Source organism: Pseudomonas onubensis (assembly GCF_965653655.1).
Lineage (GTDB): Bacteria > Pseudomonadota > Gammaproteobacteria > Pseudomonadales > Pseudomonadaceae > Aquipseudomonas.
The window spans coordinates 1-57,671 of sequence record NZ_CBFHAZ010000016.1 but is presented as its reverse complement, the minus strand read 5'-3'; the positions used below and the strand labels follow the sequence as shown (position 1 = coordinate 57,671).

Here is a 57,671-nt window from a genome sequence, read left to right as displayed (position 1 = left end):
CCAACCTGGCCGGCGAGCGCCTCAACAGCGTGACCCAGCGTATTGGCGAGATCGACGGCATGAACCAGTCCGTGGCCACCGCCACTGAGGAACAGACCTCGGTGGTGGAGTCGATCAACATGGACATCACCGAGATCAACACCCTCAACCAGGAAGGTGTGGAAAACCTGCAATCCACCCTGCGCGCCTGTACCGACCTGGAACAACAGGCCGCACGCTTGAAACAGCTGGTGGGCAGTTTCCGCATCTGATTCCGGATCTGATCCAAAGGCCCGCCGAGCGTTTAAGGCGGCGGGCCGCTAGGCTTGCTCGGGATCGGTTTTAGCCTGTTCCTGCTGCCACAACTCGGCGGCACCGGGAAACTCGGTGCCGTCCTCAGCGTCCAGGTCATCCGGGTCAAAACGGCTCAAACACCCCTCGCCCAGCGTCGCAGGCGCTTTGGAGGTGGCTTTATCGAGTGGATCGCTCATCGCTCAATCCTTAAGGGCGGACAAAAAAAGGGCCTGGGACGATTTAACGCCCAGGCCCTTTTTTCTACAACTTAAACGAGGCTATTTAAACGTGGCTATTTAAACGTGCTATCAGAACACCACCGTCTTGTTGCCGTGCACCAGCACGCGATCTTCCAGGTGGTAACGCAGGCCACGGGCCAGCACCATCTTCTCGACGTCACGGCCGAAACGCACCATGTCTTCAATGCTGTCACTGTGGCTGACACGCACTACGTCCTGCTCGATGATCGGGCCGGCGTCGAGTTCCTCGGTCACATAGTGGCAAGTGGCGCCAATCAACTTCACACCGCGCAGAGAGGCCTGGTGGTAGGGCTTGGCCCCGACAAACGACGGCAGGAAGCTGTGGTGAATATTGATCACTCGGCCAGCGTACTCACTGCACAGCTCCGGCGGCAGGATTTGCATGTAGCGCGCCAGCACGACCACATCGGCTTCGTGCTGCTTGACCAGGCGGGAGACTTCGGCGAATGCCGGTTCCTTGTCCTGTGGGTTGACCGGCACGTGGTAGTACGGGATGCCATGCCATTCGACCATGCTGCGCAGGTCATCGTGATTGGAGATCACACAGGCTATCTCGCAGTCGAGCTCATCGCTGTGCCAGCGGTGCAGCAGGTCGGCCAGGCAGTGGGACTCGCGGCTGGCCATCAGCACGACACGTTTTTTCTGCTCCGTGTCGGTGATATGCCAGGTCATCGAAAACTCTTCGGCGATCGGCGCAAACGCCTCGCGAAACGCTTCAAGACCAAAGGGCAGCGTGTCGGCACGTATCTCGTGACGCATGAAAAACCAACCGCTGAGATCGTCCGAGTGATGGCTCGCCTCGGTGATCCAGCCGTTGTGGGAGGCCAGAAAGTTACTGACTTTGGCAACGATGCCAACCCGGTCCGGGCAAGCAATCACCAGCCGAAAAGTGCGCATTAGGGGGAAACTCCAGAACTTCGCAAAGGCCGCCATTCTAGCGATTACGCAGAAAAACTGCAGTATTCCTTGCACCTTATTCTGTCGCCCGGCGCGGGTGACATCCCTTAATAGCGTAGGGTTTTACCTCCGCTATTATGAACGCCCCTCACGGGCAGGCAATTATCCGAAATAAAATGGAATTATCTTTACACCTACCACCTAGTAATTAACTCGATTGCATAGCAGCGCCACAAACATTCAACGTAATTCACATAAAAGCCTGCTTAAATGTTTACTTGGGGAAATTGCCTGACTATTATTAGGCCACTCACTGTCAATCCGCGCTCTACATAAGGTAGTCCACATGTCCCTGATCAACGAATACCGCGCCACCGAAGAAGCTATCAAAGAACTGCAAGCCCGCTTGAAGAACCTGTCCCAAGACGACAAGCTGCAAACCGAGCTGGAATTCGAAGGCAAACTGCGCACCCTGATGGGTGAGTACTCCAAATCCCTGCGTGACATCATCGCGCTGTTGGATCCGGAATCTAAAGTTAAAGCACCGCGTGGCGCTGTGAAAACTACCGGCACCAAGCGTGCACGTAAGGTCAAGCAGTACAAAAACCCGCACAACGGCGAAGTGATTGAAACCAAAGGTGGCAACCACAAGACTCTGAAAGAGTGGAAAGCCAAGTGGGGCGGCGACGTGGTTGAAGGTTGGGCTACCCTGCTGGGCTAAGCCTGGTCGGGCTGCGGCCTGATATGCAACACATTAAAAACGCCAGCTCGCTGGCGTTTTTTATTGTCCGATAAATCTGCAAGTACCGGACTACAGGCCCAGGCGAGCGGCTAAAGAGTCGGCATACTCCTGCCATTCATCCAGCACCTGGCACTGAAACGATGTAGCACTAACAGCCAACTCCTCACGTGCCTGCTTAAATGCCAACAGGGTATTGGGTGCGCCCCACTCCGGGCTCGACAAGCGTTGCTGACAGAAAAGTTTCCAGCGTTGTTGCTCATCGTTGTCCAAGGTGTCAGGAAAGTTACGAGCGCGGTAACGGAATAATAATTCCGGCAATCGATGATCATCGAAAGGCCACTGCTGACGTGCCAACTGTGAGGGTTCAGCCACTCGGACTTGTTCGCATAACCGTCGGTCGCGGTCACCGATAAAACCATCATAGAGCTGCTGCTCCGGGTCGGTGCTCGGCGCAAAGTCTTCCTCTGCGTAAATGGCTGCCAATTTGTCACGCCAAACTTCCTGTGCGTCAGTTAGTCGCAGCGCGCGTGCCTGGCACACGTCCATATCGAAGTTCAGACGTTCGCGATCCTGTGCGCGCAGCACACTCAATGGCGCGACCACCGGGCAACGGTTGATATGCAACAACTTGAGCGGCACTGGCAACTCACCTTGCGCCAACTCATCACGGCGCGTGTAGAGCCGCTGGCGCAAGGTTTCTGCGTCCAGGTCGAGCAAGCCCTGCGGGTCGAGGCCAAGGTCACAGACAATCAACGCATTGCGATTGCGCGGGTGCCAGGCCAGGGGCAGCACCACACCCAGGTAATGACGCTCGGCGGAGAAACGCCCGGAAATATGCACCATGGGCTGCAACAGACGGATCTGATCCATCACCCGCTGCTTGCTGCGCAGTTGAAACAGCCAGTCATACAATTTGGGCTGCTTCTCGCGGATCAGACGCGCCAGGGCAATGGTGGCACGCACGTCCGACAGGGCATCGTGAGCCTGGCCATGGTCGATGCCATTGGCTTGGGTCAAACGCTCAAGCTTGAGGGTGACACGCCCGTCCTGCTGCGGCCACTCAATGCCTTCGGGGCGCAGTGCGTAGGCCGTGCGGACCACATCGATCAAGTCCCAGCGACTGTTGCCGCCTTGCCACTCCCGGGCATACGGATCAAAAAAGTTGCGGTACAGGCTGTAGCGGGTCATTTCATCGTCAAAGCGCAATGTGTTGTAACCGGCACCGCAGGTGCCTGGTGCAGCCAGCTCGGCGTGCACGCGGGTCATGAAGTCGGCTTCGGCCAGGCCTTTTTCCGCCAGAATGCCAGGGGTGATGCCGGTTATGGTGCAGGCCGCCGGATGCGGCAGGATATCGTCACTTGGCTGGCAATAAAGGTTGACCGGCGGGCCGACCTCGTTGAGCTCGAGGTCGGTACGAATACCAGCGACCTGCAACGGGCGATCGTTGCGCGGGTTGATGCCGGTGGTTTCATAGTCGTACCAGAAAATGGTGGTCACGGGCTGTTCCTGTGCTGAAGATTGGCAAAGTCTAGGCGCTGCAAGGCCCCCGGGGCCAGCGATAGATTACTGTACAAACATCCAGCAAAACCTTGAAGGGTTGCTTCCAGCGTCGACACTGCTAGCATCCGTGTCTTCTAGCCGCCCGCACTGCCAAGGATCGCGATGCCATCAGTTCCGTTGGATACCCACTACCCGATCGAGACCCCCGAGGGCATAGACTTGCCCTTGCGCCCGGCCGGCTTGATGCCACGGGCACTGGCTTTTGCTTTCGACCTGGGTGTGCGCGGCCTGATCATGGGTATCCTGCTCGTGCCGCTGGCGTTGCTTGGCAATATCGGTATTGGCCTGGGCTCGCTGCTGCTGTTCCTGATCAGTTGGTGGTACATGGTGCTGTTCGAAGTCCTTAACCAGGGCTGCTCTCCGGGCAAGCAGGTGATGGGCTTGCGCGTCATTCAGGACGACGGCACCCCCATCGGCTGGCCCGCCTCACTCATCCGCAACTTGCTGCGTTTTGTCGACATGCTGCCTTTTGGCTACTTCCTCGGCGCCATCAGTTGCCTGCAACACTCGCACTTCAAACGCCTTGGCGACCTCGCTGCGGGCACGCTGGTGGTCTACCGCGAACAGCCCCTGGCGCGCCCCAAGGTGCCTCAAGCGGCCGCCCTGCGCCTGCCCTTTACGCTGGAACTGAGCGAACAACGCGCCATACTGGCGTTCGCCGAACGCCAAGCTGAGTTGTCGGCCGATCGGGTGCACGAACTGGCTTGCATCCTGGCAACGCCGTTGCACGTATCGCCGGCTCGCGCGGTAGAGCAACTCAATGGCGTTGCGCGCGGCTTAGTGGGGCCAACATGAAGCAGAGCCTGTTCGAAAGCCGTCATCAGCCGCAGTGGCAAGCCTTCGCCGCACAGCTCACGCAGCTGGAGCAAGGCAAGGCCAAGGCCGGCGACATGTCTGACTTCCCCCATCATTATCGACGCCTGTGCCAACACCTCGCCCTGGCCCAGGAGCGTGGCTACAGCAGCTACCTGATAGATCCCCTGCAACAACTGGCACTGCGCGGCCATCAGCAGTTGTACCGCCACCGCAGCCAATTGGGCGCGAATATGCTGGGCTTCATCCTGGCGGGTTTCCCGCGCCTGGTGCGCGAACAGTGGCGCTTCGTGTTAATCGCCGGTGTGTTGTTCTTTGGCAGCCTGGTAGGGGTTGCGTTGCTGGTCTACCTGTTCCCTGACCTTATCTACAGCATCGTGAGCCCCGCGCAGGTGGCCGAGATGCACAGTATGTATAACCCGGATGCTGGCCACCTGGGGCGTGCTGCCGACCGCGCGTCCAGTGAAGACTGGATGATGTTTGGCTACTACGTGATGCACAACATCGGGATTGCCTTCCAGACCTTTGCCGCCGGGTTGCTGTTGGGTCTGGGCAGCGTATTCTTTCTGATTTTCAACGGCCTGATCATCGGCGCCATCTCCGGCCATCTCACCGAGATCGGCTATGGCCAGACCTTCTGGTCGTTTGTCATCGGCCACGGTGCTTTCGAACTCACCGCCATCGCCCTGGCCGGGGCGGCAGGCTTGCAATTGGGCTGGGCGGTGATTGCTCCCGGGCACCTGACACGCGGCGACTCCCTGCAGATGGCGGCACGCAAAAGCGTGCGGATGCTCTGCGGCGTCATGCTGTTGCTGCTGATCGCGGCGTTTATTGAAGCCTATTGGTCTTCCTCTACCACCATCGCTCCCTGGATCAAATACCTGACGGGCGCCGGGCTGTGGCTGTTGGTTGCCGCCTACCTCATGCTTGCCGGACGGACTCGCCATGCGCCTGAGTGAGGCCAGCGTAGTGATTCGGCCCCGCAACTCCTGGGAAGCCATGGACCTGGGTGTACTGATGGCCCAGGAATATCGACTGCTGCTAATGAGCAGTTGGGCAATGGTGACGTTGCCGATATTCATTTTACTGACCGTGCTGCTGTGGCGTTACCCGTCCATGGCCATGTTTGTGTTCTGGTGGTTAAAACCGGCGTTTGACCGATTGCCACTGTACATCCTCTCCAAGGCCTTGTTTGGCGAGACACCCGGCCTCAAGCAGGCTGTGCGCCAATGGCCGCGTCTGCTCAGAGGCCAGCTGCTGGCCAGCCTGACCTGGAGGCGACTGAGCCTGAGCCGCAGCTTTGTAATGCCGGTGAGCCAGCTTGAAGGCCTGGACGGCGATGCCCGTCAAAAACGCCTGGGGGTGCTGCTGCAACGCAACGCTGGCGCTGCACGCTGGCTGACCACCCTTGGCGTGCATATGGAAATCGGCCTGTGGTTCGGTTGCATGGCACTGTTCTACCTGTTCATCCCACAGCAACTGGAACTGGATTGGGACTGGCAACGGCTGGCGCTGGCAAGCGGCTCGGAGGGGTTGTGGCTGGAGCATTTGAGTAACGCCTTTTACGCGCTGATTCTGGTGTTCTGGGAGCCCATCTATGTCGCTTGCGGTTTCAGCCTGTACCTCAACCGCCGCACCGTGCTGGAAGCCTGGGACCTTGAACTGGTGTTCCGCCGATTACGCCAGCGCCTGACCAGCGTCGCACCGTTATTGCTGGTGGCTGTGCTGATGCTCGTACCATTCAGCCACCCGGCCATGGCGGATGAGCCAAGACCGGCCAAGCAGGTCACCACCCAGGCCGCCAGTCAATCGATCAAGACGCTGCTGGACAGCCCACCGTTCAAGAACCCGGAAACCGTCACACGCTACCGTTTTGGTGACGAAAAAAACGCCGCGCAACCCAAGGTAAAGGGTGACGGTAAACTTCCGGCCTGGCTTCAGGCGCTACTGGACAGATTCAACCGCGACACCTTCAAAAACGCCGCCCTCGGCCTGGAGGTACTGCTCTGGAGCCTGCTGGCGGCCGGCCTGGCGCTGGTGGTGTGGCGCTACAGGGAGTGGCTGCACACCTTTGTCAGTCGACGCGGCCCCGCCAAAGCCAAAACCGCCAACGCGGCCCCGGCGCAACTATTCGGCCTGGCGTTGGGCAGCGACACTTTGCCTGACGACATTGCCAGCACCGCCGAACAGCTGTGGCCCACCCACCCCAGGGAAGCCCTCGGCCTGCTGTATCGCGGCCTGCTCAACCGACTGCTGCACGACTTCAACCTGCCCCTCAAAAGTGCCGACACCGAAGGCCAGGTCCTGGAGCGCATCCACCTGCTGCAACAACCGCAACTGCTGGCCTTCAGTGACGCACTGACACACCACTGGCAAAACCTCGCCTATGGCCACCGCCTTCCGCCGGCGTTGGTACACCAGCAACTGTGCCGCGATTGGCGCACCCTGTTCAATACGGGAGCCGCCCAATGAAGCGCCCCCTGCTGTGGATTGGCCCGCTGCTGGCCTGCCTGCTTGGGGCCGGTGGCCTTTACGTTTGGCACAAAGCAATTCCCTACGACGAAATAGTCGATCGCGGCCCATCGCCACAAGCCCTGGCCAACCCCTACCTTGCGGCCGAATACTTCCTGCGCCAGCAGGGCCTGACAGTGGAACACGCCAGCAGCCTGGAACGCCTGGCACAACTGCCAGGCAAAGGGCATAGCCTGTTGCTGCTGGGTGAGCGCAGCAACATGACGCCTCGCCAGACGGACCAACTGCTGGACTGGGCAAAGTCCGGTGGCCACTTGCTGCTGGTCGCTGAAGCGATATGGGATGAAGAGACAGGCAAAAGCGATGACTTGCTGCTTGATCGGCTGGGCTTCCACCAAACACTAGGCGAGGACGTTGACGAACCAGCCTCCACACGCAAAAAGAAAGGGCCGAACCTAAGCAAACTTTACGTCGATAATGAGACCGCCCCGGCCTATTTCAGCTTCTATACCAGCTTCAGCCTCACCGACCCCAAGCACCTGGCACAGTTTTCCGCCAACAGCGCCAAATCCAGCCATTTGATGCAACGCAACTTTGGCCAAGGCACCGTAACGGTTGTCACCGACAGCGACCTGTGGAAAACCCCAGGCATCGGCAAACACGATAACGCCTGGCTGTTGTGGTATCTCAACCGGGGTACAGATGTAACGCTGCTGTTCAACAGCGACGTGGACGACCTGCTTACCCTGTTAATGCGCAACTTCCCACAGGCACTGGTGGCGCTCTGCGCACTGATTGCCCTGGCACTCTGGCATGCAGGCATGCGCCAGGGGCCGACCCAGGCGCCCGCCCCCAAGGCCCGTCGCCAATTACAGGAACACTTGAAAGCGAGTGCCGACTTCCTGCTGCGCCGCAGTGGCCAAGGCACGCTGCTGCGCGCTTTGCAGCGTGATATCCAGCGGGCTGCAGGGCGGCGCCACCCAGGCTTTGAACACCTCGACAGCGACGCACAGTGGCAGGTCCTCGAACGCCTGACGCGCCAACCCTCCCACGTCATCCGCCAGGCCCTCGACCCACTCCCGGCAAAACGGCTCACCAGCGCCGATTTCAGCCGTCAGGTGGCGAGCCTGCAAACTCTCAGGAATGCCCTATGATTTGGCTCTTGGGGTTCGTTAGGTTGTTTTTATTTTAGAAACAACCACTTAGAAAAAAACCCACTAAAGTGCTTGAGACGTTTCAATCATCTTAGGTCTGTCAAATAGGCCAAGCGATTGGGTGTCTTAGTCTAGGTGGGGAAGTTGAATGGAGCTTGTTTGGAGTACTGAGGACTTTGTGATCGCTGGGCAACCTTATCCAGGATTTCCCATTCTGCTCTGGGACACGATGGAGAGCTGCGTTCAAGCCAATCTGTTCTATCGCAACTACCTGCTTCGCGGGGCCATTGGCTCGAAGAAGTCATGGCCCAATACAGGCCGTGCAATTTACGATTTTTTCAGCTTCCTTCAGGCTCATGAGCTTGACTGGCGCGACGTGGATCGTGGCGAGGCCAAAAGCCTTGTAGCGGCCTACCGGGACTACTGCTTGGTAACGTGCAAGCTGGCATCGAATACCACTCGACAGCGCCTGACTTACATCTGCAAGTTCTACGAGTTCGCTCTGAAGGAAAGGTGGGTGACGCGCCTGCCATTCGACTATGAAGAAATCACCGTGAAGCGCGAAACAAGCTTCCTTGAGCACACCAATGCCAGTGGCGGCAAAGTTATGGCAAATGATGTGATGCCACGTCGCAATAAGACTCTCCCCAAGTTCCTGACCATCTCCGAGATCAAATCGCTTCTGGCTAGTGTTGAGAACCCCCATCACCGAATGATGATGCGCCTAGCGTTGCACATGGGCTTGCGCCGAGAGGAAGTCGCGAACTTCCCGTTGGAGTATGTGTTCGACCCCGAAAAGGCTGGAAGAACCGAACGCAATATCCGCCTCCGACTTGATCCGTTCGACGGAAGCGGCATGGTGACCAAAGGTAGCAAGCCGCGAGATATCTATGTAAGCCGCAAGTTCTTGGCAGAACTCTATCGCTATGCATCAAAGGCACGTGGCGAGCGCGCATCGCTGAGCAACACTCCACAAAAGCCGCTGTTCCTCAACAAAGCTGGGAGATCCTACGGTGACGGCAAGAGCCTTAATCGGATCATCAACAACTCCGGCAAGCGTGTTGGAATCAAGGTCCATACACACATGCTTCGGCATAGCTATGCAACCCACACCTTGATCGGCCTTCAGCGCAACCGGTCGAGCGGACTGGACCCTCTCGTTTTCCTTCAGCGGCAACTCGGCCACAGCTCAATTCAAACGACCATGCTGTACCTCCATTTGGTCAACGACATTGCCGACGAAGCGGTGCTGGCCTACGACGATGAGCTGAATGCATTGGAGGTAGATGCTTGATGGGGAAGCGTAAGGTATTTACCAAGACCGATCTCAGCGTCCCACAAGTCGAGCACAGCATCGACACCGCTGGCAACGTGGTCGTTCTTCCTGAGGCTATCCCTCCGTTGAACACCGCTGTCAAGTTCACGCGGAACAGCTCCAGCACCCGGAGCTTCGATTTTGCCCGGTGGTATGGCGCGGGGATTGACCCTATCACCTACGCCTGCCAGCGCCAAATTGAACGTTTCCTCGCCGGTCAGGACGGAGCCATCGCAGTTACTACTGCGGCTCATCACTGCACAATCGGGCTGCGTTACTTCCTCGATTACTGCCTGCTCCGGGCGGCAGCTTTTGGACGTAACTTGGTCTTGGCAGATGTAAACCGAGACCTTATCGACGGTTATCTACGCCATCTAACTGGGCTTAGTTTGGCAACTATCAGTCAGAAGAACGTCTACACGAAAACAAAGTCCTTGCTTACAGCACTTGGGCGGCGCGGATTGTTCCCCCTGGTCCCATCGGGGGATACCGCTACCTTCCCACGCAACCCCTTCCCAAACAGCAACCGAAAGGTTAAGGGCGAGACGGCGCTGTCCAAACGCGAGCGGCAGGCGTTTACAAAAGCACTGCGCGAGGCTATCAGGCCGATATGGAGCGATAACCCACTTGTGACGGGCTACCTTCTGGTCGCTGCCCTGCTGATCGTGGCATTGCACACCGGACGAAATACCACGCCACTGCTTGAGATGGGTCGCGACTGCTTGCGGCCACACCCCAAAGACAACACTGTGTTTCTGGTGCTTTGGAAGCGGCGCGGCTACAACACTAGTAAAGTCCCGCTGCGGTCCGAATCAGACGCCGAGCGCCTTCTCGAATACACGCCCAGCGTTAGGATAAACGTAGAGCGTCTGATTCGTCGCGTTATGGTTTTGACCGAGCCATTGGATTCAGACGCACCGGGCGACCTTAAGGGGCGCGTGTGGCTTTATCGCCGCCGCAGCACGGAGTCAGTCGGTCAAGTGACGTTGCTAAGCGCGGCGAGTTTGGAAAAGGAGGCGAGGAGTCTTGTAGCTAAATATGGGCTAAAGGATAGCGACGGAAATCCATTGCGCATAAATATCTCGCGCCTGCGCAAAACCTTTGCGAACCGTATTTTTGAGCTTACCGATGGCGATCTCGCGACCACCGCCGCAGCGCTCGGCAATACCCCTCAAGTAGCCGACAGGAACTATTTAGCGCCCGGCCCAGACGCCCGTCGCAACTGGAAGTTCATGGGTGAAGTACTGGTGCAGGAGTTGCAGACTCACACAATAGGCGAGACCTATAAAGACACCCCAATGGGTCGTTGCGCCGATCCGGTGAACGGCCAGTTCGCCCCAAAGCGCAAGGATGCGAACTGCATGAGCTTCATGAACTGCCTGCGCTGCACACACTACGCGGTGACTGCTGAGGATCTCTACAAGCTGTTCAGCTTCTACTTCCGTGTGCTGGGCGAACGCTCGCGAATGGACAAAAAACGCTGGGCAAGAGAGTACGCCCATATCCCTCGTCTGATCGACAAGTACATCGTCGCCGAGGGATTGCGGCGTGGCATTTTCAAGACCGCAAACGTTGAGGCCGCTCGTGAGCGCGCCCGCTCACAGCCGCACCCATACTGGTCAGTTGATCTGATTGAGAGCTTGGAGATCTTTGCATGAGTGACGAAACCTTGTTGGCGCTCTCATGGACGCCCATCATCACCCCGCCGGGTGACGTGCGCGGACTCCCTGAGTCCGAACGCGATGCTGCTATCATCACCGCTACTCAGGTAGATGGACAGTGGGTCATCCTCAGCCGATACGCCGACGACATCTGGCATCTCGATGGCTTCACCAGTAACCGGTCATCCTCTCAAAGACGCATAGACTTCAGTCAAGTGCCACTAGCATTTAGAGCGGTGGTGAAGGCGATAATGTACCGTTACGTAATGCGCGGGCGACAAGAAGCGGGTCGACCTAGAGGCTCTACGGCTCGTTATGTGTTCAATTCTGCACTGCCATTTCTGCGCCATCTTGAAATGCTGAAACTAGACCGCCTGAGCGTGGTTACACCGATGATCTGTATGGCCTACGTAACCGCCTGTAAAGCACACCTCCAGGCCAAGCGTTCTATAGGCAAACCATTATCACCGCGTGGGCTGGAAGCCCGCTTCATAGCAGTCGAAGCATTCTATGAACTCAGCCAGTATACCGACGACCCGATGCCTCAGCATCCTTGGCCCGAGACATCCGGAAGGGCAATGGCAGGGACTAATAGCGGGAACACTCGAAGTGTAAAGACGCCGCTGATCCCCGATGACGTGTTCTGCACCTTGTTCGGAGAGGCCCATCACCTAGTCGAGCGCGGTCATCAAGTGCTTAATCTGCGAGATGAGCTTGATACTGTAGCGGCGCAAGGCAATGCGCTCAGCGTCGAGGGTCTCGTTTGGGCTAAGAATCGCCACTTGAGCACCTCTGGTTGGGAAGGTGGTTTGAAGGTATTCAAAAAAGCGCTGATCGATCTACGCACGGCCTGCTACATCGTCTTGGCCAGCACCTCCGGCTGCCGCAACCACGAGCTGGCCAATCTACAGTCGGGCGCAGAGCGCCGCACAGAAGACGATGAGGGCATCATCTATCACTGGATGCGCTCTCGATCTGACAAAACCGATGCTGGCATACATGACTGGATGATTCCTGAGACCGCCGTGCGCGCTCTGCGCCTGATGGAACGCTGGAGCGCGCCCTACCGAGCGATGATCGCTGCTGAGATTATGCACCGCCGTCGCGCAAACCCGCTTGACCCACAAATCGCAGAGGCGCTAAAGCATCGCCATTCGCTGTTTCTCGGGGTAAATCCAAGGGCTAACAACCAAGTGCGCACACTCACCAATACGACTTGGGATCAGAACCTGAAGGCTTTTACCAAGAATTGCGGACTGAGCTGGAAACTCACCACTCACCAATTCCGCCGCAAATTCGCCAACTACGCCGCACACAGCCGCTTCGGCGACCTGCGCTACCTCAAAGAACATTACGCGCATTGGTCGATGGACATGACTTTAGGCTACGCCATGGACGACGGGTGGGGACGACATCTGGACCTTGACCTGTATGCCGATATTGAGGCGGAGCTGGACGATATCAAAGTAGACGTCGTCGATAACTGGTTAGGAGACAAGTCCTTAGCTGGTGGCTATGGCCGGGCGCTCGATCATTGGCAGCGCGATCCACAGAACTTGCTGATCTTCAAGGATCGCGCCTCGATGGTGAAATCTATTGCGGAGAGTTCCGTGATTCGCAGCAACGGCCACGCTTGGTGTACCGCAGATAATGATGGTTGCGTCGGTAATACTCTTGACCGTACTCGCTGCGGCGACTGCAACAATGCCGTCATCGATGCCCGCCACGGCCCCATCTACCTGCGACAATATAATGATCTGAGAGAGTTGCTGCATTGCCAGGATATTGGCGGGGGAGGTCGTCAACGCGTTGAACGCGACTTAAAACGCTGCCGAGACGTTCTCATTCAATTGGGCATGGAGACCCTGATCGCATGAAGCCGAAGGACAAGACAGCCAACTACAAGCCTGCTGAGGATCGTGAGAAAGATCTGAGGTTAGCCATCTACCGCATTCAGAAGGGACGTGCTCATACCAAGGAAACTAAGGTGACCATCGCCGCTGTCGCTCGCGAAGCGGGTGTGTCAACAGCGTTGATCCATAACCACTATCCAACCGTTGCAGAGACTATCCGGGAGATTCAGGGCCGATCTAGTCGAGCCGTGCGGGACGTGAAGCATCAAGATTTGATTGCCGAGCGGCTCAAGTCTACAAGCTATCGTCAAGAGAACGAAGAGTTAAGGACCAAGGTCGCCAGCATCGCCTCTATCAATGAGGTGTTATTAGACGAGAACCATACCCTCAAAGCCAAGCAGAACGACCGGAAAGTAGTCGAACTCGTTGTGAAAAAACCGTCTGGATAGGAAGGTTTCGTAACCGACGTTATAGAGATTGGCATGCGTACATTGACCCGTATCAAAGACACACTGAATCTCGGAGAGTGCCCAGATCCTCTCCCTGGTCAACCGGAGTTTTAAAACTATGGCAAGTACCAATGAGGCTGCACGTTTTCTCGACTACTACCTGGACGCTTCGGTGGAGTCTGAATATGCAGTGATGCTGAGTGCTCCATGGGGAGCTGGAAAAACCCATTTTATTAAAAGCTATCTGGATGCTCGGGCTGCCGGGCTACCGCCTAAAGAGCAACCTGGTTACCTGTACGCCAGCCTTTATGGGGTTGCTTCGGTGGGGGCTATCCATGACCAGTTTTTCGCGCAGGCACACCCTTATCTCAGCTCAAAAGCCTCTCGGATTATCGGGTCTGCGCTTTCTGGTGCTATAGAAAAATTCGGCGGGATGAAACGGACTGACCAGCTTGCAAGAGACATGCTGCTCAAGCTGGATGGCAACATCCTCGTCATTGACGATCTCGAACGCTGTTCTATGAAAGTCCCGGATATTTTGGGTTTCATCAACAGCTTCGTCGAGCACGAAAAGTTGAAGGTCATCATCCTTGCCAACGAGGAAGAGATCTCTGGAAAGGAGGATTACGAGAGGCAGAAGGAGAAACTCGTGGGCAAGACCATCCAGGTCAAGGCGGATCCCTCCGAGGTGTTGGATAAGCTCACAGTGAGGCTAAGAACGCATTTGGTGCGTGAAGTCGTGACGCATGAAAGAACCGCGTTGCTGGCTACGTTTAACGGATCAACGCACCCTAACTACCGGAACCTACGCGCCATCCTCGAAGATTTTGAACGTCTTGTGGAGGCTGTCGATGTTCGGTTGCGAGACAAGCCAGAAGCAATGAAGCAGCTACTTCTGTATATGATCGCGACCGGAGGCGAGTCGAGAAGCGGTGCTTTGGATAGGGAAGCTCTCAGGTTACTTCGCACCAGTCAATTCTCTACAGGCCTTCTTTCGAACAAAGAGAGATCACCAGCGGACAAGCAATTTGATCTATTGAAGAGTCGATATCCAGAGGTCAAATGGACTGACCCTATCGTCAGTCCAGAGCACCTTTCAGAACTGTTTTTCACAGGCAAAATTGACGCCGACAAAATCAATGAAAGCCTTGCCCGTCACCCCGAGGTTGCCGGTCATGTAGATATTCCGGCGTGGAGGCTCCTCTGGGACTGGACCAGATTGTCCAAGGGCGAATACGAGACGGCGAAAACTGCGCTTCTGAGCCAGCTTGACGAACGCAGTATTATTTACCCAGAGCTAATTTTGCACGCAGCAGGCATTATCATTTCGCTACGCCAGTTCGGAGATCCTGTATTAGGAGAGGACTGCTCGGCAGAGCAGTATTTCTCTGACTATGCTTCATGTCTGTTGAACTCGAACACGCTTTTGGCTGGGACCGGCGCGTTTGGATTGGGTGGGACGGGGGCACTCGGCCTAGGTTACTCATCCTCTGATACCCCGGAATTCCAAGCCATCTACAGCATGATGAAGAAGGCCACGGACGAAGTGTTCCATCGTCAGATGCAAACAGTTGCGCGAGGCTACGTTGAGCTTTTGGCCGCCAGTACTGATAACTACAGTTCGCTGTATGAGTATGGTGTCCAGGACGGCAACTATGCCGCCACGCCTTTCCTTCAGTTCATCGATGTGAAGGATTTCGCGAAGCTGCTAATCATCGACTCCTGCTCAAATGAGCAGCTTTTTGCGAGCCTTATCAAGCGCTACGAACATGACCATATGAGCCGGAAAGCATTGGCTGATGAATATGACTGGACTGACAGCTTGAAGGCAGAACTGCTGAGGATCATCAGCACCGAAACGGCTCCGTTTGCCGAGTTGCTGAAACTGCGATTGGACTATTACTTTGGAAAAATTGGCGAAGGGATCGGTCGGCCAACTGCTGAGCCATAAGCCAAACGGGCCTGCCTTTGGATTGAAGACAGGTCAGACCCCTGATGACCAGCAGCCAGGTTTTGGATGGCTGAGCAAGGACGAAAATGAGTGAAATTAACCTACCTCCTGAGCAGCAGGAGCGCATTAAAGCAGTGGACGTTGATCGCCTGTATAAGCTCGTTGACCAGACCCTATATGACGGTGGAACCGGCGCACTGAGAGAGTTGCATCTGGAGTCCTGCGGTGCCTACATCGCTGAGCAATTGAGGATCTACGACCGGGCGTTGTCCGGGTACGCCAAGGCCAAGTCTGCGAAGAAACGCGCCGAAACTGAAATGGATGCACGTCGCGCAGGCAGCGCCCTGATTTCAGCCGTCAATCAGATGCAGAGCAGAGTTGAAACTGAAGAAAAAGAAGGCCAGTTCTTTTTTGTTGATGATCATGTCATGCAGCCTTTCGGCATTAACAATAATTTAACCGTTTCCATCCGCTTTCACTGGCGTACCAACGTCATAGACCCATGGGTCTATGGGGATATCAAATTCATACACCAACATTCGCCAACACCTTCTTACATGGTTTATCCGCCGAAAAGGAAGTCAAGCGCGGCAGCAGAATCTCGGGAGAGGGAGTCGGAGTTGTACCGTGTATGGGATCAGCTTCGCCAATCAGCTCTACATTCTGTGAAGGAGTTTTTCCAGAAAGGCGGCCATGGGGCTGACATTCCAGCCACGTTCAAAGCAAGGGTAAATTCTTACGGCGGCGGTTTGGATAACCATAGCTTGCGGTTCTGGATTCAAGGTTGAGGATACCATCCATAGCAGCTAGGGGACGGAACCGAGGTGAGCTACCAACTCGCATCATTAGGCGAAGCCGGTCCCCTAAGCCGCTAAGCGAAAGTGGCTAGGGGTAGCCTCTGGCTAGTGTTACCGATGCTAAGCAGCAGGCTGTTAGCCGTAGACCATTGCCTCGGAAATCTACCCAAAGCCGCCGATGAAGAAGCGTTCGAGCCTCGTCGATAAACGTTGGCGAAGTAAGGGCATTGATTGTGCCCACCGCCACTTCAACGTCATTTTTTGGCGGCAATCGATTTCAGAACCCCGACTGTACAAGATGCAAATGCAGAGACAATTGTGACGCTTCGCCCACACTGCTTGAGTAAGAAGTTTTCAAGGTCATTTTCGGTATGAAGCCGTTCCATATTCTTCCGGGTCTAGATCTCTGGCAAAACTATGCAATCATCCATTTAGCCCTAATGCGTCACGTAGCGATTCGTTGTCGGGCCACTGCCTACCTATCAGCCAGCAGACACACGCCTGACCGATACCTCGGCTGATTGCGCCGATGCCCTGAAGGTGAGTGGCGCACAAAGCGCTAGCCTCAGCTTTTTCGGCTGGGGTCTCATTGTGACCATGCGTTTCAAGTGATAACAGTCGGTAGAACACCGTATACAGATCCTGCACCTCGGCTTCCTTGGCCTGATCCTCCACGGATTTGCGTCGACGAGTTCGTTTTGCCTGTTCTTTTTCCAGAAATTGGGCGGTCACGTCCTCACCCGTGTCTCGATCCAACATTTTGGCGGTGCCAGCTTTCAGGTTCATTTTCAGCGCCTTCGCCAACTCTGCGGGACCCGCGCCCATTTGGGACTCCGCATTCTCTACAGACCTGATGCCCCACAAGACCGTGATCAGCTGTTCAAGCAGGCTCCGGCTCAGAATTCCCAAGCATGCAGAGTTTTCAATTGCCCCTAGAGCGACTGCGCCTTTCACCAGCTCCGATGCACGTCTCAATTGCTGACGAGTAAATTCGTCGCGGGCATCAGGAGATTCTCCAGCTTCCATCTTTGACGCCTGGATCAGCAACCCAGCCTGCACCTTCAACGACTCTACAAGTTCACTGATATTTGGGGTTGGACTACTCATGCGGTTCCAGCACCTTGCTCGATGTCGATGCAGGACAATATTCAATTGAAACAGCTTTTTCCACCCATCCCTTTGATCAACGCCGAACACCTCGTCGCGCTTGGTGGCCAAAGGCTCCCTGCGTCCTGCTTATGAGCGTCCGTTATGAGTCGGTTGCTGCCGGTGGCGACAGGCTGCTACCGGCCAAAAGAGCCTTCCGTTGAACGTGGTTCCTCACCCGTTTGAGCACCAGCAGATCCATACAGCTGCCCCTCGAAGGCTAGGTGCGTTGCTACTCTATCCTCAGCCCTGGCATCCTGCGTAGCCTGTGCACCGATGCCACCAGTCGCGAGCTAAAATGCTAAACAAGGCGAAGGGCACGCCTTTATTACCAAACGCTATCATGAATAACGGAAGTTCAACCATGAATGAAGAGTGGATTCTCCAAACCAAGGAAACTCGCAGAGTATTTTGCAACGCGACATGGGTTCCTTTGAGAGCGTCTGTAGAAGACAAGAAAGGAGACTTGAAGGAGATAGGTCATATCAGTGAGTATTTCGGTTGTGGCTCCGTTGCATTCCCGCCAGAACATCGAGTCCTTGTGGAAGAGCGTCTTGGCTGGAGCGACATAGGAATAGGTCACACGGTCGCGCCGTATGCGTACGAAGATGGATATTATGCTTCAATCGATCAATATCAATATAACGATAAAGAGCCCATAGGCTTTAACCTAGTTTACGTGCTGCCGCAACCCGTCATAGGTGGCAACAAATGGATGTTGAGTCCAGATCTCATCGTTGCGCTGCGTCTCATCAAAGAAGGTGACAACTGGGTTAGGCCTGAAGAAAACTTTGTAATAGTAGCTCGCGAAACCTTCGACGCGAACGGCGAACATCGTCTTATTGAAATAAAAAGAGAGTTCCTAATTGATTATTTGGCAGCTAGAAATTTGTCACTTCGCCTATCGTATTATCGACAAAGAGTAGAAAATATCGCCGCTTTGCAGAATAGCAATTATTCAAATTTGCAAACACGAAGCGAGGAAAGAGATAACGGTAGGTTCGAGCTGATCGTTAGGGATCTCAATGACGTGTTCGGGGGAAGCTGGGCGATGTTTCGTGCTTGGCGGACGGACGTCGATGAGGATGAAGACGCTCCGGTGATGGGGCCTGAAAATGATACGAACACAGGCCATGAAAGCTCCGATGGGCAACGTGGAGGCTATGCAGGCGTTCGGGTCGAGGGTGAGTTTTGGCGGGAGGAGTGGGTCGACCACCAATCAAAAAGCCAGCGCGTTCGTGGAGATACTGATCAGAACCTCCCTCAATTCATCGTGGAAACTGATGGAACTCGAATGCCATCACGGGAGCTTAGGAACGAGGACATCGGTCGTTGGCTATGGTTTCGGGCCAGCGTTGTCACTGAGCTTCTGAATAACCGCGGCTTTAAGTTGACCTGGTACACTGGCGAAACTGGGGCTATTCAGTCCACGTCAGGGTATAAAACTCACTTTGGGATCAATAGCGCTGACCTAATTACTGTCTACGCCTATGACGTCGCTCGCTTGGCCTCGTGGGAACAACATGTTTGGGCAGCACATAACACTGCTCCAGAAGGCAAAGTCTCAAGCGAGTTGCTAGAGTCCCAGGTGAAGGCAAAACCAGCATCTACACATGCGGTTGAAGAACTATTCTTTGGAAGCATGAGGCTTCTAGAAGATGGGTTTCGAGAAAAATACAATATATCCTTATTCACCCATGATATTAATGACACTGAGATCGGACAACAAATATCTAGATTTGCGAGTAGGGATAGGCCAACCCTACTCAGATTGGCCAAAGATATTATTCGAGTATTCTCCGACAGACTCAACGTGCGCGAATTACGCAAGCTTTCTACACACGCGGAGAAAGATAAGCTTGGCTCGAATAAATTGCTACAAAGTATCCTGGCTCAGGGTATTGGAACCGACGGCGCCCAGCGGGTGTTTGCGGAAATTGCCGGTGCTTATGACATGCGAGTGGGAGATGCGCACCCTACTGGTTCGAAGGTTACAGATGCTATCAAGCTCGCGGGCGTCAATGAAGATAACTCGCCCTTACGGCAAGGAGAGCAGCTAATTCACAATGTTGGGCGGTCGATTTGGTATACAGGAAAATACTTGTTCGGTGAGCCTGATGGTCTAGACGAGTAGCATTTAGGACGCTGGGAAATTAATTCTTCACCTCGGCTCGCCTGATACTCGTCGACTAAGCCGCTCGCCAGTTTAGCGCAGCGGCTTCGCGCGCAGAGATGGCAATGCCAACGCTGAGATGCTCGAAAGCTGCCTTTTATGATTGTCCGCTTTTGGCCATTAGCTACACCTCGCGAAAGGCAGCTTTGGGTCGTTATCCGCCATTTACGAACAGCTGCGCTCACCCGAAGCGGACTCGCGATGAGGCGATTCGATCGTGAGGGAATTTTAGAGGCTGCGGACAGGCCGTAGGTGGCCTCAAGCTACTGGGAAAACGGCCAATTGAAGTTCACCCCGTTCTTTTGTGTGGGCCTCAAGGGAGGCGTCTGCCTTTATGGCGTCGGTGAATCGCTCCATAGCTGCCACCCACTGCTCCAACAGTTCGATGCACTGAACTATGACCACGTCGTCTGGTGTGAGACCTAATTTTGGTAGCTTCGCGTGGACCTCGGTCAGTATCTCTCCCTGTGGCCTAAGAGGTCCGACGGAATAAAAGATTTGCTTCGCTTTTCCGTCGCGAAACAGTTTTGACTCTGAGGAACCAGTATGGAGAAATCCGCATCTCGCTGCGTAAAGGTCAATTGCGTCAAGAGAGATTGAGCCTGCTGGTAGAAAGTAATCGTCGACCCAACGTATGAAGTCACTACGAGTGTGGTCGATATTTGCGCTGGTAAGCCAAGCCATTTTGTCAATTGAACTGAACAGCAGGGCCAGCGCGTGCGTGTCACAGCCGCTCTGAGTCAGGACTGTTACGGCACGCATGTCGGATTCGATGGTGTTCCAAACTGCGGAAGGGATAGGCATAAAAACTCCTTAGAAAATTGTTTTGCGTCTCCACGGTTCGCCGAAAGAGCTTGGAAAACTGGATGCGCTGCTATGCACTCTGATGGCGTTGCGGGCTGGCATCCATATCGGATTTCGCCATGGAGATCCGCCTAGCGTCTGCTGTCGGCCGATAGCCCTCTGTCAGTGCACTGGGCGATGACTGCACCGGTCTACCCAACTCTCGAATAGCAATGTGCGAATTTTGCACAATGCTAATAGACCCATCCTCCAGGCTTGTGGATAGCTGCACTCCGTTCTGACTGCCTTCGACTCGGAGCCCTTTCACATGCCTGGACGCACAATGACGTAACGCTATTTTTTGTTCGTAACATAGCTATGTTACGCAAAAAAAATGCGTTACGACCTTAAGAACTCGTTTGACAATTGAACCATGCACTTAGCAAAGTGGGCTTATGAAACTACGCTAGTCGGCCTCTCCGAAAGGTCGCGTGGTTTGCGCATGAGATTGGCAACGCACCCGCTGCCAACCGTCGATGTACAACAGTCTGCCGTTCGCTCCACAGATTTCACACGTACGAGCCGCGTGCCGCTCCGCAAACATGATCCATTCGTTAGCACGAGTGGCACGACCAGCTACCAAGATCCGCAGCGTCCCCATCTTCTCCACCGCACCCACTAGGTGGGTCGGGGCATGTTCCGTACATTCATTTGCGTGAGACAGAAGCGAACAGAGTGTCTCTACGATTGCGAGCCACCCTTCGCCACAGTCAAACCTGAAATGCGTCGAGGCATGGAACGCAGCAGGGAATCGACACCTGAGATCTAATTCGAGATTAATCTGTCTGGCCATTCGAGAACCTTTCTAGCCTGAGTAAATACAGCATGCGATGGTCTGGCAGCTTGATCAGCGAAGAGCCTTGAAAGTGTTCACACCATTCCGCTCCAGCGTCTCAATTGTGTTGTCAACAAACGCCTGCATCTGGTCCATGTATTTTGTATTTTCCTCGGGTCCGAGTAGGTCCCGCTTCAGCACCTTCGCATTGTGCGACTCTAGCTCACGACGAGGTCGTTCCCTTGGCTTTATAGCAAGGCCAGGAACCCTTTCCGGAGACAACGTCATATGCCAAAGCGGTGAGCTTGGGACGTGCTGATCAAGCTGGAGGTGAGCTTTATAGAGATCAGCAAAATACTTCCAACCTAAGGACGCGAAGGAAAGGATGCCGTAGTCGCTCCCACTTCGCGTGGTGATCCACAAGCTTTCGCCACGGGAATGAATCTCGGAAATGTCCGACGTCTCGATCCGGTGCCCGTCCGCGAAGTTTCCAAATCCATCTGCACATACGTGTCCCCAGACCTCACCAGTCAACATGGCGGGGGGCTCAACCCTCGCATGTGTAATGAAGCCAGTGAATACGACCCCGATTGCATCTGCTTTCAGCTTTAATATTTCAGCTTGAATTCTGTCATTCATTCCGTAGTACTCACAATAAATGAGGGGGAACGTGCCCCAAAGACAGGTGTGCCAAGCGGTGGCGGACAACCAAAGCCCGAGATTCGTTGGACGCCAACCAATCAAGATATATCTTATATTCGCCTATCGTTGATTCCAAAAATAGCTCATCCCTGCGTCCAATGCTAGCTTTGCTCGGGCTATGATTGATGGATTTAAACGAAGCTGTCGGCTTGGCCGTGCAGGCATTACGTCGTCACAAAGGACTCACGCAGAAAGACTTCTTAGGCACGGTATCCATTCAATATTTAAGTGACTTAGAACGTGGCAAGCGAACGCTCTCGCTTGCAGTTTTAGCGCGAATCTGTGAGCGGCTGGAGGTGCATGAGGCTTTGCCCCTGATTCTGGCGAAGCATTTCATGCAGCCCACCGATCCTCTGCTCCAGACGATTAGAGATATTGAGCGGCAGCTCTACATGGCAGGATTTATTGACAACCCCTTAAGCTGGTGAGGGTCCGGCCTACCCTGCGTGCCGCAGATCCCTAGGCCTCAAGATGATGCTTAGAACTACCATGGAACATCTTCATCGAAGGGTTGTGGATCTGGCCATGCTGCCGGAATGACGGGAGGCTGAGGTGGCGCAGGTGGTGCAGGTGGTGCTGGCGCTGCCGGTCTTGGAACGGGACGATTCTCCGCCCATGCACGAAATTCTGCGTCACCTGAACGCGGTGTTGGGGAAGCCTCGGCGGCACGGATTAGAGTAGGCATAGATATGCTTCCTCCAAAAACTATGGCTGTTTGCCTAGGCAACCCGGCAATGCGACGGATTTCTCTTCGGTCTGCCCATTCGCTCGCAGCTTGGATAGAAGCAAGGTCCTTTTCCGATGTAAGCCTGAATGTCACCCAGTTATTGCACTGCGATAATACCGTTGGTGAAATTTCAGATGGTCGCTGCGTACTGAGCCAAAGCGCCAATCCGAATTTTCGTCCTTCCTTGGCTAACCGTTCGTAGGCTAGCGAATTTTCACCTGCTTCCTCGCCCGACCCGATAGGGCGGAGGTAATGGTGAGCCTCCTCCAACACCAACAAGGTAGGAATTTTGTTTTCCTGGCCTCGGCGAAACAACTCATACGCGTATAGTTCCAGAAGCGAACCAAGGACAAACGGCGTCAGATCATGCGATAGATGCCGAAGGTTTATTATATGCACTCTCCACGGCTCGTCTTGTCCGCCAAAAATCTGCTCTACCAGATGAGTAGATTCCTGTGCCCAATTAAGCCCTCCCCCTGAACCGGGACCACCCTCAACGTCCACTACAGCTCGAAACATTGGATCTTCGGCGAATCGGTTAATCCTGGTGATCAGAGGTGAGACGTTGGAATAGCTGAAGGCATTTCTTTCAGGTCCTCTCGCCGTGGGCTGTATTCCATGGCTTTCAGCAACAAGTGCTCCGAGTGCTGCCATGTTTGGCCATCTAGCTGCTGTAGCGGCCCTGCCACTGCGTATTTGCTGAATCCTACTATCAGCCTCATTGGCTCCACCTTGGCGGCAGTCATCAAATAGGAAAGGACCGACGTCGTTCACGAGACCTACTCCTTTCGGCTGAGCAAACCATTGAACTTGATGGAGATGCTCTAGGGCGAAGGTAAGCGCAGGACGCTGGGTCTTTTCGCTTGGAATCAGTAGCCTGTTTAAGCCATGGCGACCGAGAGCGTAGTAAGGAATTTTGAAAGCACCGGGATCTTGCCCGCCTATGGTTGTGCATTTCACAGCATCCTCTGGTAGATCCTGAAGAGCTAGCGCATCTTCGTACTCTCCATTGATGTCGAATACAACAATCCTCGCGCTTGGCAATTTTACGATCTGTTGGAGCACTGCTGCTGTAAAGCAACTTTTACCTTGGCCAGAACTGCCCAGCACTGCTACGTGTCTGGAAATTAAGCTCTCAAGACCCACATATAGGCTTCCGCCGCCGCGAAGGTCGTCGCCAAGCTTGATGGGGATGTCGTTGACGTCCTCGCAGTTGAGGATTGCCGCAAGCTCATCGGTATTGAGAGGGAAGGCCTCAGCCCCGAGTGGTGGCGTTGCTAAGGAATCGCTGATGAAGCGAGGCTTTCCGCCCTCCCTAGATAGTCTTCCAACTACGACACCGGAGACGTTTCTAAGCGGCTCACTTTGATGCGTGCTGGAGCCGATCCCTAGCCTGTGAGCCTCACGCGGTTCGTCAAAGCTTAGCGAGATAACTTTCATTACTAAGGCGCGACTGCCCGCATCCAGCACGAGAAGGCTGCCAACCTCGGTTACTGACGAAACACCTTGGGCATGAGACGCCAACTGTCCTCGGTGCATATCCAAAAGATTCAACGTTACATCCGAACCTTCGATCTTCACTACATAACCGACTGGCAGGCGGCTTCTCATATCAAGTCATCCAGTAATGGCTCTTGGGCCTCGTGATCGTCCCTCAGGGCCTTTTCAAATTTCCGCATGTCATCATCGTAGATAAGAGGGTCTGGTAGATGGCGGGCCAAGGAATCAATGTAAGCGTGACCGGCTCCACCCCCTACCACGGTGATACGAGGGTTTTTTAACGAAAGCAGTTTTCGTAGAGCTGAAGGCAAATTGGCATCCGCCGGATCACCACTGAAGCCAGATGAGTAAATGACGAGCTGAAGTGTGGGGTTCAGAAGCGCTGACCGAATGAGCCGGTTTATGTGCTCGTCTCCAAATCCGTATCCGCACAGGATCAAACAGCTTTGCGGCTTAGACATGAACTCAGCAAATCTACGGAAAAGCTCTCCCAGGACATATCCGATAGTGTCCATGTATTTGGCCGCTCTGGGCATTACCATCAAGCCAAGGTCCGAGCCGTCTCTTTCAGCCATGAACTGCCTGATACGTTGATGGGCCAGTGGAGCCGCCACTTCAAATACCTGACCGCCCTCCTGCTTCCATGTCAGCGATCCGTGTAGTTTTGCCAAGTAAATATTGTAAACGCCGAACCTTGCCTCCCCCCTCGCTTGAGTGTTGCGAAATCCCAAGTCGAAGCTTTGAGGCGAAAAGCGCCTGGTATGTACGCCAAGGAAGCCGTTAGAAACCTGGAGGTCGATTGACTCTGCGGCCCATTCGATTGCTAGGTCATAGTTCGTGGTGAATATCCAAGGAGAGGCTTGACCAGGTTGTCTTGCCGAAACCAGCTTTTGAAGAATTGTTCTTTGGCTCGCGAGGGCTGCGTCATCTGTTTCGATACCACTTGGAGAAAGCCACCATTCCTCCCGGAGCAAAGCTGCACTGACGACAGTTCTAAAGAGCGCCGCTTTTGCAGTCTTCAGGTCATCTAGGTTTTGCCCCAGTGCCTCCTCCCCGTCCGCGTAATCCACTTCTTCTGCAAACTTTTTCATCTGCCTAGTCCAATCGGACAAAGCAATTTCAAGAGCATCTATTAGGTGCTCTATATTCGGCGTGGTAGGTTTTGGGTCCGCTATGGCTTGAGCGTCGATGAAGCCATGCTCGACCATCCATTCGGCGTCGTCAGCGCACTCGCGGACAAATTGGCTCCATAACGCGATCATCGTCAGACCGCCAGCGGCAACCGATGCTCCGGCACCTAACAGCAATCCAATATTTTCTAATCTAAGAAGAGAGGCGAGATGCGCCTCAAGCTCGATTTCGTCAGTAAGAGCTGTGGCTCCCCGTATCGCGGCAAAAGGCATCCTGACCTCCATTTAAAGATAAGCCCGCTCCGTGGGCGCCCAAGAACTACATGAGGCTCGGAGGAAGTGGCTTGAGGCTACTGATTTGACATCAAGCTGTCCATCCGAAGACGGGCTGTCACCTGGAGACGCCAATTTCCAGCGATTAAACGTGATAACTGATCAGTTCTCGGGTCCGCTGCGCTCTGCTCACACGTACCTATGTGGCTACTTCTAGAGTGCTGCGGCCAAACTGAATCGCCTGTATATAATTTCGCGAAAACCTTATGCCTAGTATGCTGGGCATATCGGATATCCCGGCGCCGTTCGCGGTTTAGTACTAGCTTTCTGAATCAGGAGCTGACGATTGGATATCGCCGAAGCCTCAGGTGCGGTCCTGTACGAGGGTGAGATGCGGCTCGATCAATCAGCCTGAGTTCACTCCAGCCATCTTGCGAAACTAAGAAGGCCCGAGCGCCAGAAATCGAAACCGCAGGGAGATTGCGTTAGAAGGCCCCAAGTCTCCAGTAAGGAAGCTTGGCCTAACGCTCACCAAGCGATGAGTTCCAGTACATTTGCGTCGGCCTGACCTTCGGAGCTGCATTTTCGCCTATAGGTCTGAGACCTTCAGCATCCAAAAAATCGTTAGATTAGGTAACTACTTGAATTATGGACGATAAATCAAATGTAACGGTTAGCAAGGCTCCGGAATTTATGAGCGAATTTCCAACGGCCACCGCCCTGACTGCCGAAAACCTTCAAAAGGCCAGCCAGCAAGCACAGGCTCTGCGTGTTGAACTGCGTAAGGCGGTGATTGGCCAGGACCAGGTGATCGACGACGTGCTCACCGCCTTGATCGCCGGTGGCCACATACTGCTCGAAGGTGTGCCAGGCCTGGGCAAAACCCTGTTGGTTCGTGCGCTGGCCCGCTGTTTTGGTGGCGACTTTGCACGTATCCAGTTCACCCCGGACCTGATGCCCAGCGATGTCACCGGCCACGCTGTGTACGACCTGCACAGTGAACAGTTCAAGCTGCGCAAGGGGCCGCTGTTCACCCACTTGTTGCTGGCCGATGAAATCAACCGCGCGCCCGCCAAGACCCAGGCAGCCCTGCTTGAGGCCATGCAGGAACGCCAAGTCACCCTCGAGGGCGAGGCGCTGCCCATTGGCCAACCGTTCATGGTGCTGGCAACCCAGAACCCCATCGAACAGGAGGGCACCTATCCCCTGCCCGAGGCCGAACTGGACCGGTTCATGCTCAAAGTGCGCATGGATTACCCCGATGCGCAGCAGGAACTGGAGATGGTGCGCGAAGTTACCCGCTCCTCCAGGGCCGACATGCTGGATGTGCAGCCACTGCGCACGGTGCTGCAGGCAGAGGACGTGTTGCAGCTGCAGCAAATTGCCAGCGAACTGCCGCTGGATGAGCAAGTACTCGACTACGCCGTGCGCCTGGCCCGCGCCACTCGCAGTTGGCCAGGGCTGACGATCGGTGCAGGGCCGCGCGCCTCCATCGCTCTGGTACGCGGTGCCCGCGCCCGGGCTCTGCTGCGCGGCGGCGAGTTCGTCACCCCGGACGATATCAAGGGCTGCGCTTTGGCGGTGCTGCGCCATCGGGTGCGTATCGCTCCCGAATTGGACATTGACGGGTTGGAAGTGGACCAGGTGCTCAAGCAACTGCTGGACCAGATTCCGGCACCTCGGCAATGACCCGGCCATGAAGCCAACTCGTCTGCTGCTGATCTGGCTCGGTGTCCTCTTGGGTTTGAACATCCTCTTGGGTACGGCTACGGCGCTGCAGCTCAAGGTGCCCGACACGCTGCATAAAGTGGCGTGGGGCCTGCTGCTGGCGCTGTTTCTATTGGCGCTGCTGGACGCCCTGCGCCTGCGGCGCCTTCCGTGCCCACGGGTGCAACGGCAGATGCCCGGCAGCCTGGCCCTGGGCCGTTGGGGTGAGGTACGCCTGACCCTCGAACATGACTACCCGCAGCCGCTGACCGTGCAGGTATTCGACCACGCACCCGACGGGCTGAGCGTAGAGCATATGCCGCAGGCCATCGAACTGCTCCCAGGCCAGCGAAGCGAACTGGGCTATCGATTGCGGCCCTTGCGGCGTGGACACTTCACTTTCAGTCGCTGCGAGGTTCACTTGCCCAGCGCTCTGGGGCTATGGTCTGCGAGGCGTTTGGTTGAGGCCCGCGATACAACCCGTGTGTACCCGGACTTCGCGCGTTTGTACGGCGCACAGCTGTTGGGCGTGGACAATTGGTTGAGCCAGTTGGGAGTTCGGCAACACCAACGGCGCGGGTTGGGGCTGGAGTTTCATCAGTTGCGCGAGTTTCGCGAAGGCGACAGCCTGCGGCAGATCGACTGGAAGGCCACCGCGCGCCAGCGCACGCCCATCGCGCGGGAATATCAGGACGAACGTGACCAGCAGATAGTGTTCATGCTCGATTGTGGCCGGCGCATGCGCAGCCAGGACGCGGAGCTCGCTCACTTCGACCACGCCCTCAATGCCTGCCTGTTGCTCAGTTACGTTGCCTTGCGCCAAGGCGATGCAGTGGGCCTGTGCACCTTTGCCTGCGACCAGCCACGCTACCTGGCGCCCGTCAAGGGCAGCGGCCAACTGAACGTATTGCTCAATGCCGTTTACGACCTCGATACCACCCGACGCACTGCCGACTATGCGGCCGCCGCCAGCCAATTACTGGCGCGGCAAAAACGTCGGGCATTAGTGATCGTGGTGACCAATCTTCGCGATGAAGATGATGAGGAATTACTCGCAGCGGTTAAGCGCATCAGCCGACAACACCGGGTGCTGGTCGCCAGCCTGCGCGAAGACGTACTCGACCAACTGCGCCAGGCCCCGGTGCAAACCTTGCCTGAGGCGCTGGCCTACAGCGGGACTGTCGACTATCTCAACAAGAGAAACGATCTGCATGAGCGCTTGAGTGCCCACGGTTTATCGGTACTCGATACGCCACCGTCGGGGCTGGGGGCCGCCTTGGTGACGCGTTATCTGAACTGGAAAAAGGCCGGTGTTTTATGACTCAAGCACACGACCATACGCTCGGCTAACCCCATCCGAGCCGGGTCGACAACGCGCAATGCCTAGGCGGAAGCCTGCAGAGGATCAAAGCTGAAGTAGTGGCACAGGGCACTGATCAATTGCCCGTATGCCTCAGGCGCTTCGACCACGCGAAATCCTGAGTCATAGTGCTGTGGGTTGACATCTTCGTGGCTCCACAAGCACATCGCCGTGAGGTCAATGGCCTGGAACTCGCCGTCTGCCATGGGGATTTTCAAACGCAGTTCAAATGCTACATCAACCATCATGGGTAATTGGCTGATCAACATCAGCCCATCTTCGGACACGTTCCCCAAGTAGCCAATAGGCTTATCCGTAAGCCGGTTGAACACTTTCAAGAAACCAGACAACTGATGCCGCTGAATCCTTCGGTCGGTAAACATGATGAAATCGCCATCCATTGGCCATAACAGTGGCCGCGCCAGTTATTCGGAACGAACACTGAATGTTCGCTCTCCCTGGAAATTGGTGCGAAATCAGCGTGCGCTTGATCGCCCTACTGCTGCCAATCCCAAGCAATCCATTCGTTTGAACATAAACTTGTCAAACGGACACTCAAAGAATAGCTTAAGACTGGCGACGGGCCAGCTATAGAATGACAAATATCATCAAAGTGATGCGGGCCGTGGCTGCGCGACACTCGCGCCGGAGTAATGGCCGAGTTGCTGCAAGGTGTCGAGCCGGGCGCGGGCGCGGTAGGCATACTCGCTGGACGGGTATTGATTGATGATGAACTGGTAGGTTTGCACCGCATCGACAAACAGCTTCTGGCGCTCCAGGCATTGCCCGCGCAGCATCGAAACTTCCGGTTGCACATACCGACGGGTACGGCTCTCGCGGTCCACCTGAGACAATTCCAGGGTCACGCGCTCGCAATCACCCACCCCATAGGCGCGATAAGCGTTGTTCAAATGATGGTCCATCGACCAACGGGTACAGCCGACAACACTGACGGCCAGGGCAGCAATGAGCAAAATTCGCATGGGGGTTCTCCTGTCTTGTGCAGTGTATCGACCCCGCGTCGAAAATCTTCAAGGGCGTTCATCTATTCAATTGGAGCGAAAACAAGCGAATCTTCGATAAGTAGTGCAAACGAACAATGACTACAACCAAAGAGCATAGTAGCCTTCCTCAGCGCTTGAACTCAGGAGTCTGTGCATGTCCGTCCGTCGCACCAAAATCGTCGCCACCCTTGGCCCGGCCAGTAACTCGCCGGAAGTCCTCGAACAGCTGATTCTGGCTGGTTTGGACGTTGCCCGTCTGAACTTCTCCCACGGCACCCCGGACGAGCACAAGGCTCGCGCCAAGCTGGTGCGTGACCTGGCCGCCAAGCACGGCCGCTTCGTGGCCCTGCTGGGTGACCTGCAAGGCCCGAAAATCCGTATCGCCAAATTCGCCAACAAGCGCATTGAGCTGAAGATCGGTGACAAGTTCACCTTTTCAACCAGCCACTCGCTGACTGAAGGCAACCAGGAAGTCGTGGGTATCGACTACCCGGACCTGGTCAAGGACTGCGGCGTCGGCGACGAACTGCTGCTGGACGATGGCCGCGTGGTCATGCGCGTCGACACAGCCTCCTCGACAGAGCTGAACTGCACCGTGATCATCGGCGGCCCGCTGTCCGATCACAAAGGCATCAACCGTCGCGGCGGTGGCCTGACCGCACCGGCCCTGACTGAAAAAGACAAGGCCGACATCAAACTCGCCGCCGAAATGGAAGTGGACTACCTCGCCGTGTCCTTCCCACGCGACGCCGCTGACATGGAATACGCCCGTAAACTGCGCGACGAAGCCGGCGGCACCGCCTGGCTGGTGGCGAAGATCGAACGCGCCGAAGCCGTGGCCGATGACGAAACCCTCGACGCCCTGATCAATGCATCCGACGCCGTGATGGTTGCCCGTGGTGACCTGGGCGTGGAAATCGGTGACGCCGAGCTGATCGGTATCCAGAAGAAGATCATCCTGCACGCACGCCGCCACAACAAGGCCGTGATCGTGGCGACCCAAATGATGGAGTCGATGATCCAGAACCCGATGCCGACCCGTGCCGAAGTGTCCGACGTGGCCAACGCCGTACTCGACTACACCGATGCCGTGATGCTCTCGGCTGAAAGTGCTGCCGGCCCTTACCCGCTGGAAGCCGTACAGGCCATGGCGCGTATCTGCGTCGGTGCCGAAAAGCACCCGACCAGCAAGACCTCCAGCCACCGTATCGGCAAAGTGTTCGAAAGCTGCGACCAGAGCATCGCCCTGGCTGCCATGTACACCGCCAACCACTTCCCGGGCGTTAAAGCGATCATTGCCCTGACCGAAAGTGGCTATACGCCGTTGATCATGTCGCGTATCCGTTCGTCGGTACCGATCTACGCGTTCACCCCGCACCGCGAAGCCCAGGCCCGCGCAGCGTTGTTCCGTGGCGTGTACACCATTCCGTTCGATCCGGCTTCGCTGGCACCGAACGAAGTGAGCCAGAAGGCGATCGACGAACTGGTCAAGCGTGGCGTCGTAGAGAAAGGCGACTGGGTCATCCTGACCAAGGGCGACAGCTACCACACCACCGGTGGCACCAATGGCATGAAGATCCTGCACGTGGGCGACCCGCAGTTCTGAGTGACACGCTGAAAAACAAAAGCCCTGCCATGTGAATGGCGGGGCTTTTTGTTTCAGGCGAACGTAGAGGTTGAATTCAATGGCCCTTCGCGAGCAAGCCCGCTCCCACATGTTGATCTGCGAATACATTCGAATGTGGGAGCGGGCTTGCTCGCGAAGGCATCCAACCAATCAACACAGCTTCAGCGCCGCGTGATGAACCCCGACAACGCCGCAATCGCCTCCGGCGACTTCAAGCGCTGCACAAACAACGCCCCCTCGTCCTCAATCACCTGCCGCAACTGTTCACGGTCGACACTTTTCATCAGCTGCTTGCTGACCTGCACCGCGCCCGGCGCCAGGCTTTCAAAACGCTGCGCAACTTCCCGAGCCTTGGCCAGCGCCGCTTCACCGCTGCCCAGCGCCTCAGTCGCAATCCCCCACGCCGCCGCCTGCTCACCGGTAAAGCCTTCGCCCAACAGCAACAGTTCAGCCGCTTTCGCATGCCCCAGCAGTCGAGGCAGGATCAGGCTGGAGCCAAACTCCGGGCACAACCCCAGGTTGACGAAAGGCATGCGCAAGCGCGCATCGCGGCTGATATAGACGAGGTCGCAATGCAGCAACAGCGTCGTACCAATACCAACCGCAGCACCCGCCACTGCCGCGATCACCGGCTTGCGACAGTTGAGCAGGCTGTTCATGAAGTGGAATGGTGGGCTGTCCAGATCACTGGGCGGCTGCTCGAGGAAGTCGGCGATGTCGTTGCCGGCGGTAAAACACGCGTCGCTGCCCTGGATCAGCACCGCACGGATACTTGAATCCGCATCAGCCTGCTCCAGCGCCTCGGCCAGTTGGATGTACATGGCGCGGGTCAGGGCGTTTTTCTTGTCAGGGCGATTGAGCTGCAGGGTCAGCAGCCCACCTTCGCGTTGCAGCAGGATGGCGTCGGTCATGGCGAATCTCGCGGCTGGAAAAGTCAGCGCTCAACCACGCGGCAGGAACACATCGGCCAGCAGTTGATTGCGCGGCAACCCCGCCAGGAACAGGCGTTTGGAAAACGCTTCGACATTGGCGGGGTGCCCGCAGAGTAAGGCCAGAGTTTGCCGCGAAACAAGCCGCAGTTGCGCCAATGCCTGGGCCGACTCCGCCGCCGTCCACAGCTGCACAGTCAGGTTCGCGTGCTGCGCAGCCAATTGCGCCAAGGGTTCGGCCAGATAATGCCCATCGGCATCATGGGCCAGGTGAATCACGCGGATGGTGCCTTGGTGATCCTGGCGCAGCGCCTCGCGCAGCACGCCCCATAACGGCCCGAGGCCGGTGCCCGACGCCAGCAGCCAAAGTGGCCGGGACTGCCAGTCAGGATCGTATTGCAATGCCCCACCGCGTAATTCGCCGAGGCGCAGGCTGTCGCCCACCTGTAGCTGCCGGGCAATGTCGCTGAATTCGCCCGGCAGGCGGCAATCGAGGTGAAACTCCAGAAACGGGTCTTCCTGGGGCAAGCTGGCCAACGAATACGGGCGCGCTACTTGCCCTGCCCACAGCACCAGATGTTGCCCGGCGCGATAGCGCAGGCCACGTTCGGGTTGCAGGCGCAGGCGCAGTACCTCGGGGTTCAACCAGTCGACGCCCACCACTTGCGCGGGCAAGCCATCGCGCAGCGGGTCAAATGCTTCAACCTGTAAATTTGCGACAACCTCACACTGGCAGGCCAGACGCCAACCGTCCTGACGCTGCGCCGGGCTCAGCGCATCGGGCTGCTTATCACCCACCTCACCCTGGCAACGCACCAGGCACGCATGGCAACTGCCCGCCCGGCAACTATAGGGCACAGCCACACCCGCCTGATTCAAGGCATCCAGCAGGTTGCTGCCGGTGGCTACCGACCAGTGGCGTTCGCCGACGTGCAGTTCAGGCATATAAAGGCTCAATCAGAAGGGACCCGCACAGGGAATCATGCCTGCGACAGTTTGACCATAGTCGGGTGTATCGGCCACCGCGTCGGGTTATACTGCCGCGCCTTTTTAGCGTCGCGCCTGCACCATTGGCGTGCCTTGGAAAGGTGGCTTCAGCCGACCGATGCAACACTGAAGCCACCTTTATTGAATGTTCCCTTATAGAGGAGCGCGACTCATGACCGTGATCAAGCAAGACGACCTGATTCAGAGCGTTGCCGACGCACTGCAATTCATTTCCTACTACCACCCCGTTGACTTCATCCAGGCCATGCACGAAGCCTACCTGCGCGAAGAATCGCCGGCAGCTCGTGACTCCATCGCCCAGATCCTGATCAACTCGCGCATGTGCGCCACCGGCCATCGCCCGATCTGCCAGGACACCGGTATCGTGACCGTGTTCGTGCGCGTGGGCATGGACGTGCGTTGGGACGGCGCGACCATGAGTCTGGACGACATGATCAACCAGGGCGTGCGCCAGGCTTATAACCTGCCGGAAAACGTCCTGCGGGCTTCCATCCTGGCCGACCCGGCAGGCAGCCGTAAAAACACCAAGGACAACACCCCGGCGGTCATCCACTACTCCATCGTCCCGGGTAACACCGTGGAAGTGGACGTGGCAGCCAAGGGCGGCGGTTCCGAGAACAAGTCGAAAATGGCCATGCTCAACCCGTCCGACTCGATCGTCGACTGGGTGCTCAAAACCGTTCCGACCATGGGCGCCGGCTGGTGCCCACCGGGCATGCTCGGCATCGGCATTGGCGGCACCGCCGAGAAAGCTGCGGTAATGGCCAAGGAAGTGTTGATGGAGTCCATCGATATCCACGAGCTGAAAAAGCGCGGCCCGCAGAACCGTATCGAAGAAATGCGTCTGGAGCTGTTCGAGAAGGTCAACCAACTGGGCATCGGCGCCCAGGGCCTGGGTGGCCTGACCACCGTGCTCGACGTAAAAATCATGGACTACCCGACCCACGCCGCCTCGCTGCCGGTGTGCATGATCCCCAACTGCGCCGCCACCCGTCACGCACACTTTGTGCTCGACGGTTCAGGCCCGGCGTCGCTGGAAGCACCATCGCTGGACGCCTACCCGGAAATCGTCTGGGAAGCCGGCCCGTCGGCCCGCCGCGTCAACCTCGACACCCTGACCCCGGAAGAAGTACAAAGCTGGAAGCCGGGCGAAACCGTGTTGCTCAACGGCAAGATGCTCACCGGTCGCGACGCGGCGCACAAGCGCATGGTCGAGATGCTCAACAAGGGCGAAACCCTGCCGGTGGACCTCAAGGGTCGCTTTATCTACTACGTCGGCCCGGTTGATCCGGTGCGCGAAGAAGTGGTTGGCCCGGCTGGCCCGACCACGGCCACGCGGATGGACAAGTTCACCCGTCAGATCCTCGAGCAAACCGGCCTGTTGGGCATGATCGGCAAATCCGAGCGCGGCCCGACTGCGATCGAAGCGATCAAGGACCACAAGGCCGTGTACCTGATGGCCGTGGGTGGTGCTGCTTACCTGGTGGCGCAAGCCATCAAGAAGTCGCGCGTTGTTGCCTTCGCTGAGTTGGGCATGGAAGCGATCTACGAGTTCGACGTCAAAGACATGCCGGTCACCGTTGCGGTGGACAGCAAGGGCGAATCCGTACACATCACCGGTCCTGCCATCTGGCAGAAAAAGATCAGTGAAAGCCTGGCGGTAGAAGTGCAGTAAGCACTTCCCCGCAAGGAAAAAGGCGACTGCGGCCCCACGGCACAGTCGCTTTTTTTATTGTGTACGCGGTCACGTGGGAGCGGGCTTGCTCGCGAAAGCGGTGGGTCAGTCAATTTATCTGTCACTGATACACCGCATTCGCGAGCAAGCCCGCTCCCACACAAGCCGCGCTCGCCACAAAATACAATCCTACTCATGCTATGGTGCTTGCCCCTTACCGCGCCTGTTCATCACCGTATGATCGTGATCCCACGCCCTCTGCGCCTGACTTTCTACTCGCTGTTGATCATCGCCGGCGCCGTGCTGGCCGCCGCCTTGGCCACCCGCCATGCCGAACGCCAGGCTTTGGTGGATGACGCCGCTCGCGCCAATCAGCAACTGGCGCTGTATGCCAATTCCTTGCACACCCTGATCGAACGTTACCGTGCCCTGCCCGCCGTCCTGGCGCTGGATTCGGAAATGATCAGCGCCCTCAAAGCCCCGCTGGACACCGCCACCCAGGACCTGCTCAACCGCAAGCTGGAACGCATCAACGGTGCCGCACAGTCTTCCACCCTGGAGCTGATGGACCGTAACGGCCTGGCCGTGGCCGCCAGTAACTGGAACCTGCCCAGCAGTTATGTCGGGCACAACTACGCGTTTCGCCCGTATTTCAGCCAGACCTTGAGCCAAGGCACCGGGCGTTTTTATGCGGTGGGGGTGACCACCGGTATTCCGGGTTATTTCCTCTCCAGCGCGGTGGTCGATGAGCACGAACAGTTCCTCGGCGCCATGGTGGTGAAGCTGGAATTCCCCGAACTTGAGCGCGAATGGGCTCAGGGCAACGACCTGCTGTTGGTCAGCGACGCGCGTGGCATCGTGTTTATCGCCAATCAGCCGGGCTGGCGTTACCGTAACTTGCGCCCCTTATCGGCCAGTGACCTTGCTGAACTCAAGGCGACTCGCCAATACGACAAGAAACAACTGCAGCCGCTGGATACTCAGACGCTGCAACGCTTTGACGAAAACAGCCACCTGATGCGCGTTAAAGGCCCCGACGGCAACGCCAATTACATCTGGGAATCTTTGCCGCTCAAAGCCGAAGGCTGGACCTTGCACCTGCTGCGCAAACCGCAGTTCGCCTTTGAAGATCAACGCAATGCCGGCCTTGCCGCCGCCGGGTCATGGCTGGCGCTGGTGTTCCTGGTGCTGTTCCTGAACCAACGCTGGCGCCTGGCCCGTTTGCGCCAACGCAGCCGCGAAGAGCTGGAACAGCTTGTCGAAGAACGCACCCAGGCGCTGCGCACCGCGCAAGATGGCCTGGTGCAGTCGGCCAAGCTGGCGGCCTTGGGCCAAATGTCCGCCGCCCTCGCCCATGAGATCAATCAGCCGCTGACCACCCAGCGCATGCAATTGGCGACCTTGCGCCTGCTGCTCGATCACGGCCGCGTGGACGATGCCTATAAGGCGCTCACCCCGCTGGACGACATGCTCACACGCATGGCAGCGCTCACCGGCCACCTTAAGACCTTCGCCCGCAAGAGCCCCAGCGGCCTGCGTGAACGGCTGGATTTGGCCACGGTGGTCGACCAATCCCTGCACCTGCTCGACGCCCGCCTGCGCGACGAAGCCATTGGTGTAGTGCTGGACCTGAACCGCCCCGCCTGGGTACGCGGTGACGCGATTCGTCTGGAACAAGTGCTGATCAACCTGCTGCGCAATGCGCTGGATGCCATGGCCGACAAGCCGCGCAAACGCCTGGAAATCCGTCTGCACGCCGACCAACAGCTGTGGCGACTGACCGTCAGCGACAGCGGCGGCGGGATTGCCGAGGCCCATTTGAACAGCGTGTTCGATCCCTTCTTCACCACCAAGCCTGTGGGCGACGGGCTTGGCTTGGGGTTGGCCGTGTCCTATGCCATCGTGCATGAACTGGGCGGGCGCCTGCTCGCCGGCAACCGTGGCGACGGCGCGGTATTCACCTTGACCTTGCCTATCGCGCTGGAGACGCCCGACCTATGTTGAACGCGGTGATTGTGGTGGATGACGAGGCGAGTATTCGCACGGCCGTCGAACAGTGGTTGAGCCTGTCGGGTTTTGAAGTGCAGCTGTTCAGCCGCGCTGAAGAATGCCTGGCGCAACTGCCCAAGGATTTTCCCGGAGTCATCCTGAGCGACGTGCGCATGCCCGGCCTCAGCGGCCTGGAGCTGCTGGCCGAAGTGCAGCGGCGTGACGCCGACTTGCCGGTGATCTTGCTCACCGGCCATGGCGACGTGCCGATGGCCGTGGAAGCCATGCGCGACGGTGCCTATGACTTTCTGGAAAAGCCCTTCAGCCCGGACGCACTGCTCAACAGCCTGCGCCGCGCCTTGGACAAACGCGGGTTGATCCTGGAAAACCGTCGCCTGCATCAACAGGCCGACCATCGGGCGCAGTTGGAATCAAGCCTTTTGGGCGTGTCGCGCGGTTTACAGACCCTGCGCCGCCAAGTGCTGGACCTGGCCAGCTTGCCGGTCAATGTGCTGATTCGTGGCGAAACGGGCAGTGGCAAGGAATTGGTCGCTCGTTGCCTGCATGATTTTGGCCCACGGGCCAAAAAGCCCTTTGTCGCACTCAACTGCGCGGCGATCCCAGAGCAGTTGTTTGAAGCCGAGTTGTTCGGCCACGAAAGCGGCGCGTTTACCGGCGCTCAGGGCAAACGCATCGGCAAGCTGGAGTATGCCCACGGCGGCACGCTGTTCCTGGATGAAATCGAAAGCATGCCGCTGGCCCAGCAGGTCAAATTGTTGCGCGTGCTGCAAGAGCAAAAGCTCGAGCGCCTGGGTTCCAACCAAAGTATCCATGTGGACTTGCGCATCATTGCCGCCACCAAGCCCGACTTGCTTGAAGAGGCCCGCGCCGGGCGCTTTCGCGAAGACCTGGCCTACCGTTTGAACGTTGCGCAACTGCGCCTGCCGCCGTTGCGCGAGCGCCGCGAAGATATCCCGCTATTGTTCGACCACTTTGCCCAAAGTGCCGCCGAGCGCCTGGGCCGCAGCGTCGAACCGTTGAGCGGTGCGCAACTGGGGCGCCTGCTCAGCCATGACTGGCCGGGCAATGTGCGCGAGCTGGCCAACGTCGCCGAGCGCCAGGTGCTGGGCCTGGGTGAACCGGAGCCTGAAGGCATCGAGGCCGGGCAATCCCTGGCGGCGCAGCAGGAAGCTTTCGAAGCGCATTGCCTAAAGGCTGCGTTGACGCGGCACAAAGGCGATATCAAGGCGGTGCTGGCCGAGCTGCAACTGCCGCGTCGCACTTTCAATGAAAAGATGCAGCGGCATGGGTTGGTGCGGGAGATGTTTCTCTAGGCTGACGTTTGTATCGCCTTTCAGGACGCCTTCGAGGCCAGCAGCCATAAGCGGTTTTCCGCTCATCACCCAAGAATCATCAGCAACTTTCCGCTCAAAAAAATCTTGTAACCCTTCTATTCCGGGCCTTCATCTGTTTGGCACAGCTCCTGCTATAGCCCAAACCAGGCTGCGTTCGTGCGGCTCCATAAAAACAACTAGATGAAGGATCCTTCAATGGATAACTCCAACGCCCTGCCTCTGGGGTCGGCGGCTGTGCCGGCTAAAGAGCGCACCACTTCCAGCCGCATCAAATCGATCTTCAGTGGCTCCGTCGGCAATATGGTCGAGTGGTACGACTGGTACGTCTACGCCGCCTTCTCGCTGTACTTCGCCAAGACTTTCTTCCCCGCCGGCTCCTCCACCGCCCAGTTGATGAACACTGCTGCCATCTTCGCCGTGGGCTTTATCATGCGCCCCATCGGTGGCTGGCTGATGGGGCTTTACGCTGACTACAAGGGCCGCAAGGCCGCCTTGATGGCCTCGGTATTGCTGATGTGCTTCGGCTCGCTGCTGATCGCGCTGACGCCGGGCTACGACTCCATCGGCATCGGCGCGCCGATCCTGCTGGTGTTTGCACGCTTGCTGCAGGGCCTGTCGGTCGGTGGCGAGTACGGCACCTCGGCCACTTACCTGAGTGAGATGGCGACCAAAGAGCGTCGCGGTTTCTTCTCCAGCTTCCAGTACGTGACCCTGATCTCCGGGCAGCTCATCGCCCTTGCCGTATTGATCGTGTTGCAACAAACCCTGACCACCGAGCAGCTGTATGCCTGGGGCTGGCGCATCCCGTTCGCCATCGGCGCGCTGTGCGCGGTGGTCGCGCTGTTCCTGCGGCGTGGCATGGAAGAAACCGAGTCGTTCACCAAGAAGGAAAAAGCCAAGGAAAGCGCAATGCGCACCTTGATGCGTCACCCCAAGGAAGTGATGACGGTGGTCGGCCTGACCATGGGCGGCACCCTGGCCTTCTACACCTACACCACCTACATGCAGAAATACCTGGTGAACACGGTCGGCATGAGCATCTCCGACTCCACCACCATTTCTGCCGCCACCCTGTTCCTGTTCATGTGCCTGCAACCGCTGGTTGGCGGGCTGTCGGACAAGGTTGGCCGCCGGCCGATCCTGATCGCCTTCGGCATCCTCGGCACGCTGTTTACCGTGCCGATCCTCACTACCCTGCACACCGTCCAAAGCTGGTGGGGTGCGTTCTTCCTGATCATGGCGGCACTGATCATCGTCAGTGGCTACACCTCGATCAACGCGGTGGTGAAAGCTGAACTGTTCCCGACCGAGATCCGTGCGCTGGGCGTGGGCCTGCCGTATGCGCTGACCGTGTCGATCTTCGGCGGCACGGCTGAAGTGATTGCGCTGTGGTTCAAGAACATCGGCATGGAGACGGGTTACTACTGGTATGTGACCGCGTGTATCGCGGTGTCGCTGGTGGTTTACGTGACCATGAAAGACACCCGTAAACACTCGCGCATCACCACCGACTAAGGGTTTAACGCGGTAAAAAAATGTGGGAGCGGGCTTGCTCGCGAAAGCGTTCTGTCAGTCAATATTTTAGGTGACTGATACTCCGCATTCGCGAGCAAGCCCGCTCCCACATTGGTTATGATGCGTGCCCCAGAACCGAGTATGGAACAGGCCATGTCCGACGATATCCATTTCTACGAACCCGCCAACGGCCACGGCCTGCCGCATGATCCGTTCAATGCCATCGTCGGGCCACGGCCGATTGGCTGGATTTCGTCACACGACGGCGAGGGCCGCCTGAATCTGGCGCCCTACAGTTTCTTTAACGCGTTCAATTACATTCCGCCGATCATTGGGTTTTCCAGTGTCGGGCGCAAAGACAGCCTGAACAACATCGAACAGACCGGCGAATTCGTGTGGAATCTGGCAACCCGCCCGCTGGCCGAGCAGATGAACCAGAGTTGCGCGGCTGTTTCGCCGGACGTGAATGAATTCGAGTTATCCGGGCTGACGCCGGTGGCCTCGAAAATCGTCGCGGTGCCACGGGTGGGCGAAAGCCCGGTGTCGTTTGAATGCAAGGTGACGCAGATCATTCAATTGCAGCGTGCCGACAAAGAACTGGTGCCGAGCTGGCTGGTGCTCGGTGAAGTGGTTGCCGTGCACATTGCCAAGTGGCTGCTCAAGGATGGGGTTTACGACACGGCGGCCGCTGAGCCGATTTTGCGCGGTGGTGGGCCGGCGGATTACTTCCAGCTGGGGCCGGAGGCGTTGTTCAAGATGTATCGCCCTGGCGCCACAAAACCCTGATTGAAATGCAGTCCAAATGTGGGAGCGGCGGTGCGACGATTCGACTTGCTCGCGAAGGCGGTGGATCAGTCAATATTTTAGGCGACTGATACTCCGCCTTCGCGAGCAAGCCCGCTCCCACATTTGGATCGGTGGTGTTGCTTAATCAGCGGCTGTTGCCCAAGTCAGCTGACCTTCCTCGTCCACATCGACCAAACATTCAAGTTGCAGCGTCGCTGCATCGTCGGCGTCGGAGGCGGTCTTGAACTTCTGGCCATCCAGGATCTTGTGAAACTGCGGGGCGCCCATGCCATCGAGTGCCTTGACGGCGACGGCAGCGCTGTAGCCCCCTTCACCCGGTACTACGGCGGAAACGGCTTCGTGGTGGGCAAATTGTTTACGTGCCATGTTGCAGGTCCTGGCCAATGGAAAGTCGGCCATTCTAACCGCTAACCGGCCAGTTGCAGGTACTCACCGTAAGCGTGTGCGGCGGTTGCGTCGGTGAAGGTCTGGAAGTCCATGCTGCGCACTACCATGTCGTTCAACAGCTCAGTAAAGATCATCAAGGCAGGGGAACTGAAGTAGGCGCTCATCGCCTGCTCGCTGCTCCAGAAGCCCGAGACCAGCCATACATCGGGGTCGATCTGGGAATGCTGCAACGAGAATTGCAGGCAACCCTGAGCCTGACGGCCCGGTTCGATCAAACTGCTCAAGCGTGCACCGAGTTCGGTGCTGCACCCGGTACGGGCACGGATAAAGGCCATATGGCTCGCGGGAATGGGGGTGGACATGTTCGACTCTCCCGTTGAGAAGTGATGCTCGGCAAGCACTGTGAGGGCGTGTTGCCACAGGATCAAAGATAGCGGCGCGAAGGTGGGCTCAGTTAGTCGATTCCTGCAGGCTTATTGCACAATCCTGCGAGAAGCGTAGATAAGACGTCTGGCCCCCAGGATTTATTCCATGCACATACTCCGTGTTTCAGGCAGATGACAGGCCCTGCACTTGCCTGATTCACGCCCTATCGCAGGATCAGGCAAGGATTGTGCAGAATCGACGTAACACTTTTTGAAAAGCCGCCGCTAAGCTTGGCCCACCCATGCAGTCAGTAGAGGACGCGTTATGTCGTCGCCCGAAACCAAGCCAATGCCCCTCGATGCCGAGATGGAAAAACAACGCGCCGAGCTGGCCAGCATTGTTCACCGTCATACCTGGGAAGATGGCTCCTACGGCACGGCAATCACCTCGCTGTATCTGAACCGCCACAACACGCCCCGCGATTTCATGCCGGTGTTGGTCGAACCCGCCTTGTGCATCCTGGCCAGCGGCAGCAAGGAAGTGCGCCTGGCCGACGAAATCTTTGCCTACGACCCGCTTAATTATCTGGTGTTTTCGGTGGCGATGCCGGTCGCTGGGCGGATCATCGACGCCACGCCGCAAGACCCCAACCTGTCGGTGCGCATCAATATCGATCCGGCCCAGCTCACCGCGCTGATCGCCGAAACGGGCCCGATGGGCGTGCCCTCGCGGCCGACATCGCGTGGCATGTACGTAGACCGCATCGACAACCAACTGCTCGACGCCGTGCTGCGCCTGACGCGCCTGCTGGATACACCCAAAGACATCGCCATGCTCGCGCCGCTCATCAATCGCGAGATTCTCTATCGCTTGTTACGTGGCCCGCAGGGTTACCGGCTGTATGAAATCGCCGTGGCCAACAGTCAGAGCCATCGCGTGAGCCAGGCCATCAAATGGTTGAACGGCAACTTCGAACAGCCGCTGCGCATTGATGACCTGGCCAAGGAAGTGAACCTCAGTGTTTCGACCTTGCACCATCGCTTCAAGGCAATTACGGCGATGAGTCCACTGCAATACCAGAAGCAGTTGCGCCTGCAGGAAGCGCGGCGATTGATGATTGCCGAAGGGCTGGAAGCGTCGGCAGCGGGGTATCGGGTGGGGTATGAGAGCCCGTCGCAGTTCAGCCGTGAGTACAGCCGGTTGTTCGGGGCTCCGCCGCTGCGGGATTTGGCCCGGCTGCGCCAGAGTATCTGACTCAACCGGGTTCAAATTGTGGGAGCGGGCTTGCTCGCGAATACGGTGGGTCAGATATAGGTGCAGAGACTGACACACTGCATTCGCGAGCAAGCCCGCTCCCACATTTGGTCCGCGTGTGTTCAGTCTAATCCGCGCGGCAGTTGTAAGGTCACCCGCAAACCGCCTTCACGCAAATTCTGCAAACTCACTTCCCCACCATGGCTGTGGGCAATGTTGCGCGCGATGCCCAGGCCCAAGCCATAACCCTGCTGCTGCCCGGCCAGTCGGAAGTGCGGCTCAAACACTTGCTCCAAACGCTGCTCCGGCACCCCGGGGCCTTCGTCATCCACATGCAGGATGAACTCGACGCCATCGTCCTCGATATGCAAATGCGCGTTCTGCCCGTACTTCAAGGCATTGTCGATCAGGTTACCGATGCAGCGCTTGAGCGCCAGCGGTTTACCCGGATAAGGGGTCAGCGCCCGGCCGTGCTGAGTGATACGGCCGTTCCCGTTCGGCGCCAGGTACGGTTCCACCAGGCAATCGAGCACGTGATTGAGGTCGACCGGCTCGATGTTTTCGTGGATGTCGGTGTCTTTGACGCATTGCAGCGCGCCCTTGACCAGCAATTCCAACTCATCCAGGTCGCGGCCGAATTTGGCTTGCAGGTTTTCGTCTTCCAACAACTCCACGCGCAGGCGCAGGCGCGTGATCGGCGTGCGCAAATCGTGGGAAATCGCGCTGAACAGTTGGCTGCGCTCGGTGAGGTAGCGGCTGATACGTTCGCGCATGGCATTAAACGCACGGCCCACTTCCACCACTTCGCTGCCGCCGCCTTCGGCCACCGGCTCCACATCGGCGCCCAGGGACATGTCCCGCGCTGCGCGCGCCAGGCGCTTGAGCGGCCGGCTTTGCCAGTGCACCAGCAGGCCGATAAACAGCAACAGGAAACCGCTGGTCAGCACGATAAACCACACTTGCTGCGACGGCAGGCCCTGCTCTTCCAAACTGGTGTAGGGCTCGGGCAGCAGCGAGGCGATGTACAACCATTCACCGGGTGCCAGCTGGATTTGTGTGACCAGCACCGGCGGGTTCACCGGCTCCAGGGTCAGGGCGTAATGCGCCCAGGAACGCGGCAGTTCATCGAGCTTGAGGCCCGCGTTGAAAATACGCAGGTCTTCGGCGCTGACGAACTCCACCGAAATATGCACGTCGCTGCCCAGGGTCTGGCGCAGCACTTCGTCCACGGCCTGCAGCACCGCCTGCTTGCGCGGGGTCTGCGGCAGAATCTGCATGTCCAATGGGCGGTCGTTGAGGGTCACCACAAAACGCGTGCCGCCCATGCTGCGCAGTTGGTCGAGCACCAACGGGCGATAGGCCACCGGCAGCGAGCGGAAATAACTGACGCTGGCCGTCATCGAATGCGCCAGGCTGCGCGCGCTGGTCACCAGGCCTTCGAGCTGGGTGGCGCGCAACTGCGAAACCCAGATCACGCTGGACAGCGCCTGGGCGAACAGCACCACCAGCAAGGTCAGCAGCAACATGCGCCCCAGCAGCGAACGCGGTACCGGAAAGCGCCGACGGCGCTCGGTCAGCGGCTCAGTGGGCATTGCCGGCAACCACGCTGGCTGCCAGTTGATAACCGCTGCCACGCACGGTGCGGATCAGCCTTGGAGGTTTTTCGGTATCGCGCAGGCGTTGGCGCAGGCGGCTCACGGCCATGTCGACAATACGGTCCAACGGCATCAGGTCGCGGCCACGGGTGGCGTTGCCGATGGTGTCGCGGTCGAGAATCTGTTGCGGGTGATCGAGAAACAGCTTGAGCAAGGCAAAGTCAGCGCCGGAGAGAATCACCTCTTCGCCGTCCACGTGAAACAGGCGATGGCTGATCATGTCCAGGCGCCATTCATCGAACACCAGAACATCGCCGCCGCCCGTGCGCTCCTGGCCAAACTGAGCGCGGCGCAACAGGGCTTTGATCCGCGCTTGCAGCTCGCGGGGGCTGAAGGGTTTGCCGATGTAGTCGTCGGCGCCCAGCTCCAGGCCGATCACGCGGTCGGCTTCGTCGGAACTGGCGGTGAGCATGATGATCGGCACCTGCGCCTGGCGCGGGTGCTGGCGAATCCAGCGGCATAGGCTGAACCCGTCTTCGTCCGGCAACATCACATCAAGGATAACCAGGTCGCACGGCGCCTCGTTCATCGCCTGGCGGAACCCCGCGCCATCCGGCACGCCACGCACCTGGAAGCCGGCGCGACTGAGGTAGGTTTGCAGCAATTCGCGGATTTCCTGGTCGTCGTCGACGAGGAGAATCGATTTACTGATTACGCTCACGGGGTCCTCCTTGTTGTTATGGCCAAGCTTAAGTCATTTGTTGCCCTTGAGGCCGCTTTCGCGAGCAAGCCCGCTCCCACATTTGACCGGGTTCCAACTTTGGAATGCAGTCGAATGTGGGAGCGGGCTTGCTCGCGAAGGGGCCATCAGCCCCTACGCAAAAGCCTGTTCAAGCGCCACACCGGCCCCGGTCAACCCGGAATACGGCGCCGTCACCAACCACACCGGAATGCCTTTGAAGTAGTCGCTCATGCAGCCTTTGTCGCTGAAACTCTTGGCGAAACCACTGTTGATAAAGAAGTCGGCAAACCTCGGAATCACCCCACCCACGATGTACACACCACCACGCCCACCGGTGGTCAGCACGTTGTTACCGGCCACACGGCCCAGCCAGATACTGAACTGGTTCAACACTTCCATGGCCACCGCGTCGCCAGCCAGGCCCGCTGCCGTAATGGCTTCGGGCGTGTCCAGCAACGGCGTGTGCCCGTCGACCGCACAAATGGCGCGGTATACACGGGGCAGGCCGCCACCGCTCAAAGCGGTCTCGGCGCTGACGTGGCCAATCTCGCTGTAGATGTGCTGCCACAGCTGGGTTTCACGCGGGCTGCTCAGCGGCAGGTCGACATGGCCGCCCTCCCCCGGCAGCGCCGCATAACGGCCTTCGCCCAAGTCCAGCAAGGTACCGACGCCAAGGCCCGTGCCCGGGCCGATCACCACGGCTGGGCGCAACGGCTCCGGCGTACCTTGGCAGACCACGCGAAACTCATCGGGTTTGAGCCGCGTCATACCCAGGGCCATGGCCGTGAAGTCATTGACCAGCAGCAATTCATCGACCTGCAAGGTTTTGCAAAACGCAGTTTTGCTCAGCCGCCAGTGATTGTTGGTGAATTTAAATTCATCGCCACTCACCGGCCCGGCCACCGACAGGCACACCGCGCCGATGTCCCCGATTTCCAGGCCTTCTTCCTTGAGGTACACCTTGATGGCTTCCTCAGGGCTATGGTGATCCGCCGTGGCATGCACGCGGATCGAGTGCAGTTCCTGATCCCGCCACAACGCAAAACGGGCGTTGGTACCACCAATGTCACCGACCAGCGCAAGCTTCACTTAAGCGTCTCCAAGGCAGAGGTAAAGGCGCTGGCGCCCTGCTCTGCGGAGCTTGCGGCCAAGCGCATAAATGCAAACAGCTCGCGACCGGCCCCCACGTTGTTGCCCAACAGGCCCGTGGCAGGCGTGCGCGCTGCAAATTCTTCGGCGTCCACCTTAAGCTCCAGGGTGCCCTTCACGCCATCGACGCGAATGATATCGCCATCTTTGACCCGCGCCAGCGGCCCGCCGCTCTGGGCTTCGGGGTTGACATGAATCGCGGCGGGGATCTTACCCGAGGCGCCGGACATACGCCCGTCTGTTACCAACGCGACTTTGAAGCCACGGTCCTGCAACACGCCGAGGAACGGCGTCATCTTGTGCAGTTCGGGCATGCCGTTGGAGCGCGGCCCCTGGAAGCGCATCACAGCAACGAAATCTTTTTCCAGTTGGCCTGCCTTGAACGCGTCGGCCAAATCCTGCTGATCCTGGAACACCACCGCCGGTGCTTCAACGATCTGATGCTCCGGCGCCACGGCCGAAACCTTCATCACGCCACGGCCGAGGTTGCCTTCCATCACGCGCAAGCCGCCTTCGGGCGAGAACGCACGGGCTACGGGGCGCAGGATGGTTTCGTCGAGGCTTTCGATCGGGCCGTCGCGCCAGATCAGTTCGCCGTCGACCAGGAACGGTTCCTGGGTGTAACGGCTCAGGCCCTTGCCTGCCACGGTGTTCACATCTTCGTGGAGCAAGCCGGCTTCAAGCAGTTCACGGATCAGGAACGACATGCCGCCCGCTGCCTGGAAGTGGTTGATGTCGGCCTTGCCGTTTGGATACACGTGGGACAGGGTCGGCACCACCTCGGAGAGGTCGGCCATGTCCTGCCAGGTGAGGATGATGCCCGCCGACATGGCGATGGCCGGCATGTGCAGGGTGTGGTTGGTGGAACCACCGGTCGCATTGAGGGCGACGATGGAGTTGACGATGGACTTCTCGTCGACGATTTCGCCAATCGGCGTGAAGTCGCCGCTGGCTTTGGTCAGGCGCGTGACCTGGTGCGCGGCCTCGCGGGTCAGCGCATCGCGCAGCGGCGTGTACGGGTTGACGAACGATGCGCCCGGCAGGTGCAGGCCCATCACTTCCATCAGCAACTGGTTGGTGTTGGCGGTGCCGTAGAAGGTGCAGGTGCCGGGGCTGTGGTAGGACTTCATCTCCGATTCCAGCAGCTCTTCGCGGCTGGCTTTGCCTTCGGCATAACGCTGGCGCACGTCGGCTTTCTGCTTGTTGGAAATGCCCGACGGCATAGGGCCACCCGGCACGAAGATCATTGGCAGATGGCCGTAACGCAGCGCGCCCATCATCAGGCCCGGCACGATCTTGTCGCAGATGCCCAGCATCAGTGCGGCATCGAACATGTTGTGGGACAGCGCTACCGCCGTCGACATGGCGATGACTTCGCGGCTCAGCAGGCTCAGCTCCATGCCCGGCTCGCCTTGGGTCACGCCGTCGCACATGGCGGGCGTGCCGCCGGCGAACTGGCCGACCGAGCCGACTTCGCGCAGGGCTTTCTTGATCTGTTCAGGGAAATGCTCGTACGGCTGGTGCGCCGAGAGCATGTCGTTATATGAGGAAACAATTGCCACGTTGGCGGCATTCATCATGCGCAGACTATTTTTATCTTCAGTGCCGCAACCGGCCACGCCGTGGGCAAAGTTGGCGCATTGCAGCTTACCGCGCATCGGGCCGTCGCTGGCCGCGCCGCGAATGAGCGCAAGGTATGCCTCGCGGGTTGCACGGCTGCGGGCGATAAGCCGTTCGGTGACCTCAATAACGCGGGGATGCATGTGTAGAACTCCAGGCTAACGGATATGGCGACCCTCGTTCCTATGCTGATCAAACGCCCGCAGCTCATGGGATGGCAGGGTGTCGTTTGCATCATCGGACCAGTTGATTCAGGTCACTCGTTGTAGATTGAACAAAATATTGCCACTAAAAAGGCTTGTTTTCTATTTTTATGCGAATAATCTTGTAATTCTTACAACAAATCGACGACAGGCACTTTCCAATGACTCTTCGTATCGCAATCAATGGTTTTGGCCGTATCGGCCGTAATGTCCTGCGCGCACTGTATACCCAAGGCTATCGCCAGGATTTGCAGATCGTCGCCATCAATGATCTGGGCGACAGCTCGATCAATGCCCACCTGCTCAAATACGACACCGTACACGGCACTTTCGAAGCAGAGGTCGCCCACGATCAGGAAAGCCTGACCGTCAATGGTGACCGGATCGCCGTCAGTGCCATTCGTAACCCGGCCGACTTGCCATGGGCTGCGCACAAGATCGATGTGGTATTCGAGTGCACCGGTCTGTTCACCGACCGCGACAAGGCTGCCGCCCATATTACCGCCGGTGCGCGCAAGGTGATCATCTCGGCCCCGGCCAAAGGCGCCGACGCCACCGTGGTTTACGGGGTAAACCATGACATTTTGCGTCAATCCCACCAGATCATCTCCAACGCTTCGTGCACCACCAACTGCCTGGCGCCTGTGGCTCAGGTGCTGCACCGCGAACTGGGCATCGAAAGCGGCCTGATGACCACCATTCACGCCTACACCAATGACCAGAACCTGACCGACGTGTACCACACGGACCCGTACCGCGCGCGTTCGGCCACCCAGAACATGATCCCGAGCAAGACCGGCGCCGCCGAAGCGGTCGGCCTGGTACTGCCGGAACTCGCGGGCAAGCTGACCGGCATGGCCGTGCGCGTGCCGGTGATCAACGTGTCGTTGGTGGACCTCACCGTAACCCTGAAAAAAGAAGCCACGGCCGAGCAGGTCAATGCGCTGCTCAAAGACGCCAGCCAGCACTCGAAAATCCTCGGCTACAACACCCTGCCGCTGGTGTCGAGCGACTTCAACCATAACCCACTGTCGTCGATTTTCGATGCCAACCACACCAAGGTCAGTGGCAAGTTGCTCAAAGTGCTGGCCTGGTACGACAACGAATGGGGCTTCTCCAACCGTATGCTGGATAACTGCCTGGCGCTGTGCAACGCCGAGTAATTTCCAATGTGGGAGCGGGCTTGCTCGCGAAGGCGGCGGCTCAGTTGGCATATTTGTTGACTGATGCACCGCATTCGCGAGCAAGCCCGCTCCCACATGGGTTTTGTGCACCTCCTTGCACCTATGCAGGCTCAACGAAATAGCCACTTGCCATTTGAGTTGATGATAAGCATTATCATTAACTGCAAACCGGTCTGGTATCACTGTGAGCCAATCTCGCTTCAACCAAGTCTTTCTCACCCAACGGGTGATTCTGCTACGCACTCTGCAGCGGATGGTGAATAACCACAGCACCGCCGAGGACCTGTTGCAGGAAACCTACCTGCGCGTTACCCGGGCGCTCAGCGAGCGGCCGATCGACCACCTCGAACCCTTCGTCTACCAAACCGCGCGCAATCTGGCGCTGGACCACCTGCGCTCGCGCCGCATCCAGGCCCGAACACTGCAGGAAGATGTGCCACTGGACGTGCTGCAGAGCGTCGTCGCGCCGATCAGCACACCCGAAGACGCCACCCAGGCTGAGCAATTGCTCGAACACCTGAGCGTCAGCCTCGGCCAGTTGAGCGCCCGCCAGCAGCAGATTTTCATCCTCAGCCGGCTGCATGGCTGCAGCTACCAGGAGATTGCCGATCAGTTGCAAGTGTCCTTGAGCACGGTGCAAAAGGAACTGAAATTGATCATGGCCATCTGTGTAGGAGTGGCCGAACGGCTGGATCAGCCTTAAGCTTCACCCGACAGAGGTGTCGACCCAGGCTGTAGGAAAGATGAATAGAACGTGGCGAAGACCCGAGGAACACCGTGACGGACCCGAATAAACTGCGCCCCCATGAGCTGGCTCATGAGGTGTTGCAAGACACGGCCATGGACCAAGCCCTCGACTGGCTGATCGCCTTGCAATGCCCGCAACCCGGGCAGCAAGCCGAGTTTGATGCCTGGCTGGCCAGCGACCCGGCGCACCTGCTCGCCTTCAGCAAGGCCCAAGCCGCTTGGGGCGGCGCGCCGGTACACAGCGCCGCCGTGGCCTTGGCAGTGCCGCGCAAGCCCAGTGCGTGGCGGCGTATCAAACCGCATTGGAAACCCTTGGCTACCGCCGCCGTGCTGCTTATCGGCCTGTTCAGCTTCAGCAATCTGCCGGTGCGCCTGCAGGCCGACCACCTCACGGTGGTGGGTGAGCGCCAGCGTCTGCAATTGGATGACGGCTCCAAAGTGTTGCTGAACACCAACTCGGCGTTTTCCAGCAACATCAAGGATCATCAGCGCGTCGCCCGCCTCTATCAAGGCGAAGCTTTTTTTGAGGTGGCGCCCAGCCGTGGCCTGCCGTTGGAAATCGACGCCGGCCCGGTGCGTGCCAGCGTGCGCGACACCGATTTCGCCGTGCGTTACCTCAATGGCGAAGCCCAGGTGCAGGTGCAGCGCGGCGACGTAGACTTGAGCAATACCTTTGACGATGCCCGCGTGCGCCTGAGCGCCGGTGAGAGTATCCGCATCGGCCCCAAAGGCTTCGGCCAACCGGCCAAACTGGATGCCGGTAAAGACCTGGCGTGGGTCCAGGGCCGCCTGGTATTCGAAAACTGCCCGATGAGCGAAGTGCTCGCCGAGTTGCGTCGCTATTACCCAGGCTGGATCGTCAACACCAACGACAAGCTCGCAAGCGTGGCCGTCACCGGCAATTACCGCCTCGACCAACCGCTGGATGTGGTGCGCTCCCTGGCGCACATCACCTCGGCCAAGCTCTCGGAATACCCGGCGCTGGTCATCTTGAACTAAATGAGAATTATTTTTACTCGATAATCACCGGTGGTTCGTCTCGTTATAGCCAATGCAACTGATTCCTATTTGATTCGGTTCGCAACTATAAGATTCGTATCCCCGGAGCGCTCTCGATGTCCTCTCGTTTCAACCGCCGGTCCTCATCGCCCGTCCTGTCGCTGCTAACCGCCGCCATCCTGCTGGCCAGTGCGCCGGTGATGGCCGCGACTGCCGTCGAACCTGCCGCGCGCAGCCACGGCAATTACAGTTTCAGTATCGAACAGCAGCCCTTGGTGTCGGCGTTGAATGCCTTTACCAGCGTGACCGGCTGGCAAGTCGGCCTGCCGGCAGAACTGGGCCAGGGTGTGTCGTCCCCCGGCGTAAGCGGCGCACTCTCGCCGGAGAAAGCCCTGGACCGGCTGTTGCTGGGCACCAACCTGAGCTACCGCAAGCTGGGCAATAACAACATCGTGCTGGAAAAGCGCCCGGCCGGCAGCACGCTCAACCTGCAACAGGTGACCATCAGCGCCACCCGCAGCGAGCAGGACGTCAACAGCGTGCCAAGCACCGTCACGGTGCATGCGCGTGAAGAGCTGGACCGCCAGAACGTGAATACCATCCGTGAACTGGTGCGTTACGAGCCCAACGTGTCGGTGGGCGGCGCAGGTACCCGCGCCAGCAACGCCGGCTACAACATTCGCGGCATCGACGGCGACCGCATACTCACCCAGGTGGACGGCGTGGAAGTGCCGGACAACTTCTTCAACGGCCCTTACGCCAAGACCCGTCGCAACTACGTCGACCCGGAAATCGTCAAGCGCGTCGAGATCCTGCGCGGCCCGGCCTCGGCCCTGTACGGCAGCAGCGCCATCGGCGGCGCGGTGAGCTACTTCACCCTCGACCCGGACGACATCATCAAGCCCGGCCAGGACGTCGGCGCCCGCCTCAAAACCGGCTACAGCTCCGCCGACGACAGCTGGCTGACCTCTGGCACCGTCGCCGGCCGCGTGCAGGACTTCGACGGCTTGCTGCACCTGAGCCAGCGCAATGGCCATGAAATGGAGTCCTACGACGGCAACAACGCCACCGGCCTGGCCCGCACCGGCGCCAACCCGGAAGATGCGCGCACCACCAATATCCTGGCCAAAATGGGCTGGAATTATGGCAATGACAATCGGCTGGGATTGACCTACGAGAAGTTCAAGGATGATCGCGACGTCGACTTGAAGAACGCGGTCGGCGGCCCGTTCATCGGTGGTCGCGGAATGAATCTGTACCGCGCTCGCTCGGGTAACGACACCATCACCCGTGAGCGCTTCGGCATCGAAAACCGCTTCGCCCTCGACTCGCCGATTGCCGATCAGATCAAGACCAGCCTTAATTACCAGATCGCCAAGACCGACCAGACCACCGCCGAAATCTACCAAGCAGGTCGTCGCGTCATGCGTACCCGTGACACCCTGTACGAAGAAAAACAGTGGGTGTTCGACGCACAGCTGGACAAGGCGTTCAGCCTCGGTGAAACCGATCACCAAGTGACTTACGGCACCACCCTCAAGCAGCAGAAAGTCAGCGGCTCGCGCGAAGGCTCGGCCTACTGCCTCGCCGTCGGCTCAGGCTGCACAGCCGTCGGCGCGCCCAGCCCGTCTGCCGGCGACAGCGTGAAAAAGTCCAGCGACTTCCCGGACCCGACCATCAACACCTACTCGCTGTTCGCCCAGGACCAGATCAGCTGGGACAAATGGACCTTCCTGCCTGCCGTGCGTTATGACTACACCCGGCTCAAGCCCAAGCTGACCCAGGAATTCCTCAACACCGTGAACCCGACCGGCGCCTACCCGGTCAGCGACAAAGAAAAAACCTGGCACCGCGTCACGCCAAAATTCGGCCTGACCTATGCGCTGACCGATCAGTACACCTGGTTCGGCCAATACGCCGAGGGCTTCCGTACTCCATCGGCCAAGGCGCTTTATGGCCGCTTTGAAAACCTCAACCTGGGCTACACCGTCGAGCCAAACCCGAACCTCAAGCCGGAAACCAGCAAGGGCATCGAGACCGGGATTCGTGGCCAGTTCGATGAGGGCTCCTTCGACATCGCGGTGTTCTACAACAAGTACCGCGACTTTATCGACGAAGACGCCTCGGTCGCCGGCGGCGATATCCAAACCTTCGAAGCCAATAACATCAAGCACGCCACCATCAAGGGGATTGAAGCCAAAGGCCGTCTGAACCTCGACGCGTTCGGCGCACCACAAGGCCTCTACACCCAGGGTTCGGTGGGCTACACCTACGGTCGCAACGACGACAACGGCGAGCCGCTCAACAGCGTCAACCCGCTTAAAGGCGTATTCGGCCTGGGCTACGAGCAAGAGCAATACGGCGCGCTGGTCAGCTGGACGCTGGTGAAGAAACAGAACCGTGTCGACAGCACCACCTTCCACGCACCGGATGGCAGCACCAGCGCGCCGTTCAAGACCCCAGGCTTTGGCATTGTCGACCTCACCGGCTTCTACAAAGTCACCAGCGACGTGACCATCAACGGCGGCCTCTACAACCTCACCGACAAGAAGTACTGGAACTGGGATGACGTGCGCAGCTACGACGGCGTCGGCGAAGCCGGCGTGACCGCGCCCGCCAACCTCGACCGCCTGACCCAGCCGGGTCGCAACTTCGCGATCAACCTGATCTGGGACATCTGACCGCCGTTCTCACCTCGCCGCGCTTTATCAGCGGCGAGGTGAGGTTTTTTTACTGTGCCGCGTCTTCTTGTTCGTCTAGTTGATAACAGCTCTCTTTTGAGCACCCAGGCGCTCCCCTTCTCAAGGATTTTTTCGATGACCGCTTCTCCTACCGCAGAACGCCCAAGCCTGCGCTCTCAGCGCCTGAACCAGATCACCCACGCGCCACACACCAAGCTCGACGCGCTGGTCAAAGCCCACGCGCCGTTTGATACCCCAGCCAACTTCGCGCGTTTTGTGGTGGCGCAGTACCTGTTCCAGTCGGAACTGGTGGCGCTGTACAACGACCCCGAGCTGATCAAGATTGTCCCGGACCTGGCCGCACGCTGCCGCGCCGACGCCGCCAAGCTGGACCTGGCCGACCTGGAAACCGACGTGCCTGCACCGGTTGCCGGCGCCGTGAAGAACCCGAGCAAAGCCGAAGCCCTGGGCTGGTTGTTCGTGTCCGAAGGCTCCAAGCTGGGCGCGGCGTTCCTGATCAAGCGCGCCGTGGGCCTGGGCCTGAGCGAAACCTTCGGTGCCCGTCACCTCGGCGAGCCGGCCGGTGGCCGCGCAGAAGGCTGGAAGAGCTTCACCCGCACCCTCGACGGCCTGGAATTCAGCGCTGAAGAAGAAGCGGCGGTGGAGAAAGGTGCAATCGATGCGTTTGTGCGCTTCACCGTACTGCTGGAACAGGCGTACGCTAGCGCCCCTGAACTGGCGTAACACTTGAATTGAAATGCAATCAAATGTGGGAGCGGGCTTGTTGTGGCGAGCAAGCTTGCTTGCGCTGGGGTGCGAAGCGCCCCCAAAAAGCCGACTCCAGCTACGCTGTCGAACGGGAGCAAGCTCCCTCGCCACAACAAGCCCGCTCCCACATTTAAATTTTATTCCAGGCTGAATCTTCCTCGACTTCGCAAACAACCATGACCGGCAAAACCCAATCCACCTCAAAAATCGCCCAGCTGCTCTTCGGCCTGCTGGCCTACGTCAGCCTGGGCATTGGGCTGGTGGCGATTGTCATACCGGGTTTGCCCACCACCGAATTCATCCTGCTGGCCGCCTGGGCTGCGACTAAAAGTTCGCCGCGCCTCAGCGCCTGGCTGGAAAACCACCGGCTGTTCGGGCCGATTCTGTTCAACTGGCGCAATGGCAAGATCATCGCGCGCCGGGCCAAAGTCAGCGCCACCGTGAGCATGTTGCTGTGTGCCCTGCTGATGCTGGTGATGCTCGATCACGGCTGGCCGATCTACCTGGCGATTGCCGGGATGAGCCTGGGCAACCTGTGGATCTGGTCACGCCCCGAACGGCTTGCAGCCCCCGTATAACGCGGCGCGTAGTCTTTTTCCTACCGCTCATCGCCTTTCCCTCATGAAACATCCCGTTACGCCGATGTTCCGGACATAGCGCCGAATGGACTTGGCTCGCCCTGCTTGCATTTCAACAAGTCCAATCGCGAGTGAACCTATGTTCGACACCCTCTCCATCCGCTTGAAAATCGTGCTGCTGTCGGGCCTTTGCCTCTTGGGGGTAATCGCGCTGATCGTCGGCATCAACCTCTACGAGGCCGATCAGAACAACCGCCTGGTCAGTGATTCAAGCTCGCGAATGCTCACTAACAGTGTGCAGAACCTGTTGCAGGCCAAGGCCGGCGAACAAGCGGTGCAACTGCAGAAAACCTTTGGCGAAAGCCTGGTAGTGATAACCGCGCTGGCCGATCACGTCAAAGACCTGCGTGCCCTTGCAAACAAACGAGCGCTGGAGCCCGGCGCATTGCGAGAAGAGCTCAACCAGAGTGTCAAAACCGCCTTTGAGCGCAACAGCAAGGTACTGGGCATCTGGCTGTCATTCGAACCCAATGGCCTGGATGGCAAAGACAGCGACTTCGTCAACGACAAAACCCGCGTCTCCAATGAAAAAGGCCGTTTCTCCAGTTACTGGAGCCGCGCTGGCGGCGAAGGCCTGAACACCGTGATGGTCGAGGATGACCTGACCAAAACCACCCTCAACCTCAGCGGCACGCCCTACAACGTCTGGTACACCTGCCCACGGGATACGCGCGCGGTGTGCCTGCTCGACCCGTATTCCGATGAAGTGGCCGGCAAGCAGGTGCTGATGACCACTATTTCGCTGCCGCTGATCGTCGACGGCAAAGTCATTGGTGTGGTCGGTATCGACCTGGCCTTGAATGCTTTGCAAGCCGCCACCGACGCGGCGCAAAAAGACCTGTTCAACGGTGCCGGCTACCTGGAAATTCTTTCCAGTACCGGCCTGATTGCCGCCTTCAGTGGCCAGCCGGACAAGGTCGGTAAAAACCTGATTGACACCATCGGCGCCGAAGGCAAAGACATCGTGCAACTACTGGCCAGTGACACGCGCATGATCCGCGAACAGGACGACACGATTCGCGCCGTGTATCCAGTCAAACCGATTGCCGAGGCCAAATCCTGGGGCGTGGTGATCAAGCTGCCCAAGGATGTCATGCTCGCCGACGCTTTGAAACTGCAAGGCATACTCGATAAAGCTCAAAATGCCTCCACGCTCAAAGCCTTGCTGGTCGGCGCCGCCGCTGCCCTGCTCGGCCTGCTGCTGATCTGGCTGACCGCCACCGGCGTGACCCGCCCGATCAACACCGTTGCGGCGATGCTCAAGAACATCGCCAGCGGCGAAGGCGACCTCACCCAGCGCCTGGCCTACGCCAAGAAGGACGAACTGGGCGAGTTGGCAAACTGGTTCAACCGCTTCCTCGACAAGCTGCAACCGACCATTGCGCAGATCAAGCAGAGCATCACCGAAGCCCGTGGCACGGCGGACCAGTCTTCAGCCATTGCCCGCCAGACCAGCGAAGGCATGCAGGTGCAGTTCCGCGAGATCGACCAGGTGGCCACCGCCTCCAACGAGATGAGCGCCACCGCCCATGATGTGGCCAACAGCGCCTCCAACGCTGCCAGCGCCGCCCGTGGCGCGGACCAGTCGGCGCGCGACGGCATGTCGATCATCGAGCAGAGCACCCGCGACATCACCACCTTGGCCGAAGAAGTCAGCAAGGCCGTGACCGAAGTTGAAGCGCTGGCGGTCAACAGCGAACAGATCGGCTCGGTGCTCGAAGTGATCCGCAGCATTGCCGAGCAGACCAACCTGCTGGCGCTGAACGCCGCCATCGAAGCCGCACGCGCCGGGGAAAGCGGGCGTGGGTTTGCGGTAGTGGCCGACGAGGTGCGCAACCTGGCCAAACGTACCCAGGACTCAGTAGAAGAAATTCGCCTGGTGATCGAGCGCATCCAGAGCGGCACCCGTGGCGTGGTGGCGACCATGCATTCCAGCCAGCAACAAGCCCAGAGCAATGCCGGGCAGATCCATCAAGCGGTGCAGGCGTTGGGCAAGATCAGCGATGCGGTGACGGTGATCAGCGACATGAACCTGCAGATCGCCAGCGCCGCCGAACAACAGAGCGCCGTGGCCGAAGAGGTCAACCGCAACGTCTCGGCGATCCGCACCGTGACCGAAACCCTCACCGGCCAGGCCACCGAGTCGGCGGCCATCAGCAGCCAACTGAATGCGCTGGCGACCCAGCAGATGAAGTTGATGGATCAGTTCAAGGTATAAACCCGATTTTCAAAACAATGAAGATCCCGTGTGGGAGCTGGCTTGCCTGCGATAGCGGTGGGTCAGCCGATGCATCTGTGGCTGATGTGTACATATCCGTTGCTGCGGTAACGGCGTCTTATGGTTCCGCTCTTACAGCGGGTCACTTTTGGAAAGACCCAAAAGTAACCAAAAAGTCTTCGCCCCAACACTCGGTGCCTCGCTATGGCTCGGCATGCCCGTAATCCGCCAGTGATTTGGGGGGCCGCCGCGATGGGCCATCCTTGGCCCAGCGCGGCTAAACCGGCATCCCTGCCGGTTTACCCCCCAAATCACTGGCGAATTGCGGCCATCGTGTTTGACGGGGCGATTTCAGATCAAGATCAAAAGCGCAGATCAAAAGACCGCCGACTTCGTCATCGAAAAGGATGTAAGAGCCAGAGCAAAGCAGACCTCATCGTCAAGACTGCACCCGGTCTAATGTGGGAGCTGGCTTGCCTGCGATGGCATCAACTCGGTGTGCCTGATGTACCGAGGTGCCTGCACCGCAGGCAAGCCAGCTCCCACAGAAAAGCAGCTCTTCAGTGCCTGCAAATCCGCAGCCGATCTCATATTCAAAACTGCATGCGGTCAACTGTGGGAGCGGGCTTGCTCGCGAATGCGGTGGGTCAGTTACAGATGAATTGACTGATACACCGC

48 protein-coding genes (1 of these 48 running past the window's edge) are annotated in these 57,671 nt (G+C 58.0%); 30 read left to right on the top strand and 18 right to left on the bottom strand.

Annotation, left to right across the window (positions count from 1 at the left end; translation table 11 throughout):
- Positions 1 to 251, top strand: partial view of a methyl-accepting chemotaxis protein gene (locus ACTD9P_RS08345; protein ID WP_371923617.1) — the end only. 514 nt of this gene lie to the left of the window's left edge; the window shows 251 of its 765 coding nt (coding positions 515-765); the start codon falls outside the window, past its left edge; the stop codon is at positions 249 to 251.
- Positions 252 to 299: 48 nt separating this feature from the next.
- On the opposite strand, the gene ACTD9P_RS08340 is transcribed toward ACTD9P_RS08345, so the two are convergent.
- Positions 300 to 470 carry a hypothetical protein gene (locus ACTD9P_RS08340; RefSeq protein WP_178112624.1) on the bottom strand — a complete coding sequence of 57 codons (171 nt, stop codon included), beginning with the start codon at positions 468 to 470 and terminating at the stop codon, positions 300 to 302.
- Positions 471 to 581: 111 nt separating this feature from the next.
- Complete coding sequence (purU, locus tag ACTD9P_RS08335) at positions 582 to 1,430, bottom strand: formyltetrahydrofolate deformylase (protein ID WP_017139791.1); 849 nt, start codon at positions 1,428 to 1,430, stop codon at positions 582 to 584.
- 346 nt (positions 1,431 to 1,776) lie between these two features.
- Between purU and mvaT the strand changes: the two genes are divergently transcribed.
- Entirely contained in the window at positions 1,777 to 2,151 is a 375-nt protein-coding gene (gene mvaT / locus ACTD9P_RS08330; protein ID WP_005790963.1) for a histone-like nucleoid-structuring protein MvaT, read from the top strand.
- 90 nt (positions 2,152 to 2,241) lie between these two features.
- Here the strand turns inward: mvaT and sbcB are convergent, their stop codons facing one another.
- A complete protein-coding gene (gene sbcB / locus ACTD9P_RS08325; RefSeq protein WP_438867330.1) occupies positions 2,242 to 3,669 on the bottom strand; it encodes an exodeoxyribonuclease I in 1,428 nt (475 codons plus the stop codon).
- A gap of 165 nt (positions 3,670 to 3,834) precedes the next feature.
- Here sbcB and ACTD9P_RS08320 point away from each other — a divergent pair, with 165 nt between their 5' ends.
- The 10 genes from ACTD9P_RS08320 to ACTD9P_RS08275 all read left to right on the top strand — a co-directional run bounded on the left by ACTD9P_RS08320 (position 3,835) and on the right by ACTD9P_RS08275 (position 16,188).
- Positions 3,835 to 4,527: an RDD family protein gene (locus ACTD9P_RS08320; RefSeq protein WP_438867329.1), complete on the top strand. Its 693-nt coding sequence runs from the start codon at positions 3,835 to 3,837 to the stop codon at positions 4,525 to 4,527.
- A complete protein-coding gene (locus tag ACTD9P_RS08315; protein WP_438867328.1) occupies positions 4,524 to 5,504 on the top strand; it encodes a stage II sporulation protein M in 981 nt (326 codons plus the stop codon). The genes ACTD9P_RS08320 and ACTD9P_RS08315 overlap by 4 nt, the downstream gene beginning before the upstream one ends.
- On the top strand, positions 5,491 to 7,017 hold the full coding sequence (locus tag ACTD9P_RS08310; protein ID WP_438867327.1) for a DUF4129 domain-containing protein: 1,527 nt from the start codon (positions 5,491 to 5,493) through the stop codon (positions 7,015 to 7,017). The genes ACTD9P_RS08315 and ACTD9P_RS08310 overlap by 14 nt, the downstream gene beginning before the upstream one ends.
- A complete protein-coding gene (locus ACTD9P_RS08305) occupies positions 7,014 to 8,171 on the top strand; it encodes a DUF4350 domain-containing protein (RefSeq protein ID WP_438867326.1) in 1,158 nt (385 codons plus the stop codon). The genes ACTD9P_RS08310 and ACTD9P_RS08305 overlap by 4 nt, the downstream gene beginning before the upstream one ends.
- Before the next feature lie 148 nt (positions 8,172 to 8,319).
- Complete coding sequence (locus tag ACTD9P_RS08300; RefSeq protein WP_304574883.1) at positions 8,320 to 9,465, top strand: tyrosine-type recombinase/integrase; 1,146 nt, start codon at positions 8,320 to 8,322, stop codon at positions 9,463 to 9,465.
- On the top strand, positions 9,465 to 11,144 hold the full coding sequence (locus ACTD9P_RS08295) for a hypothetical protein (protein WP_438867325.1): 1,680 nt from the start codon (positions 9,465 to 9,467) through the stop codon (positions 11,142 to 11,144). The genes ACTD9P_RS08300 and ACTD9P_RS08295 overlap by 1 nt, the downstream gene beginning before the upstream one ends.
- A complete protein-coding gene (locus ACTD9P_RS08290; protein WP_438867324.1) occupies positions 11,141 to 13,024 on the top strand; it encodes a site-specific integrase in 1,884 nt (627 codons plus the stop codon). Before ACTD9P_RS08295 ends, ACTD9P_RS08290 begins: the two co-directional genes overlap by 4 nt.
- Positions 13,021 to 13,449, top strand: coding sequence for a TetR family transcriptional regulator (locus ACTD9P_RS08285; protein WP_438867323.1), 429 nt, complete (start codon positions 13,021 to 13,023; stop codon positions 13,447 to 13,449). Before ACTD9P_RS08290 ends, ACTD9P_RS08285 begins: the two co-directional genes overlap by 4 nt.
- Before the next feature lie 118 nt (positions 13,450 to 13,567).
- Positions 13,568 to 15,400 carry a P-loop NTPase fold protein gene (locus ACTD9P_RS08280; RefSeq protein ID WP_438867322.1) on the top strand — a complete coding sequence of 611 codons (1,833 nt, stop codon included), beginning with the start codon at positions 13,568 to 13,570 and terminating at the stop codon, positions 15,398 to 15,400.
- A gap of 86 nt (positions 15,401 to 15,486) precedes the next feature.
- Positions 15,487 to 16,188: a hypothetical protein gene (locus tag ACTD9P_RS08275; protein WP_438867321.1), complete on the top strand. Its 702-nt coding sequence runs from the start codon at positions 15,487 to 15,489 to the stop codon at positions 16,186 to 16,188.
- Between the two features lie 432 nt (positions 16,189 to 16,620).
- Here ACTD9P_RS08275 and ACTD9P_RS08270 read toward each other — a convergent pair whose 3' ends face one another.
- Positions 16,621 to 17,415, bottom strand: a complete 795-nt coding sequence (locus ACTD9P_RS08270; RefSeq protein WP_438867320.1) for a DUF5677 domain-containing protein — start codon at positions 17,413 to 17,415, stop codon at positions 16,621 to 16,623.
- A gap of 292 nt (positions 17,416 to 17,707) precedes the next feature.
- On the opposite strand from ACTD9P_RS08270, the gene ACTD9P_RS08265 reads away from it, so the two are divergent.
- Entirely contained in the window at positions 17,708 to 19,477 is a 1,770-nt protein-coding gene (locus ACTD9P_RS08265; RefSeq protein ID WP_438867319.1) for a hypothetical protein, read from the top strand.
- A gap of 297 nt (positions 19,478 to 19,774) precedes the next feature.
- Here the strand turns inward: ACTD9P_RS08265 and ACTD9P_RS08260 are convergent, their stop codons facing one another.
- Both ACTD9P_RS08260 and ACTD9P_RS08255 read right to left on the bottom strand, forming a co-directional pair.
- Positions 19,775 to 20,320: a hypothetical protein gene (locus ACTD9P_RS08260; RefSeq protein WP_438867318.1), complete on the bottom strand. Its 546-nt coding sequence runs from the start codon at positions 20,318 to 20,320 to the stop codon at positions 19,775 to 19,777.
- A gap of 886 nt (positions 20,321 to 21,206) precedes the next feature.
- A complete protein-coding gene (locus tag ACTD9P_RS08255; RefSeq protein WP_438867317.1) occupies positions 21,207 to 21,773 on the bottom strand; it encodes a hypothetical protein in 567 nt (188 codons plus the stop codon).
- A 188-nt stretch (positions 21,774 to 21,961) separates the two neighbouring features.
- On the opposite strand from ACTD9P_RS08255, the gene ACTD9P_RS08250 reads away from it, so the two are divergent.
- The gene (locus tag ACTD9P_RS08250) at positions 21,962 to 22,264 is read left to right on the top strand and encodes a helix-turn-helix domain-containing protein (RefSeq protein WP_438867316.1); all 303 of its coding nucleotides are present in this window, start codon (positions 21,962 to 21,964) and stop codon (positions 22,262 to 22,264) included.
- A 56-nt stretch (positions 22,265 to 22,320) separates the two neighbouring features.
- On the opposite strand, the gene herA is transcribed toward ACTD9P_RS08250, so the two are convergent.
- On the bottom strand, positions 22,321 to 24,174 hold the full coding sequence (herA, locus tag ACTD9P_RS08245) for an anti-phage-associated helicase HerA (RefSeq protein ID WP_304575377.1): 1,854 nt from the start codon (positions 24,172 to 24,174) through the stop codon (positions 22,321 to 22,323).
- Complete coding sequence (locus tag ACTD9P_RS08240) at positions 24,171 to 25,466, bottom strand: SIR2 family anti-phage-associated protein (RefSeq protein WP_438867315.1); 1,296 nt, start codon at positions 25,464 to 25,466, stop codon at positions 24,171 to 24,173. Before ACTD9P_RS08240 ends, herA begins: the two co-directional genes overlap by 4 nt.
- 693 nt (positions 25,467 to 26,159) lie before the next feature.
- Between ACTD9P_RS08240 and ACTD9P_RS08235 the strand changes: the two genes are divergently transcribed.
- Together ACTD9P_RS08235 and ACTD9P_RS08230 are read left to right on the top strand one after the other, a co-directional pair.
- A complete protein-coding gene (locus tag ACTD9P_RS08235; protein ID WP_438867314.1) occupies positions 26,160 to 27,155 on the top strand; it encodes an AAA family ATPase in 996 nt (331 codons plus the stop codon).
- A gap of 7 nt (positions 27,156 to 27,162) precedes the next feature.
- Positions 27,163 to 28,494: a DUF58 domain-containing protein gene (locus ACTD9P_RS08230; RefSeq protein WP_438867313.1), complete on the top strand. Its 1,332-nt coding sequence runs from the start codon at positions 27,163 to 27,165 to the stop codon at positions 28,492 to 28,494.
- A 62-nt stretch (positions 28,495 to 28,556) separates the two neighbouring features.
- On the opposite strand, the gene ACTD9P_RS08225 is transcribed toward ACTD9P_RS08230, so the two are convergent.
- Positions 28,557 to 28,916, bottom strand: coding sequence for a PilZ domain-containing protein (locus tag ACTD9P_RS08225; protein ID WP_438867312.1), 360 nt, complete (start codon positions 28,914 to 28,916; stop codon positions 28,557 to 28,559).
- 225 nt (positions 28,917 to 29,141) lie between these two features.
- On the bottom strand, positions 29,142 to 29,516 hold the full coding sequence (locus ACTD9P_RS08220) for a tetratricopeptide repeat protein (RefSeq protein WP_017139782.1): 375 nt from the start codon (positions 29,514 to 29,516) through the stop codon (positions 29,142 to 29,144).
- Between the two features lie 175 nt (positions 29,517 to 29,691).
- Between ACTD9P_RS08220 and pyk the strand changes: the two genes are divergently transcribed.
- Positions 29,692 to 31,143 (top strand): pyruvate kinase, encoded by a 1,452-nt coding sequence (gene pyk, locus ACTD9P_RS08215; RefSeq protein ID WP_138814023.1) that lies wholly within the window; start codon positions 29,692 to 29,694, stop codon positions 31,141 to 31,143.
- Positions 31,144 to 31,325: 182 nt separating this feature from the next.
- Here the strand turns inward: pyk and ACTD9P_RS08210 are convergent, their stop codons facing one another.
- A complete protein-coding gene (locus ACTD9P_RS08210) occupies positions 31,326 to 32,075 on the bottom strand; it encodes an enoyl-CoA hydratase-related protein (protein WP_438867311.1) in 750 nt (249 codons plus the stop codon).
- A 30-nt stretch (positions 32,076 to 32,105) separates the two neighbouring features.
- Entirely contained in the window at positions 32,106 to 33,038 is a 933-nt protein-coding gene (locus ACTD9P_RS08205) for an iron-sulfur-binding ferredoxin reductase (RefSeq protein ID WP_438867310.1), read from the bottom strand.
- Positions 33,039 to 33,252: 214 nt separating this feature from the next.
- Here ACTD9P_RS08205 and ACTD9P_RS08200 point away from each other — a divergent pair, with 214 nt between their 5' ends.
- The 5 genes from ACTD9P_RS08200 to ACTD9P_RS08180 all read left to right on the top strand — a co-directional run bounded on the left by ACTD9P_RS08200 (position 33,253) and on the right by ACTD9P_RS08180 (position 40,421).
- Positions 33,253 to 34,776: a fumarate hydratase gene (locus ACTD9P_RS08200; RefSeq protein ID WP_138814020.1), complete on the top strand. Its 1,524-nt coding sequence runs from the start codon at positions 33,253 to 33,255 to the stop codon at positions 34,774 to 34,776.
- Between the two features lie 237 nt (positions 34,777 to 35,013).
- Complete coding sequence (locus tag ACTD9P_RS08195) at positions 35,014 to 36,780, top strand: sensor histidine kinase (protein ID WP_438867309.1); 1,767 nt, start codon at positions 35,014 to 35,016, stop codon at positions 36,778 to 36,780.
- On the top strand, positions 36,774 to 38,099 hold the full coding sequence (locus ACTD9P_RS08190) for a sigma-54-dependent transcriptional regulator (protein ID WP_438867308.1): 1,326 nt from the start codon (positions 36,774 to 36,776) through the stop codon (positions 38,097 to 38,099). Before ACTD9P_RS08195 ends, ACTD9P_RS08190 begins: the two co-directional genes overlap by 7 nt.
- Before the next feature lie 216 nt (positions 38,100 to 38,315).
- Entirely contained in the window at positions 38,316 to 39,635 is a 1,320-nt protein-coding gene (locus tag ACTD9P_RS08185; RefSeq protein ID WP_438867307.1) for an MFS transporter, read from the top strand.
- Between the two features lie 153 nt (positions 39,636 to 39,788).
- Positions 39,789 to 40,421 (top strand): flavin reductase family protein, encoded by a 633-nt coding sequence (locus ACTD9P_RS08180; RefSeq protein ID WP_138814015.1) that lies wholly within the window; start codon positions 39,789 to 39,791, stop codon positions 40,419 to 40,421.
- Between the two features lie 141 nt (positions 40,422 to 40,562).
- Here the strand turns inward: ACTD9P_RS08180 and ACTD9P_RS08175 are convergent, their stop codons facing one another.
- Both ACTD9P_RS08175 and ACTD9P_RS08170 read right to left on the bottom strand, forming a co-directional pair.
- Positions 40,563 to 40,808, bottom strand: a complete 246-nt coding sequence (locus ACTD9P_RS08175; protein WP_138814014.1) for a hypothetical protein — start codon at positions 40,806 to 40,808, stop codon at positions 40,563 to 40,565.
- A 41-nt stretch (positions 40,809 to 40,849) separates the two neighbouring features.
- Positions 40,850 to 41,191, bottom strand: a complete 342-nt coding sequence (locus ACTD9P_RS08170; RefSeq protein ID WP_438867306.1) for an antibiotic biosynthesis monooxygenase family protein — start codon at positions 41,189 to 41,191, stop codon at positions 40,850 to 40,852.
- A 328-nt stretch (positions 41,192 to 41,519) separates the two neighbouring features.
- Between ACTD9P_RS08170 and ACTD9P_RS08165 the strand changes: the two genes are divergently transcribed.
- On the top strand, positions 41,520 to 42,449 hold the full coding sequence (locus tag ACTD9P_RS08165; RefSeq protein ID WP_438867305.1) for an AraC family transcriptional regulator: 930 nt from the start codon (positions 41,520 to 41,522) through the stop codon (positions 42,447 to 42,449).
- A gap of 122 nt (positions 42,450 to 42,571) precedes the next feature.
- Here the strand turns inward: ACTD9P_RS08165 and ACTD9P_RS08160 are convergent, their stop codons facing one another.
- The 4 genes from ACTD9P_RS08160 to edd all read right to left on the bottom strand — a co-directional run bounded on the left by ACTD9P_RS08160 (position 42,572) and on the right by edd (position 47,698).
- Positions 42,572 to 44,041 (bottom strand): ATP-binding protein, encoded by a 1,470-nt coding sequence (locus tag ACTD9P_RS08160; RefSeq protein ID WP_438867304.1) that lies wholly within the window; start codon positions 44,039 to 44,041, stop codon positions 42,572 to 42,574.
- Positions 44,031 to 44,765, bottom strand: a complete 735-nt coding sequence (locus tag ACTD9P_RS08155; RefSeq protein ID WP_017139770.1) for a response regulator — start codon at positions 44,763 to 44,765, stop codon at positions 44,031 to 44,033. The genes ACTD9P_RS08160 and ACTD9P_RS08155 overlap by 11 nt, the downstream gene beginning before the upstream one ends.
- A gap of 153 nt (positions 44,766 to 44,918) precedes the next feature.
- Positions 44,919 to 45,875 carry a glucokinase gene (locus ACTD9P_RS08150; RefSeq protein ID WP_438867303.1) on the bottom strand — a complete coding sequence of 319 codons (957 nt, stop codon included), beginning with the start codon at positions 45,873 to 45,875 and terminating at the stop codon, positions 44,919 to 44,921.
- Positions 45,872 to 47,698 carry a phosphogluconate dehydratase gene (edd, locus tag ACTD9P_RS08145; protein WP_122527253.1) on the bottom strand — a complete coding sequence of 609 codons (1,827 nt, stop codon included), beginning with the start codon at positions 47,696 to 47,698 and terminating at the stop codon, positions 45,872 to 45,874. Before edd ends, ACTD9P_RS08150 begins: the two co-directional genes overlap by 4 nt.
- 221 nt (positions 47,699 to 47,919) lie before the next feature.
- On the opposite strand from edd, the gene gap reads away from it, so the two are divergent.
- The 7 genes from gap (at position 47,920) to ACTD9P_RS08110 (ending at position 56,993) form a co-directional block, all read left to right on the top strand.
- The gene (gap, locus tag ACTD9P_RS08140) at positions 47,920 to 48,921 is read left to right on the top strand and encodes a type I glyceraldehyde-3-phosphate dehydrogenase (protein WP_138814009.1); all 1,002 of its coding nucleotides are present in this window, start codon (positions 47,920 to 47,922) and stop codon (positions 48,919 to 48,921) included.
- A gap of 205 nt (positions 48,922 to 49,126) precedes the next feature.
- On the top strand, positions 49,127 to 49,645 hold the full coding sequence (locus ACTD9P_RS08135; RefSeq protein ID WP_200433061.1) for an RNA polymerase sigma factor: 519 nt from the start codon (positions 49,127 to 49,129) through the stop codon (positions 49,643 to 49,645).
- Positions 49,646 to 49,719: 74 nt separating this feature from the next.
- Positions 49,720 to 50,688 (top strand): FecR family protein, encoded by a 969-nt coding sequence (locus ACTD9P_RS08130; RefSeq protein WP_438867302.1) that lies wholly within the window; start codon positions 49,720 to 49,722, stop codon positions 50,686 to 50,688.
- A 116-nt stretch (positions 50,689 to 50,804) separates the two neighbouring features.
- Positions 50,805 to 53,369 carry a TonB-dependent receptor gene (locus ACTD9P_RS08125; RefSeq protein ID WP_438867301.1) on the top strand — a complete coding sequence of 855 codons (2,565 nt, stop codon included), beginning with the start codon at positions 50,805 to 50,807 and terminating at the stop codon, positions 53,367 to 53,369.
- A gap of 135 nt (positions 53,370 to 53,504) precedes the next feature.
- A complete protein-coding gene (locus ACTD9P_RS08120) occupies positions 53,505 to 54,113 on the top strand; it encodes a biliverdin-producing heme oxygenase (protein ID WP_438867300.1) in 609 nt (202 codons plus the stop codon).
- Between the two features lie 200 nt (positions 54,114 to 54,313).
- Complete coding sequence (locus tag ACTD9P_RS08115) at positions 54,314 to 54,715, top strand: YbaN family protein (protein WP_305455350.1); 402 nt, start codon at positions 54,314 to 54,316, stop codon at positions 54,713 to 54,715.
- 139 nt (positions 54,716 to 54,854) lie between these two features.
- On the top strand, positions 54,855 to 56,993 hold the full coding sequence (locus ACTD9P_RS08110; RefSeq protein ID WP_438867299.1) for a methyl-accepting chemotaxis protein: 2,139 nt from the start codon (positions 54,855 to 54,857) through the stop codon (positions 56,991 to 56,993).
- Positions 56,994 to 57,671: the final 678 nt, after the last annotated feature.

What these genes read in the sequence shown, in the direction of transcription:
- ACTD9P_RS08125 (WP_438867301.1), top strand. Translation starts at nt 50,805, where the DNA reads ATGTCCTCTCGTTTCAACCGCCGGTCCTCATCGCCCGTCCTGTCGCTG.
- ACTD9P_RS08205 (WP_438867310.1), bottom strand. Translation starts at nt 33,038, where the DNA reads ATGCCTGAACTGCACGTCGGCGAACGCCACTGGTCGGTAGCCACCGGC.
- ACTD9P_RS08210 (WP_438867311.1), bottom strand. Translation starts at nt 32,075, where the DNA reads ATGACCGACGCCATCCTGCTGCAACGCGAAGGTGGGCTGCTGACCCTG.
- ACTD9P_RS08180 (WP_138814015.1), top strand. Translation starts at nt 39,789, where the DNA reads ATGTCCGACGATATCCATTTCTACGAACCCGCCAACGGCCACGGCCTG.
- ACTD9P_RS08235 (WP_438867314.1), top strand. Translation starts at nt 26,160, where the DNA reads ATGAGCGAATTTCCAACGGCCACCGCCCTGACTGCCGAAAACCTTCAA.
- ACTD9P_RS08275 (WP_438867321.1), top strand. Translation starts at nt 15,487, where the DNA reads ATGAGTGAAATTAACCTACCTCCTGAGCAGCAGGAGCGCATTAAAGCA.
- ACTD9P_RS08290 (WP_438867324.1), top strand. Translation starts at nt 11,141, where the DNA reads ATGAGTGACGAAACCTTGTTGGCGCTCTCATGGACGCCCATCATCACC.
- ACTD9P_RS08315 (WP_438867328.1), top strand. Translation starts at nt 4,524, where the DNA reads ATGAAGCAGAGCCTGTTCGAAAGCCGTCATCAGCCGCAGTGGCAAGCC.
- ACTD9P_RS08280 (WP_438867322.1), top strand. Translation starts at nt 13,568, where the DNA reads ATGGCAAGTACCAATGAGGCTGCACGTTTTCTCGACTACTACCTGGAC.
- ACTD9P_RS08240 (WP_438867315.1), bottom strand. Translation starts at nt 25,466, where the DNA reads ATGCCTTTTGCCGCGATACGGGGAGCCACAGCTCTTACTGACGAAATC.
- ACTD9P_RS08340 (WP_178112624.1), bottom strand. Translation starts at nt 470, where the DNA reads ATGAGCGATCCACTCGATAAAGCCACCTCCAAAGCGCCTGCGACGCTG.
- ACTD9P_RS08170 (WP_438867306.1), bottom strand. Translation starts at nt 41,191, where the DNA reads ATGTCCACCCCCATTCCCGCGAGCCATATGGCCTTTATCCGTGCCCGT.
- ACTD9P_RS08225 (WP_438867312.1), bottom strand. Translation starts at nt 28,916, where the DNA reads ATGTTTACCGACCGAAGGATTCAGCGGCATCAGTTGTCTGGTTTCTTG.
- ACTD9P_RS08265 (WP_438867319.1), top strand. Translation starts at nt 17,708, where the DNA reads ATGAATGAAGAGTGGATTCTCCAAACCAAGGAAACTCGCAGAGTATTT.
- ACTD9P_RS08160 (WP_438867304.1), bottom strand. Translation starts at nt 44,041, where the DNA reads ATGCCCACTGAGCCGCTGACCGAGCGCCGTCGGCGCTTTCCGGTACCG.
- ACTD9P_RS08195 (WP_438867309.1), top strand. Translation starts at nt 35,014, where the DNA reads ATGATCGTGATCCCACGCCCTCTGCGCCTGACTTTCTACTCGCTGTTG.
- ACTD9P_RS08190 (WP_438867308.1), top strand. Translation starts at nt 36,774, where the DNA reads ATGTTGAACGCGGTGATTGTGGTGGATGACGAGGCGAGTATTCGCACG.
- ACTD9P_RS08185 (WP_438867307.1), top strand. Translation starts at nt 38,316, where the DNA reads ATGGATAACTCCAACGCCCTGCCTCTGGGGTCGGCGGCTGTGCCGGCT.
- edd (WP_122527253.1), bottom strand. Translation starts at nt 47,698, where the DNA reads ATGCATCCCCGCGTTATTGAGGTCACCGAACGGCTTATCGCCCGCAGC.
- ACTD9P_RS08310 (WP_438867327.1), top strand. Translation starts at nt 5,491, where the DNA reads ATGCGCCTGAGTGAGGCCAGCGTAGTGATTCGGCCCCGCAACTCCTGG.
- ACTD9P_RS08260 (WP_438867318.1), bottom strand. Translation starts at nt 20,320, where the DNA reads ATGCCTATCCCTTCCGCAGTTTGGAACACCATCGAATCCGACATGCGT.
- purU (WP_017139791.1), bottom strand. Translation starts at nt 1,430, where the DNA reads ATGCGCACTTTTCGGCTGGTGATTGCTTGCCCGGACCGGGTTGGCATC.
- ACTD9P_RS08255 (WP_438867317.1), bottom strand. Translation starts at nt 21,773, where the DNA reads ATGAATGACAGAATTCAAGCTGAAATATTAAAGCTGAAAGCAGATGCA.
- ACTD9P_RS08285 (WP_438867323.1), top strand. Translation starts at nt 13,021, where the DNA reads ATGAAGCCGAAGGACAAGACAGCCAACTACAAGCCTGCTGAGGATCGT.
- ACTD9P_RS08120 (WP_438867300.1), top strand. Translation starts at nt 53,505, where the DNA reads ATGACCGCTTCTCCTACCGCAGAACGCCCAAGCCTGCGCTCTCAGCGC.
- ACTD9P_RS08110 (WP_438867299.1), top strand. Translation starts at nt 54,855, where the DNA reads ATGTTCGACACCCTCTCCATCCGCTTGAAAATCGTGCTGCTGTCGGGC.
- ACTD9P_RS08230 (WP_438867313.1), top strand. Translation starts at nt 27,163, where the DNA reads ATGAAGCCAACTCGTCTGCTGCTGATCTGGCTCGGTGTCCTCTTGGGT.
- ACTD9P_RS08300 (WP_304574883.1), top strand. Translation starts at nt 8,320, where the DNA reads ATGGAGCTTGTTTGGAGTACTGAGGACTTTGTGATCGCTGGGCAACCT.
- ACTD9P_RS08165 (WP_438867305.1), top strand. Translation starts at nt 41,520, where the DNA reads ATGTCGTCGCCCGAAACCAAGCCAATGCCCCTCGATGCCGAGATGGAA.
- ACTD9P_RS08250 (WP_438867316.1), top strand. Translation starts at nt 21,962, where the DNA reads ATGGATTTAAACGAAGCTGTCGGCTTGGCCGTGCAGGCATTACGTCGT.
- gap (WP_138814009.1), top strand. Translation starts at nt 47,920, where the DNA reads ATGACTCTTCGTATCGCAATCAATGGTTTTGGCCGTATCGGCCGTAAT.
- ACTD9P_RS08175 (WP_138814014.1), bottom strand. Translation starts at nt 40,808, where the DNA reads ATGGCACGTAAACAATTTGCCCACCACGAAGCCGTTTCCGCCGTAGTA.
- mvaT (WP_005790963.1), top strand. Translation starts at nt 1,777, where the DNA reads ATGTCCCTGATCAACGAATACCGCGCCACCGAAGAAGCTATCAAAGAA.
- ACTD9P_RS08305 (WP_438867326.1), top strand. Translation starts at nt 7,014, where the DNA reads ATGAAGCGCCCCCTGCTGTGGATTGGCCCGCTGCTGGCCTGCCTGCTT.
- pyk (WP_138814023.1), top strand. Translation starts at nt 29,692, where the DNA reads ATGTCCGTCCGTCGCACCAAAATCGTCGCCACCCTTGGCCCGGCCAGT.
- ACTD9P_RS08320 (WP_438867329.1), top strand. Translation starts at nt 3,835, where the DNA reads ATGCCATCAGTTCCGTTGGATACCCACTACCCGATCGAGACCCCCGAG.
- ACTD9P_RS08220 (WP_017139782.1), bottom strand. Translation starts at nt 29,516, where the DNA reads ATGCGAATTTTGCTCATTGCTGCCCTGGCCGTCAGTGTTGTCGGCTGT.
- ACTD9P_RS08295 (WP_438867325.1), top strand. Translation starts at nt 9,465, where the DNA reads ATGGGGAAGCGTAAGGTATTTACCAAGACCGATCTCAGCGTCCCACAA.
- ACTD9P_RS08200 (WP_138814020.1), top strand. Translation starts at nt 33,253, where the DNA reads ATGACCGTGATCAAGCAAGACGACCTGATTCAGAGCGTTGCCGACGCA.
- herA (WP_304575377.1), bottom strand. Translation starts at nt 24,174, where the DNA reads ATGAGAAGCCGCCTGCCAGTCGGTTATGTAGTGAAGATCGAAGGTTCG.
- ACTD9P_RS08115 (WP_305455350.1), top strand. Translation starts at nt 54,314, where the DNA reads ATGACCGGCAAAACCCAATCCACCTCAAAAATCGCCCAGCTGCTCTTC.